This is a genomic window from Streptomyces mashuensis (assembly GCF_014654785.1).
Classification (GTDB): domain Bacteria; phylum Actinomycetota; class Actinomycetes; order Streptomycetales; family Streptomycetaceae; genus Streptomyces; species Streptomyces mashuensis.
The window spans coordinates 1-55605 of sequence record NZ_BNBD01000013.1 but is presented as its reverse complement, the minus strand read 5'-3'; the positions used below and the strand labels follow the sequence as shown (position 1 = coordinate 55605).

Sequence of the window (55605 nt, the reverse complement as noted above, 5' to 3'; positions counted from 1 at the left end):
CGCAAGGTCGCCACGGTCGCCCCGCTGGTCGGCGAGGCGTACGAGCTGCCCTTCGACTACCTGGTCATCGCGATGGGCGCGGTCTCCCGCACCTTCCCCATCCCCGGCCTCGCCGAGCAGGGCATCGGCATGAAGGGCGTCGAGGAGGCCATCGGCCTCCGCAACCACGTCCTGGAGCAGCTGGACAAGGCCGACTCGACCAAGGACGAGGAGATCCGCCGCAAGGCGCTCACCTTCGTCTTCATCGGCGGTGGCTTCGCGGGTGCGGAGACCATCGGCGAGGTCGAGGACATGGCCCGCGACGCCGCCAAGTACTACCCGACGGTCAAGCGCGAGGACATGCGCTTCGTGCTCGTCGACGCCGCGCCCCGCATCCTCCCCGAGGTCGGCGAGAAGCTCGGCGAGTACGGCAAGGAGCACCTGGCCAGTCGCGGCATCGAGATCCACCTCGGCACCTCGATGGAGTCCTGCGTCGACGGCCACGTCGTGCTGAAGAACGGCACCGAGGTCGACGCCAACACCATCGTGTGGACCGCGGGCGTCAAGCCCAACCCGGCGCTCGCCCGCTTCGGCCTGCCGCTGGGCCCGCGCGGCCACATCGACACGCTGCCCACGCTGCAGATCAAGGACATGCCCTACGCGTTCGCCGCCGGCGACAACGCGCAGGTCCCCGACCTGGTCGGCCGTGCCGCGGGCAACGAGAACGCCTGGTGCCCGCCGAACGCCCAGCACGCCCTGCGCCAGGCCAAGGTCCTCGGCGACAACGTCGTGGCCACCCTGCGCGGCTTCGAGGCCGGGCAGAAGGAGTACAAGCACGCCAACAAGGGTGCGGTGGCGGGCCTCGGCCTCCACAAGGGCGTGGCGATGATCGTCATGGGCAAGATGAAGATCAAGCTCAAGGGCCGTCTCGCCTGGTACATGCACCGTGGCTACCACGGCATGGCCATGCCGACCTGGAACCGCAAGATCCGCATCTTCGCCGACTGGACCCTCGGCATGTTCCTCAAGCGCGAGGTCGTCTCGCTCCGCGCCATGGAGAACCCGCGCGAGGAGTTCTACGAGGCCGCCAAGCCGGCCCCGCAGGCCGCGGCCCCGGCCGCGACGAAGGCCAAGGCGTCCTGACGGCCGAGCCGCACGCACATACGCCGGAGGGCGTCCACCGATCCGTGGGGTGGGCGCCCTCCGGCGTATCCGCACACCCGCGCACCGGCGGGCGGAACGCCTCCGGGTGAAAGGCGTCTGGCCGGGAAGGCATGCGGGAAGGACTACTGCACGGCCCGTTGGTGTTCATGCCGGACGGAACGTCCGACGATCATCATGGAGGTGTGCGACATGGCCGAGGCCGCTCGCCGGCTCTCCGCGCTCGCGGAACAGGTGATGGGAGCACCGTTACCGCTCCGCCTGCGGGCCTGGGACCGCAGCGAGGCCGGTCCCCCCGGGACCCCCGTCCTGGTGGTGCGCCGCCGGGCCCTGCGCCGGCTGCTGTGGAAGCCCGGGGAGCTGGGCCTGGCCCGCGCCTGGGTCGCCGGTGACCTGGACGTCGAGGGCGATCTGTACGAGGCCCTGGACCTGCTCGCCGGCTACTTCTGGGAGCGCGGCGAGAACACCGGCCCCACCCGCCGCGCCGCGGCCGCCCTGGCCGCCCTGCGCGACCCCGCCCTGCGCGCCGCGGGCCGCGAACTGCTCCGCCTCGCGGGCCCCTGGACGCCCCCGGCGCCGCCCCCCGAGGAGGCCCGCACCGGCCGCCGCGGCCCCCTGCACACCCTCCGCCGCGACAAACAGGCCATCAGCCACCACTACGACGTCGGCAACGCCTTCTACGAGCACGTCCTGGGCCCCTCCATGGTCTACTCCTGCGCCTGCTGGAGCGACCCCGGCGACACCCTCGAGGACGCCCAGCGCGCCAAGCTCGACCTGGTCTGCCGCAAACTCGGCCTGCGCGCCGGGCAGCGCCTGCTGGACGTCGGCTGCGGCTGGGGCTCCATGGTGATCCACGCCGCCCGCGACTACGGCGTCGACGCGGTCGGCATCACCCTCTCCGAGGAACAGGCCGCCTACGCCCGCAAACGCGTCGCCGAGGAGGGCCTCACGGACCGGGTCGAGATCCGCGTCCAGGACTACCGCGAGGTCCATGACGGCCCGTACGACGCCGTCTCCTCCATCGGCATGGCCGAGCACGTCGGCTCCGCGCGCTACGCCGCGTACGCCGCCGGCCTGTACGCCCTGCTGCGGCCCGGCGGACGGCTCCTCAACCACCAGATCGCCCGCCGCCCGCTGGCGGACGAGAGCCGCTACCACGTCGACGAGTTCATCGACCGCTACGTCTTCCCCGACGGCGAACTGGCGCCCGTGGGGCGCACCGTCGCCCAGCTGGAGGAGGCGGGCTTCGAGGTGCGCGACGTGGAGGCGCTGCGCGAGCACTACGGGCTGACGCTGCGCCGCTGGGTGGCCAACCTGGAGGCGCACTGGGCCGACTGCGTCCGGCTGACGTCGCCTGGCCGGGCCCGGGTGTGGCGGCTGTACATGGCGGCGTCGGCGCTGTCGTTCGAGCGCAACCGCATAGGAGTCAACCAGGTGCTGGCGGTACGGACCCCGGAGTCGGGGGAGCCGGGGCTGCCGCTGCGCACGCGCGACTGGCGCGGCTGACCGGACGACGGCAGGGGCCCGGTCCTGGGAAGGACCGGGCCCCTGCCTGTGGGTCGTGCCGGGAGGCTACTCGGCCTTGATGGCCGCCAGCATGTTGAGCTTCGCGGCGCGGCGGGCCGGCCACAGGGCGGCCAGGACGCCGACGACGGCGGCCAGCAGCAGGAAGATGCCCATGCGGCCCCAGGGGAGGACCAGTTCGTAGGTGGCCAGGCTCTTGCCGATCAGCTGACCGGCGGCCCAGCCGAAGAAGACGCCGAGGCCGATGCCGAGCACGCCGCCGAAGAGGGAGATGACGACGGACTCCAGGCGCACCATGCGCTTGACGCTGCTGCGGTCCAGGCCGATGGCCCGCAGCATGCCGATCTCCTGGGAGCGCTCGAAGACCGACATCGCGAGGGTGTTGACGACGCCGAGGACCGCGACGATCACGGCCATGGCCAGCAGCCCGTAGAGCATGTTGAGCAGCAGGTTGATGACCTTGGCGATGGACGCGGCGATGTCGTCCTTGTCGTCGATCTTGATGGCGGGGTTGTCGCCGAGGGTCTTGCGGAGCTCCTTCTTGGTGGCGTCGGTGGCGCCGCCCTTGGTCTTGATCCAGACCTGCCGGTCGTGGACCTCGGCCAGGTGCGGGGTGAGCGCGGCGTTGTCGATCATGATGCCGCCGAGCATCTCGCCGCTGCCCTTGTAGATGCCGCCGACCGTGAGGCGGTCCTTCTTGCCGTCCTCGAAGGTGGCGGGGAAGGTCGAGCCGACCTTCCAGCCGTGGCTCTTGGCCATGCCGTCGTCGACGACGACGGTGGTGCCGGAGAGGGCGGAGAAGGAGCCGGCGGTGAAGTCGGCCTTGATCAGCCGGCCGGCGTCCTTGCCGTTGACACCGGTGAGGTTCTCGTACGAGCCGTCGATGCGGCTGGCGCCCTGGCGCAGCGGGCTGACGGCGGTGACCTTGCCGGAGGCCCGGAGCTTCTCGGCGACGTCGGGGGAGAGGCCGGTCATGCTCGCCATGGAGACGACGTAGTCGGCCTTGATGGTGTTGGTGGCGAGCTTGTTGACGGCCGTCTGCACGCTGCCGGCGATCACGGTGAGGCCGGTGATCAGCGTGAGGCCGATCATCAGGGCCGAGGCGGTCGCGGCGGTGCGGCGCGGGTTGCGGACGGCGTTCTGGCGGGCCAGCTTGCCGGAGATCCCGAAGCCGCGGAGCAGCGGCGCGGCGGCGGCGATGACCGGGCGGGACAGCAGCGGGGTCAGCACGAACACGCCGATGACGAGGACGGCCGCGCCCAGGCCCATCATCGCCTTGTCGGAGGTGACGGCGGTCAGGGCGGCGCCCGCGGCGGCGAGCACGCCGCCGATGGTGTTGCGGACGACGAGGGAGCGGGTGGTGGCGACCGCGTGGACGCTGCTCATGGCGGCGACCGGCGGGATCTTGGCGGCGCGGCGGGCCGGCAGCCAGGCGGCGAGGACGGTGACGCCCACACCGACGGCGAGCGAGGCGATCACGGCGGTGCCGGGGATGGCCAGCGGCCCGTCGGGGATGGCGTCGCCGCCCATGAAGCTGCGCATGGCGACGGCGATGCCGATGCCGGCGACGAAGCCGGTGACGGCGGCGACCAGGCCGACGACGAGGGCCTCGAGGAGCACGGAGCGGGTGACCTGGCGGCGGCTGGCGCCGACGGCGCGCAGCAGGGCCAGTTCCTTGATGCGCTGGGAGACCAGCATGGTGAAGGTGTTGGCGATGAGGAAGATGCCGACGAAGAGGGCGATGCCGGCGAAGGCGAGCAGCACCGTCCGCATGCCGTCCATCTGCTGGGAGATCAGCTCGGCCTGCTCGTCGGCGAGCTGCTTGCCGGTGGTGGCCTCGGAGTCGCGCGGCAGGACCTTCTCGACGCGGTCCTTCAGGGCGGCCTGGGAGGTGCCGGCGGCGGCCTTGACGTCGATCTGGTCGAACTCGCCGGGCTTGGCCCAGAACTTCTGCGCGGTGGCGGTGTCGAACAGGGCGAGGCTGCCGCCGGCGGAGACGTTGCCGTCGTCGGTGGTGAAGACGCCGGTGAGCTTCTGCTTCAGGACGGGGCCGTCGACGGAGACGCGGACGGTGTCGCCGACCTTGAAGTGGCCGCGCTCGGCGGTCCGGGCGTCGAGCGCGATCTCGCCGGTGGAGCGGGGCGCGCGGCCGTCCTTCATCGGGTAGCGGGCGTCCTTGCCGTCCTTGCCCGGGAAGTAGTTGCCGCCGGCGGAGGAGAAGCCGCCGCCGATGAGCTCGCCGTTCTTGTCGGCGACGGCGGCGAAGCCGCCGACGGTGCCGGTGGCGGAGGAGACGCCGGGCAGGGCGGCGATCTTGTCGAGCGTCTGCCGGCTGAGCCTGGGGGCGGCGCCGGGGGCGCCGTCCTTGCGGTCGGCCTTGTGGGGCTGGACGGCGACGTCGACGGTGTCGAAGGCCTTCTGGGAGCTCTTGCGATAGGCGTCGGAGATGGTCGAGGTGAAGACGAGGGTGCCGGAGACGAAGGCGACGCCGAGCATGACGGCGAGCACGGTCATCATCAGCCGGGCCTTGTGCGCGAGCACGTTGCGCAGGGCGGTACGGAACATGGTGTGAGGTCAGTCCTGGTGGTCGGGGCCTGCGGCGGTCAGCTCGTACGGCCCTTGGCGTCGAACCGCTTCATGCGGTCGAGCACGGCGTCGGCGGTGGGGGCCTGCATGTCGTCGACGATGCGGCCGTCGGCGAGGAAGACCACGCGGTCGGCGTAGGAGGCGGCCACCGGGTCGTGGGTGACCATGACGACGGTCTGGCCGAGCTCGCGGACGGAGCGGCGGAGGAAGCCGAGGACCTCGGCGCCGGAGCGGGAGTCGAGGTTGCCGGTGGGCTCGTCACCGAAGATGATCTCGGGCCGGGAGGCCAGGGCGCGGGCGACGGCGACGCGCTGCTGCTGGCCGCCCGACAGCTGGCTGGGGCGGTGCTTGAGCCGGCCGGAGAGGCCGACGGTCTCGACGACCTGGTCCAGCCACTGCTGGTCCGGCTTGCGGCCGGCGATGTCCATGGGGAGGGTGATGTTCTCCAGGGCGTTCAGGGTGGGCAGCAGGTTGAACGCCTGGAAGATGAAGCCGATCTTGTCGCGGCGCAGCCGGGTGAGCTTCTTGTCGTTGAGCCCGGTGAGCTCGGTGTCGCCGATGCGGGCGGAGCCGCTGGAGATGGTGTCGAGGCCGGCCATGCAGTGCATGAGGGTGGACTTGCCGGAGCCCGAGGGGCCCATGATCGCGGTGAACTCGGCCTGGCGGAAGTCGACGGAGACCCGGTCCAGGGCGACCACCTGGGTCTCGCCCTGCCCGTAGACCTTGGTCAGATCCGTGGCGCGGGCTGCCACAGCGGTGCTGCGGACGGCGGTCTGGGCGCCGAGGGGCATGGTGGTCACGGTGCGGGGCTCCTGTCGGACGGTTCCTGGGACGTCTTCCATGGTCGGCTGTCTCAGGGCCCGGGGGATCAGCCCCTGCGCCGGTTCGCGGGGCATGCTGCGGAGGGACCGGGGGTGGGTGGTGTCATCCCTGAGGAGGAGCCCTCGCTCCTCCGTCCGGTGGCCGGGCGGGGGCCGGGGACGGCGGTGGAGGGGCGCCGGAGCGGCGGTGGGGCGGCGACGAGATTGCGACAATTCCCGCGGCGTCCGGTGGTGGGGTGGTGCACGGGGCGGATCGGCCGGATCGGCCCCTGGCATGTGCCAATGGCGTCGGCCGAGGACTGATGGGCCCTCAGTTGCCAATAAAATAAGACAACCTCGGGTCGGCGTTCCGCTGTTTGGGGGGCGCTCCCCGGATAGGCTCGTCGTGCTCCAGCCCGCCCGGATGGTGGAATGCAGACACGGCGAGCTTAAACCTCGCTGGCCTTCAGGCCGTGCCGGTTCAAGTCCGGCTCCGGGCACTTCCCCCCTTGTACTTCCCCCGCTTCACCCTGCACTTCGCGGCTGCCGCGTCAATTCCGCGTCAATGGCGGAACCACACGCGGCCGGACCGCGTTCTCCGGTACGTAGGCGCGTGAAGAAAAGATCGTCCCGTAGCAGGAGAGCCATTCCTTTGCCTACCCATTACGCTTGAGGCCAAGGTCGCGCAGTGCGGCCATGGAGGAGTGAGATGAGGAGCAGCAACCCGGTCTTCTCGCGACGGTTCGGCCGCGACAACGGCGGCTACGCGGGCTTCGACGCGGGGCAGCGGGCCGGGTCCGTGCCCCAGGGCGCCCCGTACGCGGGCGCCCACCCGTACGCCCAGAACCCGTACGCGCAGCAGCCCGCCAACCCGTACGCGCAGAACCCGTACGCCCAGGGCGGCCCCGACCTCCAGACGGGGTACCCGCAGGCGCCCTCGGTCCCCGGCCGGATGACGATGGACGACGTCGTCGCCCGCACCGGCATGACCCTGGGTCTCGTCGTGGTCGCGGCCGCGGCCGCATGGCTCGTGAACCTGCCCCTGTTCGTGGGCTTCGGCGCCATGATCGTCGCGGCGGTGCTGGCCATCGTCCAGACCTTCAAGCAGCGCCCGGTCCCCGCCCTGATCCTGGGTTACGCCGCGTTCGAGGGCCTCTTCCTGGGCGTCCTCAGCAAGGCGTACAACAGCATCGCCGCCGGTGCGCCGATGCAGGCCGTGCTCGGCACGATGGCCGTCTTCGTCGGCGTCCTCGTCGCCTACCGCACCGGCCTCATCAAGGTGAACCGCCGCTTCGTCGGCTTCGTCACCGCCGCCGCCATCGGCTTCGTGCTGCTGATGCTGGTCAACCTGATGGTCGGCGTCTTCGCCGGCGGCACGGGCCTGGGCCTGCGCAGCGGCGCCGTCGGCATCGGCGTGGGCATCTTCGCGGTGCTGCTCGGTGCCGCGTTCCTGGCGCTCGACTTCAAGCAGGTCGAGGACGGCGTCCGGTACGGCGCGCCCCGCGAGGAGTCCTGGTTCGCCGCGTTCGGCCTGACCATGTCGCTGGTCTGGATCTACGTCGAGCTGCTCCGCCTGGTGCAGCTGCTCAATCAGGACTGACCGCAGCGCTGACGCACAGGGGCCCGGGAAGGCATCGCCTTCCCGGGCCCTGTCACGTGCGCGCGCCGTTACCGAAGCTTCCGCGCGGCCCGCCGCAGGTCGTACTCGTGGACGATTGCCTTGGCGTGGCCGTACGCGAGGTTGTGCTCGCCCCGCAACCAGCTGACCTTCTCGTCGAATCGGAGGAGGGAAGGGCCTTCCTCGACCGTGCGCAGCCAGTCGGCGACTTCACGGCCGGTGCAGTGGGGGATGCGGGAGAGCAGGTTCCGGTGGGTCTCGTCGGAGAAGACGTGGGACATCGGCGCCTCCGGACGCGTCGAATGATGGTCCTTCATGTCACCGTGCCCGAGTGTTCAGGCGTTGGCAACAGTCGGTGGACGGCGCATAGGCTCGGGGCGTGGATGATGTGACGCCTCTGCTGACGGCCGTGGACAGCTTCGCCGACCGGCTGCGGACCCTCCCGCAGTCCCGCCTGAGCCGCGGGGCGGCGGCGGAGGGCCTGGCCCTGGCACGGGAGCTGGCCGCCTGGACCCAGCGCATCGAGGAACCGGGCGCCGCGCAGGTGCGGGAGATGCCGGACGCGGGGATGTTCGCGGTGGCCGACCAAGTGGCCGTGGCCGGTCACGACTTGGCCGAGGCCCTGCTGGCGGTGGGCGCGTCCGGTGCCCCGGAGGGCATCGGCACGGCCGAGGCGGTGGCCCTGGTGGAGGCCGCGGCCCGCCGCTGCGGGCTGTGAGGGTCCCGGCCGGCGGCGGTCAGTGCGAGGCGATGACGCGGTCGGCCAGCACGTAGACGGTGCCGGTCGCGCACCGGAAGGTCAGGGCGTACGCGCCCGACACACCCGAGCCGCCCAGCAGCACCGGCGCGTCGCCGGCCCGCAGCGCCTCGGCGAGCCGCTCGGCGGTCTCGCGGTGGCCCGGCGTCATGCAGACGGTGGTGCCGTCGGCGAAGACGTACACGTCGAGGGTGCCCAGCGGGCCGGGGCGGACGTCGGCCAGCGGGACGGCGGCCTCGGTGAGCTCGGCCAGCCGCTCGACGGTGTGCTCGTGGTCGGTGACCGGCGACTCGATGGCGGCCGGGTGGAAGTCCGGGTGCGAGGGGTGCCGGCGGCGGGCGGCGGCCAGCTCGGGCGAGTCCGCGACCTCCGCCTCCTCCGGCAGCAGGTCGTCGCCGAGCCCGGAGAGCGCACCCAGCAGCCCGGGCGCGTCCGCGGCGGCGGCCAGGTCCCGCGCCTCCTGCGCGGCCCAGAAGGCCCGCGCCTCGGCCAGCTCGCGCTCCCGCTCCTCGGCGAGGGCGTCGGCGACGGCGGCCCGTATGTCGGCCAGCTCGGTCCCCTGCGCGGTACGGGCGGCGGGCACCGCGGCACGCCCGGCCGGGGCGGGGCGGGCGGCGTCGGCGAGCTCGGCGCGCAGTGCGGTGATCTCACGGCGCAGACCGCGCGTGCTGTACAGGGCGGCGATGCCCGCGACCGCGGCGGCGCCCGCGACCAGCAGCAGGGCAAGGGACATGGCGCTCACTGACGTACTCCCGGTTGCTGTGGATCCCCCGAATTCCTACCTCAGCATCGCGCATGCCCGGAGGGGCCCCCAGAGCGAAACGTCATGAAACGGACAGGACCAAGGGCCTGTCCGTTGCTCCTTCAACCACTCTGACCTGGGGAAACGAATCTCCCCCGGGATGTTGGTCACATCATGAGGGAGATTCGGTCACGTGTTGGCAATGTGCCGGACGGTTGCACGGGGCAGTTGCCGACGAACCGCACCGCCTCGCGCAAAAAGAGCTAGCTCAACCGCTCGATGACCATCGCCATACCCTGCCCGCCACCCACGCACATGGTCTCCAGACCGAACTGCTTGTCGTGGAACTGGAGCGAGTTGATGAGCGTGGTGGTGATCCGGGCGCCGGTCATGCCGAAGGGGTGGCCCACCGCGATCGCGCCGCCGTTGACGTTCAGCTTGTCGAGGTCGATGCCCAGGTCCCGGTAGGAGGGGATGACCTGCGCGGCGAACGCCTCGTTGATCTCGACCAGGTCGATGTCGCCGATGGTCAGCCCGGCCCGCTGCAGCGCCTGCTTGCTGGCCTCGACCGGGCCGTAGCCCATGATCTCGGGGGACAGCGCGGAGACGCCGGTGGAGACGATGCGGGCCAGCGGGGTCAGGCCCAGCTCGCGCGCCTTGGTGTCGGACATGATGACCAGCGCGGCGGCACCGTCGTTGAGCGGGCAGCAGTTGCCGGCCGTGACCAGGCCGTCGGGGCGGAAGACGGGCTTCAGGCCCTGCACGCCCTCCAGGGTCACGCCCGCGCGCGGCCCGTCGTCCTGGGAGACGACCGTGCCGTCGGGCAGCGTCACCGGCGTGATCTCGCGCTCCCAGAAGCCCTTCGCGATGGCCTGCTCCGCGAGGTTCTGCGACCGCACGCCGAACTCGTCCATCTCCTGGCGCGTGACGCCCTTCAGGCGTGCCAGGTTCTCGGCGGTCTGGCCCATGGCGATGTACGCGTCGGGGAGCAGGCCGTCCTCGCGCGGGTCGTGCCAGCCCTCGCCGCCCTGCTCGGCGCGCGCGGCCGTACGGGCCTCGGCGTCGGCGAACAGCGGGTTGTGGGTGTCGGGCAGGCCGTCGGACGTCCCCTTCACCGAGCGCGACACCATCTCCACACCCGCCGAGATGAACACGTCGCCCTCGCCGGCCTTGATGGCGTGCAGCGCCATCCGCGAGGTCTGGAGCGAGGAGGCGCAGTAGCGGGTGATCGTGGTGGCCGGCAGGTGGTCCATGCCCATCTGCACCGCGACGATGCGGCCCAGGTTGTGGCCCTGCTCGCCGCCGGGCAGGCCGCAGCCCAGCATCAGGTCGTCGATCTCGCGCGGGTCCAGGCCGGGCACCTTCGCGAGCGCGGCCTGGATGATCGTGGCGGTGAGGTCGTCGGGCCGCAGGTCCTTCAGGGAGCCCTTGTGGGCGCGCCCGATGGGGGAGCGGGCGGTGGATACGATCACGGCTTCGGGCATCACGGCTCCTGGACACGAGACGGCTCACGACGGCTGGACAGACGGGAAGTTACCCGCAAGTACGCTCCGGGTCACGGCCTTCACCCTGTGAGACGGGACTCTCTTTCGCGCTCCCCTTCAGGATGCCCCTCCCGGGGCCGGCACCGGCAGCCTCCGCCGCTTGCGCCGCTTGAGCAGCGCCCAGCGCCCGCGGCCCGTCGCCGAGACCTCCGTACCACCCTCGGCCGCGGCCTCCGCCGCCGCCCGGGCCACCGGCAGGATGCCCTCGCGGCGCGCCGCGTCCGGCCGCTCCTCGCCCTCCGGCCACAGCCCCAGCGCGGCGCACAGCGTCGGCAGCACGGCCATCGACGCGGTGGCGTACCCCTCCGCCGACGGGTGGTAGTTGTCCGGGCCGAACAGCTCGCGCGGGTTCGCCTCGAACTCGGGACCCAGCAGGTCGCCCAGCGACACCGTCCGCCCGCCCGCCTCCAGCACGCCTATCGTCTGCGCGGCGGCGAGCTGCCGGCTCAGCCGGCGCGCCAGCCAGCGCAGCGGCTGGTACACGGGCTCGATCGTGCCCAGGTCGGGGCAGGTGCCCACGACGACCTCGCAGCCGGCCGAGCGCAGCCGCCGCACGGCCTCCGACAGCAGCCGCACCGACCGTGCCGCCGGCACCCGGTGCGTCACGTCATTGGCCCCGATCATGATCACGCACACGTCGGGGACCCGCTCCGGGTCGGAGAGGATCTGCGTGACCTGCCGCTCCAGGTCGTACGACTGGGCGCCGGACAGCGCCACGTTCCGCAGGTCGACGGGGCGCTCGGCCACCGCCGCCAGCCCCGTGGCCAGCAGGGCGCCGGGCGTCTGCCGGGGCCGGTGCACGCCCTGCCCGGCCGCCGTGGAGTCGCCCAGCACGCCCAGCAGCAGCGGCTCGCGGCCCAGGGCGTGCACGAACGCGGAACCGTACCGTCCGTCGGCGTGCGGCGGGGTCTCCCCGGCCCCGCCCACCACGCGGCGGGCCAGCGCCACCTCCGTCACCAGCACCCCGAGCGCGGCGCCGCCGAGCAGGCCGAGACCACCACCGCCGTACGCCGCGGCGGCCGCGATCCGCCGGGCGACCCTCGCCCTCGCCATGGACATCGGCCGGCCTCCTCCGCGCCCCGGGCGGTGCACCGGTCACCTGCCATGACCGGAACAACTGCCCGGGAAACCCGATTCACAAACTGTTCATGAAGGCTTCGCACTGCCGGTGCGCCCTTGGGAGCGCCCGCTACCAGCAGGGTGCCCCGCCCGTGGCCGCCCGCAACGCGCCACCCGTCCGGCCGCACGCGCAATAGGCTGGCCACATGGGCTCGCGACGACGGCAGCCCCCGACCGCGGAGATCACCGTGCAGTTTCACGAATCGATGATTGAGCTTGTTGGCAACACCCCGCTCGTCAAGCTCAACAGCGTGACCGAAGGCATTCGGGCCACCGTTCTTGCCAAGGTCGAGTACTTCAACCCGGGCGGTTCCGTGAAGGACCGGATCGCCCTGCGGATGATCGAGGCCGCCGAGAAGTCCGGCGAGCTCAAGCCCGGCGGCACCATCGTCGAGCCCACCTCGGGCAACACGGGTGTCGGCCTGGCGATCGTGGCCCAGCAGAAGGGCTACAAGTGCATTTTCGTCTGCCCGGACAAGGTCTCCCAGGACAAGATCAACGTGCTGCGGGCCTACGGCGCCGAGGTCGTCGTCTGCCCCACCGCCGTCGCGCCCGAGCACCCGGACTCGTACTACAACGTGTCGGACCGGCTGGTGCGCGAGACGCCCAACGCCTGGAAGCCGGACCAGTACTCGAACCCCAACAACCCGCTGTCGCACTACCACTCCACGGGCCCCGAGCTCTGGGAGCAGACCGACGGGAAGATCACCCACTTCGTGGCGGGCGTCGGCACCGGCGGCACCATCAGCGGCACCGGCCGCTACCTCAAGGAGGTCAGCGGCGGCCGCGTCAAGGTCATCGGCTCCGACCCCGAGGGCTCGGTCTACAGCGGCGGCTCCGGCCGCCCCTACCTGATCGAGGGCGTCGGCGAGGACTTCTGGCCCTCCTGCTACGACGGCACGGTGACCGACGAGATCATCGCCGTCTCCGACAAGGACGCCTTCCAGATGACCCGCCGCCTCGCCAAGGAGGAGGGCCTGCTGGTGGGCGGCTCCTGCGGCATGGCGGTGGTCAGCGCCCTGGAGGTCGCCAAGCGCCTCACCGAGGACGACGTCGTGGTCGTGCTCCTGCCCGACAGCGGCCGCGGCTACCTCAGCAAGATCTTCAACGACGAGTGGATGGCCGACTACGGCTTCCTGGAGGCCGGCGACACCGCGCGCGTCGCCGACGTGCTGCGCCGCAAGGAGGGCGGCCTGCCGTCGCTGGTGCACATGCACCCCGAGGAGACGGTGGGCGAGGCCATCGAGGTGCTGCGCGAGTACGGCGTGTCGCAGATGCCGATCGTCAAGCCGGGCGCCGGTCACCCGGACGTGATGGCCGCCGAGGTCGTCGGCTCGGTCGTGGAACGCGACCTGCTGGACGCCCTCTTCGCCCAGCGCGCCTCGCTGCAGGACCCGCTGGAGAAGCACATGAGCGCGCCCCTGCCGCAGGTCGGCTCCGGCGAGCCCGTCGCCGACCTGATGGCGGTGCTCGGCACGGCGGACGCGGCGATCGTCCTCGTCGAGGGCAAGCCCACCGGTGTGGTGAGCCGCCAGGACCTGCTGGCGTTCCTCGCCGCGGGCAACGGCACGCCGCAGCAGTAGGGCACCGGCGCGGTACGCACGCGTCATGTCCGCGCAGCACGGGCGTAACGAGGGCCCGCCATAGTAGGGGGCGACGGCGGGAGGTACCCGGAGCGGCTCCCGGACTCCACGCCCGTCCGGCGCGGCCGAGGCCGCGTCCGCGTGGGGCCGCCGCCGTCCCGACCCCGGCAAGCCGGGGTGCGGCGGCCCTCGCGCGCTTCCCCGCCCCCACCCACCGGCACTGACCGGACGACGGGAGGGGGCCGGGGGTGGAGGGGACCGTCCCGGAATGCTGCCGGATATTTGCGGCGGGATTGCGGGGCTCGCTGCACGTAAGAGGCCAGGTCCGCCGTAAATATCCGATTCCGGGACGGTCCCCGGAACCCCCGGCCCCCGGCACCCCGCCCCTCGGCGCCCCCACCCCCCGGCACCCAGTACGGTCGGCGGTGCCCCCCTGGAAGGAGCACCGTGACCGCACCCCTGCTGACGGCCCTGTCCGCCCCGAGCCCCGGCGTCCCCGACCGCCCGGACGCCCTCACCCTGGCGGACCGGCCCTGCTCCCGGGAACAACTCCTCGCAGCCGCAAGCGCCGTGGCGAACCGCATCGCGGGCGCCCGCTCCGTGGCCGTACGGGCCGAGCCCACCCTTGAGACCGTGGTCGCCGTGGTAGGCGGCCTGCGCGCGGGCGTCCCGGTCGTGCCCCTGCCACCGGACGCGGGCCCAGCGGAACGGACCCACATACTCCGCGACTCGGGCGCGGAACTCGTCCTGGGCAGCGGCGAGAGCGACGTCCCGGTGAACATCCACGACCGAGCCACCTGGAACGCCCCGGAACCGGACCCGTCCAGCACGGCGTTCGTGCTGTACACCTCCGGCACCACCGGCGCTCCCAAGGGCGCCCTGATCCCCCGCGCAGCCGTGGCCGCCTGCCTGGACGGCCTCGCCGACGCGTGGCAGTGGACCGCCGAGGACACGCTCGTGCACGGCCTCCCGCTGTTCCACGTGCACGGCCTCGTGCTCGGTGTGCTCGGCGCGCTGCGCACCGGCTGCCGCCTCGTGCACACGGGCCGCCCCACGCCCCGGGCGTACGCCGCGGCCGGCGGCAGCCTGTACTTCGGCGTGCCGACCGTGTGGTCGCGCGTGGTGGCGGAGCCGGACGCGGCCCGCGCCCTGGCCGGCGCCCGCCTGCTGGTGTCGGGCAGCGCCGCGCTGCCCGCCCCGGTCTTCCGCGGCCTGGAGCAGCTCACGGGGCAGCGCCCGATCGAGCGGTACGGCATGACGGAAACCCTCATCACCGTCTCGACGCGGGCCGACGGCAACCGGGCGCAGGGCGCGGTGGGCCTGCCGCTGCCGGGGGTGCGTACGCGCGTCGTCCTCACGGAGACGGAGGAGGGCGGCGGCATCGGGGAGCTGGAGGTGTCCGGCCCGACCCTCTTCTCCGGCTACCTGAACCGGCCGGAGGCCACGGCCGAGTCGCGTACCGCGGACGGCTGGTTCCGCACCGGGGACATCGCCACGATCGAGGAGGACGGCACCCACCGCATCGTGGGCCGCGCCTCCACGGACCTCATCAAGAGCGGCGGCTACCGCATCGGCGCCGGCGAGGTGGAGAACGCCCTCCTCGACCACCCGGCGGTCCGCGAGGCGGCGGTGGTGGGCCTGCCGCACGACGACCTCGGGCAGGAACTGGTGGCGTACGTGGTGGCCGACGGCATCGGTGAGCGGGAGCTCATCGACTTCGTGGCAGGCCACCTCTCGGTCCACAAGCGCCCGCGCCGGGTGGCGTTCCTGGACGCGCTGCCGCGCAACGCGATGGGAAAGCCGCAGAAGAAACTCCTGCCGCCGCTGTAGGGGGGCACCACGGGGCGGCCCCGGCCGGCGTACCGCACCCGGCCGACGTACCGCACCCGCCCCAGGTCACCGCACCCGGCGTACCCGCCCCTCGTCCCACACCGGCTCCGCCGACTCGCGCACCGTCCCGTCGGAGCCGAAGACGAGGTAGCGGTCGAAGGAGCGGGCGAACCAGCGGTCGTGGGTGACGGCCAGGACCGTGCCCTCGTAGGCCTCCAGGCCCTCCTGGAGGGCCTCCGCGGACTCCAGGTCGAGGTTGTCCGTGGGCTCGTCCAGCAGCAGGGCGGTCGTGCCGGCCAGTTCCAGCAGCAGGATCTGGAACCGGGCCTGCTGGCCGCCCGACAGCTTCTCGAAGCGCTGGTCGCCCTGGCGTTCGAGCTCGTAGCGGCGCAGGGCGCTCATCGCCGCGCCCCGGTCGCGGGCGTGCTCGTCCCACAGGATGCCGACCAGCGTGCGGCCCAGCAGTTCGGGGTGGGAGTGGGTCTGCGCGAAGTGGCCGGGGACCACGCGCGCCCCCAGCTTCCAGCTGCCGGTGTGTGCCACGTCCTCGCCCGCCAGCAGCCGCAGGAAGTGCGACTTGCCCGAGCCGTTCGACCCCAGCACGGCGACCCGTTCGCCGTAGAAGACCTCCAGGTCGAACGGTTTCATGAGGCCGGTCAGCTCCAGGCCCTGGCACGTGACGGCCCGCACGCCGGTGCGGCCGCCGCGCAGCCGCATGCGGATCTCCTGCTTGCGCGGCGGCTCCGGCGGCGGACCCGCCTCCTCGAACTTCCGCAGCCGCGTCTTCGCCGCCTGGTAGCGGGAGGCGAGCTCGTCGCTGCGCGCCGCGTACTGCTGGAGGTCCAGCACCAGCCGCTTCAGCTGGGCGCGCTTCTCGTCCCAGCGCCGCCGCAGCTCCTCGAACCGCGCGAACCGCTCCTCGCGCGCCGCGTGGTACGTGCCGAAGCCGCCGCCGTGCACCCACACGTCGGAACCACCCGCGCCGGGCTCCACGCTGACGATCCGGCCGGCCGCGCGGGCCAGCAGCTCGCGGTCGTGCGAGACGAACAGCACCGTCTTGCGGGTCTCGGCCAGCCGTTCCTCCAGCCAGCGCTTGCCCGGCACGTCCAGGTAGTTGTCCGGCTCGTCCAGCAGCAGCACCTCGTCCGGGCCGCGCAGCAGCGCCTCCAGCACCAGCCGTTTCTGCTCGCCGCCGCTCAGCGTGCGCACCTCGCGCCACTGCGCCCGCTCGTACGGCACGCCCAGCGCGGCCGTGGTGCACATGTCCCACAGCGTCTCGGCCTCGTAGCCGCGCGCCTCGGCCCAGTCGCTGAGCGCCTGCGCGTACTGGAGCTGCGCCTTCTCGTCGTCGACGGTCATGATGGCGTGCTCGGCGGTGTCCACGGCCCGCGCCGCCTCGCGGATGCGCGGCGGCGCCACGGACACCAGCAGGTCACGGACGGTGCGCTCGTCCCGTACGGAGCCCACGAACTGCGGCATGACGCCGAGGCCGCCACTGACCGTCACCGAGCCGCCGTGCGGCTGCAACTCGCCCGAGAGCAGCCGCAGCAGCGTGGTCTTCCCGGCACCGTTGGCGCCCACCAGCGCCGTGACGGCCCCGTCGCCCACGCGGAACGAGGCGTCGGTGAACAACGCCCGCCCGTCGGGCAGGTAGTACTCCAGGTGTGCCGCCTCGAGGTGTCCCATGCGCCGGATTCTTCCGGGCGGACGGGTCCCGCGTCACGCGAATTGCGCCGGGCCGTCGCCGGTGGCGGGGGTGACCGCGCCCGGAGGGGGCGCGGCGAGGCCGCGTGGCCGGTGGGCCGTGCGGTAGTGCTCGGCCAGCGCGGCCGGCAGGCCGCAGCCCCGGCCGCCGCCGGTGGCGTCCGGCGGGGGCTCGGCGAGGGCGGCCAGCACCGCGGCGTGCGCGCCCTGGAGGGCGACGTGCAGCAGGCCGCCGGCGCGCCGGAGCGCGCCGGCGGAGCCGAGGGCCGCGGCCCATACGGGGTCGTCGGTGCCGGCGGAGGGGGAGTGACCGGCCGTCAGCCGTTCCGCCAGGACCAGCTCCTGCGCAAGCCGGGCCGCGGGCCCCAGCTCGGGTTCGAGGACGCGCAGGGCGACGAAGACGCCCATGCCGGCCCGGTCCTCCTCGGCGCGCAACAGGGCGTGCAGCGCGAACCGCAGCGCGAGGGCGTCGTCGATCAGCGCGTCGGGCGCGTCGCACAGCGCGGAGGGGCGCGCGTCGATGCGCAGGTGCGGCAGCAGCGGCCGCGTGAGGGCGTCGAAACGGGCGCGGACGACGTTGCTCAGGAACAGGGAGCGGCGGTGACGGTACTGGCGCAGGGCGTCCGACCAGCCGTCGAGGCAGCACGGCGTGAACAGGGCCGGCACGGCGGACCCGGCGGCGGCCCCGCCCGCCGCCCAGGGGCCCGCGGCGGCGGTGAGGTCGTACCACTCCACTGCCCGCGCCGCCCCCGCCGCGCCGCCCGCGACGGCCGGGCCCAGGCGGACGGCCGCCCGCTCCAGCGTGGCGAGTGCCGCCGTGGCGCGGTCGTCGCGTTCGAGGAGGACGAGCCCGAGGGCGGAGGGCGCGCCTCCGGTGCCGCGCAGCGGCCCCAGGTAGAAGGCCGTCCGCCGCTCACCCGGCCGGGAGAACGCCTCGGCCGCGTCGTCCCAGAGGGCCGTGCGCAGTCCGGTCGCGATGCCGTCCAGCAGGTCGTCGGCGACCCCGGCGGCCCGCAGGGCGGGCCGGGTGCGGGACAGCCATCCGTACACCTCGGCGTCCGGCGCGCCCTCGTCGACGGCGGCGCACAGGCGTAACCACTCCGGGTGCCGCGCGAGGTCACGGGAGGCGTGCCCGCCCCGGCCGGCGTGGGTCCACTCGGTGGTGCGTGCGCGCTGGTCGACAAGCAAGGTACGTGCCTCTCCTAGGGAGGGATGGTTCCTACGGAGGGTGGTTCCTGGGGCCTGGTGGGCCTGTGGGGCTCGGCCTGGTGGGGCGTGGGTGCGCGACGCGGGCCCGGGAAAGGCGGGCGCCCCGGGGGGTGACGTGCCGTGACGTGCCGGCCGGGCGGTGCCCCACGGGCCGGGGGCCGGCCTGCGCGGTCCCGGGGCGTGCGGGGCCGGGCCCAAGAGACTATGTTGCCCGTCGCTTCCGGGGGCAAGGATGTTCAACTGCATGACCGAACGGTCCTGCATAATTCCATGCAGCGAGCCGAATGGATGAATGACGAGTCGACGCCCACGAGCGCCGGCGAAGAGCGAGGAGGGTCATGAGCGCGACCGGGGGCGAACCGGAGGCCACCGCACGGCTGCAGAAGCTCTTCGAGGGGCACCGGCTCACGCCCACCCAGCGCCGCATCGCGCACTGCCTGGTGCGCCGCGCCGCCGACGCTCCGTTCCTCTCCAGCGTGGAGCTGGCCGAGCTGGCCGGCGTCAGCCAGCCCTCGGTCACCCGCTTCGCGGTGGCCCTCGGCTTCGACGGCTACCCGGCGCTCCGCCGGCACCTGCGCGACGTCGTGCCCGCCGCCGAGGGACCGGCCGAGGCCACCGTCAACGAGTACCAGCAGGCCGTGCACGCCGAGATCGACAACCTGCGCCACCTCGCCTCGATGCTGGCCGACCCGGCCCCCGTCGAGCACGCCGGACGGCTGCTGGCCGCCTCCCGGCCGCTGCCGGTCCTGGGCCTGCGGGCGGCCGCCGCCCAGGCCACCGGCTTCGCCTACTTCGCCCGCAAGGTCCACCCCGACGTCCGCCTCCTCGACGAGGGCGGCACCCTCCTGGAGGACCGGGTCGACGGCGCCGTACGGGCCGGCGCGACCGCGCTGCTCTGCTTCGCGCTGCCGCGGCACCCGCGCGAGGTCGTCGAGGCGCTGCGGTACGCGCGGGGCGCGGGCCTGACGGTCGTCACCGTCGCCGACTCCACGTTCGCGCCCGTCGCCCGGCACAGCGACGTCCTGCTGCCGGCGGCCGTCGGCACCGGCCTGGCGTTCGACACGGCCTGCGCCCCGATGCTGCTGGGGCGGGTGCTGCTGGAGGCGATGTGCGACGCGCTGCCGGACGCGCAGGCGCGGCTGGAGGAGTTCGACGCGCGGGCGGCGGCCCGGGGGCTGTTCGCGGAGTGAGCCCCCGCGGGTGGGCCGGCGGGCGTGGAATGGGCACGTCCGGTGGGCAGTGTTCCGGTGAACGGGACGACGTGCCGGTGGCTGCGCCTGATGGCCGGTCTCGGGGCCGTTCTTAAGGCCGTCCTCAGATTCGTTGGCTAGCCTGCCGTCCCGGATTCGGACAGGGATGCCAGGAGGAGGTCTCACGTGGGACGCGGGTCGTACGCGCTGGCGCGCGTGGCCGTGGTCGTGCGGGCCCCGGCCGTGCGCTTGCTGTGGCTGGGACTGCTGGGAGCGGGCGTCGGCGCCCTGGTGCCCGGGCTGACCGGGCGACGGATCGGGTTGCTGGGCGGGGCCGCGCTGTTCGTCGTCGCCGCGGCGGTGGCGTTCGCGGCGCGGCGCGGCCGGTACACCGCCCTGGCCGGCGCGGCGGAGCGCGCCGGGCGGTCGGTGTTCCTCCAGGACCGGGCCGTGACGATGCGGAACTGGGCGCGGGCGCGCGGCCGCCGCTGGTGGCTGGCGGCGGTGTTCCTCGCCGCGGTCGGCTCCTCGTACGCCGCGCCGGGCGCGGCGGGGCTGGCCATGGCCGGTGCCGGGGCCGGGCTGTGGGCCAAGGCCGTGTGGATCGGTGGCCTGGAGCGGCGCGCGGAGGCGCTGCTGTGGGTCCGTACGGAGTGGGCGCAGGGCAGCCCCGTCGCCGGGTCCGTGCCGGGGTGGATGACCACCGGGATCGCGGCGGGCGACGCGCTGCCGGGCGGGGCCCGGCGCCGGGAGCGGCGCACGGGCGGACGGGCGACGGCCGCGGCGGCGCGCCAGGCCGTGTCCCGGAAATGAGCACGCGGGAATGAGCACGGCCGAGGGGCGGTGGCCGGGGAGGACCCGGCCGCCGCCCCTCGGCATGCGCGCGGGCCCACCCATTGACTAGCGGTATTCATCACCTCAGACTGTGCAGTGTTCTATTCAGAGCCGCCAGGGAGGCAGGGACCCGTGTCAGGACCGCGACCCGTTCGAGCACCGCGAGGAACCGAGCTGAGCGCCCGGGGGTGGCAGCAGGAGGCCGCCCTGCGGATGCTGCAGAACAACCTGGACCCCGAGGTCGCCGAGCACCCCGACAAGCTCGTCGTCTACGGCGGCACCGGCAGGGCCGCGCGCGACTGGGCCTCCTTCGACGCCATGGTCCGCACCCTGCGCACGCTCAAGCAGGACGAGACGATGCTCGTCCAGTCCGGCCGCCCCGTCGGCGTCATGCAGACCCACGAGTGGGCGCCCCGCGTGCTCCTCGCCAACTCCAACCTCGTCGGCGACTGGGCCAACTGGGAGGAGTTCCGCCGCCTGGAGCACCTCGGCCTGACCATGTACGGCCAGATGACGGCCGGCTCGTGGATCTACATCGGCACCCAGGGCATCCTCCAGGGCACGTACGAGACGTTCGCCGCCGTCGCCGCGAAGAAGTTCGGCGGGACGCTGGCCGGGACGATCACCCTCACCGCCGGCCTCGGCGGCATGGGCGGCGCCCAGCCGCTCGCCGTCACCATGAACGACGGCGTCGCCCTCTGCATCGACTGCGACCCGCGCGCCATCGAGCGCCGCATCGAGCACCGCTACCTCGACGTCAGGGCCGACTCCCTCGACCACGCCCTCCAGCTCGCCGTCGAGGCCCGCGACGCCCGCCGCCCGCTGTCCATCGGCGTCCTCGGCAACGCCGCCGAGCTCGTGCCGCAGCTGCTCGCCATGAACGCGCCGATCGACATTGTCACGGACCAGACGAGCGCCCACGACCCGCTGGCCTACCTGCCCATCGGCGTCCCCTTCGACGAGATGGCCATGTACGCGGCCGAGAAGCCCGCCGACTTCACGACCCGCGCCCGCGAGTCGATGGCCAAGCACGTCGAGGCCATGGTCGGCTTCCAGGACGCCGGCGCCGAGGTCTTCGACTACGGCAACTCCATCCGCGGCGAGGCGCAGCTCGCCGGCTACACCCGCGCCTTCGACTTCCCCGGCTTCGTCCCCGCCTACATCCGCCCCCTCTTCTGCGAGGGCAAGGGCCCCTTCCGCTGGGCGGCCCTCTCCGGCGACCCCAAGGACATCGCCGCCACCGACCGCGCCATCCTCGACCTCTTCCCGGAGAACGAGTCCCTGGCCCGCTGGATCAGGATGGCCGGCGAACGCGTCCACTTCCAGGGCCTGCCCGCCCGCATCTGCTGGCTCGGCTACGGCGAGCGCGACCGCGCCGGCGAGCGCTTCAACGACATGGTGGCCAGCGGCGAGCTCTCCGCGCCGGTCGTCATCGGCCGCGACCACCTCGACTGCGGCTCCGTCGCCTCCCCCTACCGCGAGACCGAGGCCATGCTCGACGGCTCCGACGCCATCGCGGACTGGCCCCTGCTCAACGCCATGGTCAACGTCGCCTCCGGCGCCTCCTGGGTCTCCATCCACCACGGCGGCGGCGTCGGCATGGGCCGCTCGATCCACGCGGGCCAGGTCACGGTCGCCGACGGCACGGCACTGGCGGGCGAGAAGATCCGCCGTGTCCTGACGAACGACCCGGGCATGGGCGTGATCCGGCACGTGGACGCGGGCTACGACATCGCGGAGACGGTGGCGGAGGACCGCGGGGTGCGCATTCCGATGCGGGAAGAGGCATGAGCCGGTTCCATGAGATGTGGGCCGACCTCCGGCCCATCGGCCGCAACACGGCCACCGGCGGCTACCGCCGCTTCGCCTGGACCGGGGCCGACACCGACTGCCGGGCCTGGTTCCGCGCCCAGGCGGAGAGCCGCGGCCTCACCTACGAGACCGACCGCAACGGCAACCAGTGGGCCTGGCTCGGCGACCCGGCCGCCGGGGACGCCGTGGTCACCGGGTCGCACCTCGACTCCGTCCCCGACGGCGGCGCCTTCGACGGACCCCTCGGCGTCGTGTCGTCCTTCGCCGCCCTCGACGAACTCCGCAGCCGCGGGGCCGCACCCACCCGCCCCCTCGCCGTCGTCAACTTCGGCGACGAGGAGGGCGCCCGGTTCGGGCTCGCCTGCGTCGGCTCGCGGCTGACCGCCGGGGCGCTCACCCCGGAGGCCGCCCGCGAGCTGCGGGACGCCGACGGCGTCACGCTGCCGCAGGCCATGGAGCGCGCCGGGTACGACCCGGACGCCATCGGCGCCGACCCCGAGCGCCTGGCCCGCATCGGCGCGTTCGTCGAACTCCACGTCGAACAGGGCCGGGCCCTGGCCGGCACGGAGCACGCCGTGGGCGTCGCCTCCGCCATCTGGCCGCACGGCCGCTGGCGGTTCGACTTCCACGGCGAGGCCAACCACGCCGGCACCACCCGCATCGAGGACCGCCGCGACCCGATGCTCACGTACGCCAACACCGTGCTGGCCGCCCGCAAGAAGGCCCGCCTCGCCGGCGCCCTCGCCACCTTCGGCAAGGTCGCCGTCGAACCCAACGGCGTCAACGCCATCCCGTCCCTCGTCCGCGGCTGGCTCGACTCGCGCGCCGCCGACGAGGAGACCCTGGCCGCCGTCCTCGCCGAGATCGAGCAGGCCGCCACCGAGCGCGGCAAGCGCGACGGCGTCGACGTGCGCGTCACCCGTGAGTCGTTCACGCCCGTCGTGGAGTTCGCCCACGACCTGCGGGACGAGCTCGCCCGGCTGCTCGGCGGCGCGCCCGTGCTGCCCACGGGCGCCGGGCACGACGCCGGTATCCTCTCCGGCGCCGTTCCCACCGCCATGCTGTTCGTCCGCAACCCCACCGGCGTGTCCCACTCGCCCGCCGAGACGGCCACCGAGGACGACTGCGTGGCCGGAGTGACCGCACTCGCCGACGTACTGGAGGGGCTCGCGTGCAGCTGACGTACTGGGCCGAACACGCCTGGCTCGACCCCGCGGTCGAGCCGGGCGTGGCGCTCGACGTGACCGACGGGCGGATCACGGCCGTACGCACCGGCGTGGCCGCCCCGCCACCGGGCGCGGTGGTGCTGCGCGGCCTCACCCTGCCGGGCCTGGCCAACGCGCACAGCCACGCCTTCCACCGCGCCCTGCGCGGCCACGTGCAGGTGGGCAGCGGCACCGGATCACCCCCGCTCATGCGGGGAACCGGCGCGGCGGAAGGCGCGTCTTTCGTGCCGGACTCATTCTGGACCTGGCGCAAAGTCATGTACGACGTTGCGGCTCGTCTCACCCCCGAGAACTACTTCGCCCTCGCCCGCGCCGCGTACGCCGAGATGGCCCTCGCCGGCATCACCTGCGTCGGCGAGTTCCACTACGTGCACCACGCCCCGGGCGGCACCCGCTACACCGACCCGAACGCCATGGGCGACGCCCTCATGGCGGCCGCGGCCGAAGCCGGCATCCGCATCACCCTCCTCGACACCGCCTACCTCTCCTCGGGTTTCGGCGCGCCCCCCGAGCCGCACCAGCTCCGCTTCTCCGACGGCACCGCCGACGCCTGGGCCGAGCGCGTCTCCGCGCTGAAGCCGGGCGGCGACCACGCCCGGCTCGGCGCCGCCGTGCACTCCGTGCGCGCCGTGCCCGCCGGTCAGCTGGCCGGCGTCGCCGCCTGGGCCGAGGAACGGCAGGCACCCCTGCACGTCCACCTCTCCGAGCAGACCGCCGAGAACGACGCCTGCCACGCCGCCCACGGCTGCACGCCCACCCGGCTGCTCGCCGACCACGGCGTGCTCGGCCCCCGCACGTCGGCCGTGCACGCCACGCACCTCACCGACGAGGACGTCCGCCTCCTCGGCGGCACGCGGACCACCGTGTGCATGTGCCCCACCACCGAGCGGGACCTCGCCGACGGCATCGGCCCGGCGGTCGCCGTGCAGCGGGCCGGCTCCCCGCTGTCGCTGGGCAGCGACAGCCACGCCGTCGTCGACCTGTTCGAGGAGGCGCGGGCCATGGAGCTCGACGAGCGGCTGCGCACCCGCACCCGCGGCCACTGGACGGCCGCGGCCCTGCTGCGCGCCGCCACCACCGACGGCCACGCCTCCCTCGGCTGGCCGGAGGCCGGCCGCCTGGAGGCGGGTGCCCTGGCCGACTTCACGACCGTGGCGCTGGACTCCGTCCGGACCGCCGGGCCGTCGCCGCTGCTGGGCGCCGAGACGGCGGTATTCGCCGCGACCGCGGCCGACGTGCGCCATACGGTGGTCGGCGGCCGGCACGTCGTACGGGACGGTGCCCACCAGCTCGTACCGGACGTGCCACGGGCCCTGGCCGACTCGATCGCCGCCCTGAGCGCCCCGCCCGCACCGAGCGCCTGACGCCGAGCACCGGAGACAACATGAGCACGGCAATCACCAACATCAGCAGTCTCGTCACCAACGACCCCTCCCTCGGTGAAGGCCCCCTCGGCCTGATCCAGGACGCGGCCGTCGTCGTCGACGGCGACCGCATCGCCTGGGTCGGTACGACCAGCAAAGCACCCGCCACTGACAACGCCGTCGACGCCGGCGGCCGGGCCGTCCTGCCCGGCTACGTCGACTCGCACTCCCACCTGGTCTTCGCGGGCGACCGCACCGCCGAGTTCAACGCCCGCATGTCGGGCCGGAGCTACACCGCCGGCGGCATCCGCACGACCGTGGCCGCCACCCGCGCCGCCACCGACGAGGAGCTGGAGGCCAACCTCCGGCGCCACCTGCACGAGGCCCTGCGGCAGGGCACCACCACCGTCGAGACCAAGTCCGGCTACGGCCTGACCACGGACGACGAGGCCCGCGCCCTGCGCATCGCCGCCGCGCACACCGACGAGGTCACATACCTCGGCGCGCACGTCGTCGCCCCCGAGTTCGCGGACGACCCGGCCGGCTACGTCGCCCTCGTCACCGGCGAGATGCTCGACGCCTGCGCACCGCACGCCCGCTGGGTGGACGTCTTCTGCGAGCGCGGCGCCTTCGACGGCGACCAGGCCCGTACGATCCTCACCGCCGGGCAGCGGCACGGCCTCGTCCCGCGCGTCCACGCCAACCAGCTGGGCCACGGCCCCGGTGTGCAGCTGGCCGTCGAACTGGGGGCCGCGTCGGCCGACCACTGCACCCACCTCACGGACGCGGACGTCGACGCGCTGGCGAACAGCAGCACCGTGGCCACGCTCCTCCCGGGCGCGGAGTTCTCCACCCGCGCCCCCTGGCCCGACGCACGCCGACTGCTGGACGCGGGCGCCACCGTAGCGCTGTCCACCGACTGCAACCCCGGTTCGTCCTACACCAGTTCGATGTCGTTCTGCATCGCGCTGGCCGTCCGCGACATGGGGATGACACCGGACGAGGCCGTCTGGTCCGCCACCGCCGGCGGCGCGGCCGCCCTGCGCCGCACGGACGTGGGCCGCCTCACGCCCGGCGCCCGCGCCGACCTCCAGCTCCTGGACGCCCCGAGCCACGTCCACCTGGCCTACCGCCCGGGCGTACCGCTGGTGCGCGAGGTGTGGCGGGGCGGCGTGCGGGAGGTCTAGGGCTGGTCCACGGGCTCGTCCCCGGCCCCGTCCACGGGCTCCAGGGCCACCAGCGGAATGACCCGCCCCGCGGCGAGGGCCCGTTCGCGGAACTCCGCGAACTGCGGCTCTCGCGCGATCTGCCGGGCCCACACCGCGTCGTGCTCGGCGACGTCGAGCACCCGCGCCCGCACCCGCCGCCGCTCCTCGCCCACCTCGACGGTGGCCTCGGGCGACGCCATGAGGTTGTGGTACCAGGCCGGCGCGGTGGGCGCCCCGCCGTTCGAGGCGAAGACGACGAGCCGGCCGTGGTCGTCGTCGGGGAGATGGACGAGCGGTGTGGTGCGCGGCAGCCCGGTGCGGGCCCCGCGCGTGGTGAGCAGCAACAGCGACGTACCGGCGAAGTCGCCGCCCACCACGCCCTTGTTGGCGCGGAACTCTTCGATGACGGCGAGGTTGAAGGCGTTCATGCCCTTCCCCAACGCCGGGTGCCGCCCCGGATCATCCCGTGCGGCACCCGGCGTCGAGGGGGCGCTTCGTGCGTCACTCCTCCGTCAGGAGGCCCCGGCGGAGTTTGACCAGCGTCCGGGAGAGCAGGCGTGAGACGTGCATCTGCGAGATGCCCAGCTCCTCGCCGATCTCGGACTGGGTCATGTTCGCCACGAACCGCAGCGAGAGGATGTGCCGGTCCCGCTGCGGGAGTTCCGCGATCAGCGGCTTGAGGGACTCGACGTACTCGACGCCCTCCAGGCCGTGGTCCTCGTAGCCGATGCGGTCCGAGAGGGTGCCCTCGGGCTCGTCGGCCTCCGCCTGGGCGTCCAGCGAGCTGGCCGTGTAGGCGTTGCTCGCGGCCATGCCCTCGACGACCTCCTCCTCCGTCAGGCCCAGGCGCTCGGCCAGCTCGGCGACGGTGGGGGAGCGGTCCAGGCGCTGGGCGAGCTCGTCGCTCGCCCTGGCCAGGTCGAGGCGGAGCTCCTGGAGCCGGCGCGGGACGCGCACGGACCAGCTGGTGTCGCGGAAGAAACGCTTGATCTCGCCGATGATCGTCGGCATGGCGAAGGTCGGGAACTCGACGCCGCGGCTGAGCTCGAAGCGGTCGATGGCCTTGATCAGACCGATCGTCCCGACCTGGATGATGTCCTCCATCGGCTCGCTGCGGGTGCGGAACCGCGCGGCCGCGAACTTCACCAGGGCGAGGTTCAGTTCGACGAGGGTGTTGCGCACGTACGCGTACTCGTGGGTGCCCTCCTCGAGCGACGCGAGGCGCGCGAAGAGCGTCTTGGACAGGGCCCGGGCGTCGACCGCGCCCACCTCGTCGTACGGAGGGATCTCCGGGAGGTCCGGGAGGCCCGGGGCGTCGGTCGGGCGGGTGGTGTTTCCGGGGGTTCCGGTGGTTTCGGGTGCTTCCTGACCGGCAAGGTGTGCCGGGGGTGCCGACGGCGCGGTGTTCCGGACGGGGGTGCCGGTCCGCGTTTCGTCCAGCCGGGGTGACATGGGGGTGTCCTCCATCGTTCTCGGCATATGGCTGCCGATGCCGTGACCGTTCCGTTGCTTTTTGCGGCGCCTCCAGAGCCGTCCGTGGGGGATGTGTCCTTCTAGCCCTACCGGTCTTCACCGCCCGCTGGCAAGTCCTGACTGTCCGGTTATGGGAGGGTATGGCGGAAGTTCGGGTTCCGGCCGGGCGTATGGAAGGCGTAGGGTTCTGCCTGCGCCACGCGGGCACACCACACGGCACGAAGGGGAGCGCATGGATCGCGAGATAGTCGGCAACGCGAGCCGGGGCCGGCTGTGGGTGGAGGTCCGGCGGCACGGCGCCGGCGCGGTCGTCGCACCCGTGGGTGAGCTCGATCACCACACGGCCGAGCTGTTGCGCGAGCCGCTGGAGAAGTGTGTCGAGGACGGTGCCGCGCGTGTCGTCGTCGACTGCTCCCGGCTCGACTTCTGCGACTCGACCGGGCTGAACGTCCTGCTCGCCGCCCGGCTGAAGGCCGATGCCGCCGGTGGTGCGATCCACCTGGCCGCCATGCGGCCGGCCGTCGCCCGGGTGTTCGAGATCACAGGCGCCGGGGCCGTCTTCGTCCTGCACGAGACGCTCCAGGCCGCCGAAGCGGCAGTCGTCGACTGAACGCCCGTCTTGACCGCCATGACCGCCTTGTCCGGCCCTGACGGAATCTCCCCGAGTTGTCCTTGTCACAGGCGTTGCCGGGAAACGAGGGGTGTTCCCGGGATGGGGACGGGCAGGAGACAGCTGGATCCCCTGGATCCGATGGAATCGTTGGAACCGTTGCACCACGGTGAGGTGAAGCGCTGATGAGCAGCACCCGGGCGTGCCCGCCGCCGGACGGCCCAGGCCCGGCGGCCGAGGGTGCTGCCTCCGCCGGCCCGCCGCCGGCCGGTACCGGCACGGTGCGCAGGCTGCCGCTGGCCGGCGTCAGCGGCGCCGTGCCCCTCGCCCGGGACTTCACCCGGCAGGCGCTGTACGACTGGGGCTGGCTGCCCGCCGCGGACGCCGACCGGCGCGCCGCCGCGGAGGACGTCCTCCTCGTGGTCTCCGAGCTGGTCACCAACGCCTGCCTGCACGCCGACGGCCCCGAGGAGCTGCGCGTCAGCTGCACGGCCAAGGTGCTGCGGCTGGAGGTTGCCGACCTCGGCGCCGGTACGCCGGCCCCGCGCACCCCGCACCGCGCCGGGCGGCCCGGCGGCCACGGCATGTTCATCGTGCAGCGCCTCTGCCTCGACTGGGGTGTCCTGCGGGCGCAGGACGAGGCCGGCAAGACCGTCTGGGCGGAGCTCGCCGCGCCGTCGTAGGTGCACGGCGCGTTCTCCGTCTTCCCTCTCGACGGGCGCGGGCGTACTGTCGGCGCCCGATCTGATGTGCCGTCAGTTATTGCGGTTCCCGACCGGACGAGAGGGGAGCCCGACGTGTCCCGCTTACCGAGCCGTCCCGCCCGCCGCGCCGGCGCGCTCGCGGCCTCGGCGGCGCTGGCCGCCGGTACGGTCCTGCCTGCGGCGCAGGCCGCGCACGCCGAGGTCGTGGACGTCACCTACCAGTGCAAGACCCCGATCGGCGACAAGAGCGCCGTCTCGCCCATCGACATCAAGGCGGCGCCGAGCGGCTCGGCGTACACCCTGACGATGTCGTTCCAGAAGGGCGTCTCCTCCAGCCCCGTGGAGCTCGGCAAGGGGGTGATGAAGCCAAGTGCGGTGATCAAGGTCGGCGGGGCGGACACCGGCACGGTCGCGGTGACCGGCCCGGCCAACGACCAGCCGATCCCGCCGAACACCCCCATCAAGATCAGCGACTTGTCGGGAACGTACACGCCGAAGAAGGGCGGGCAGGTGACGTTCACGGCGTCGACGCTGACGATCTCGGCGCTGGGAACGACGACGACGTGCGAACCGGCGAACAACCCGAAGCCGTCGCTGACGCTGGAGGTGAAGGACCCGGGCGGGACGACGGGCGGTACGACAGGAGGCACGACGGCCGGTACGACAGGCGGCACGACGGCCGGGTCCACGGGTGGGACGACGACGGGCGGCTCGACGACCGGGGGCTCCACCACCGGCGGCTCGACCACCGGTGGTTCGACCACCGGCGGCGGCAGCCTGCCGCAGACCGGGCCCTCCGATTCGGCCCTGGCCCTCGGCACGCTCGGCGGCACGGTCTTCCTGGCCGGTGTCGCCGGCACCCTCTGGCTCACCCGGCGCCGCCGCACCACCACCGGCTGACGCGGCCGATGACGCCTGTGGCCCCTGCCGCGGTGCTGGCGCTGGCCGCCGCCTCGCTCGCCCCCTGGACGGCGGGGCCCGCGCCCGGCGCGGACGAGCGCGGCGCCGTGTACGTGGAGGGCGCGCCCGGCAGCGTGCTCGCGGACCGGCTCGCCCTGGTCAACCGCTCGGACCGGCCCGTCACGCTGGCGCTGCGCGGCACCGGGCCGTGGATCTCGCTGGCGGCCGGCCGGGTCGGCGTACCGCCGCGTACGCGGGCGGAGGTGCCGCTGACCGTGACCGTCCCGCCGGGCACGCCGCCCGGCGACCACCCGGCGGCCGTCCTGGTGGAGGGCGCCGGCCGGCAGGCGCGGGTCCCGGTGGCGGTACGGGTGACCGGCCCGGCGGTGTCCGCGCCGGCGGTGGAACGGGTACGGGTCACCGGTACGGGCCGGGCCGCCGTCGTGCACTACCGCGTGGTCAACCGTGGCACCACGTCCCTCGCACCGCGCCCGGTGCTCCGGGCCGAGGGCCTCTTCGGCGAGGTGCTGCGCACCCGCCCCGGCAGCGGCGCGCCGGCCGCCCTGCCGCCGGGCGGAGCGGTGGACCTGTCCGAACCGTGGCCCGGGGCGCCCCGCCTGGACCGCGTACGGGTGACCGTCACCGTCACATCCGCGGACGGCACCCGCGCCTCCGCGACGGGCACGTACGCGCCCCTGCCCTGGCTGGGGCCCACGCTGGCCGGTGCGGGCGTGCTGGCGGGGGCGGCGGCACTGACCCTGCGCCGCCGCCGGGCGCACCGATGAACACCCCCGGCGCGCGCCGCACCCGTACAGCGCTCGCCACCGCTGCACTCCTCGCCGTGCTCCCGTGCGCCACTCCCACCCGAGCGGCCGAACCCGAACCCGCTCCCGCCCCCGCCCTCACCCTCGATCACCCCGAGGCCGCCCCCGGCAGCGCCCTCCGGCTCACCGGCACCGGATGGCGGCCCGGAGCGCTGGTCATGTTGATCATCTGCGGGCAGAACATGGCCGGGGGCACCAACGCCTGCGCCAACGGCGACGGGCGGACCGCCACCGTCGGCGCCGACGGGCGGTTCCGCGGCCGTCTGCCGGTCGTGGGGCCACCCGTGCCGTGTCCGTGTCTGGTGCACGCCGCCACCGTGACCGGGCCGGCCGGCGTGGCCGACGCGGGGCTCGTCGTCACGGGGCACCCCGTGGCCGCCCTGCCGGCCCGCCGCGGCGGGGAGCGGCTCGGCGTGCTCGACGCGCGGCTGGAGGGCGCGGACGGGCTGCTGACGTGGTTCGGGGCGCCGCCGCGGCGCCGGCTCGTGGTCACCGTCGCCAACCTCGGCACCGGCGAGGCCCGCGACCCCGTGTTCCGGCTCGGCACCGCCCGCGGCGTGCTGGCGCCGGCGTGGGAGGAGCGGCCCTGGCGCGGCACCGTTGCGCCCGGCGGCCGGGAGCGCATCGTGCTCGACGTGGAGCTCACGGCCGGCGCGCACGGCGACTACACCGTGTCGCTCGGCCACGACGGGCGGGTGCTGGCCGAGCAGCCGTGGCGCGTCGGGTGGCCCTGGGGCGTCACCCTCTTCTGGGCGCTGCTCTGCGTCGTCGTACCACTGGCCGTCCACCGGGCCGGGATGGCCGTCGTCGACCAGGTCCGGCCCCGGCGGCCCCCACGCCTCCCGGAGGCCCCGGCCGCTTTGCCCCCCGGCCTCCCCTGGTTCCGCCCCGGCACCGTCCCGCCGCCGTACGACGCCCCGGAAGCCGCCCCGGAAGCCGCCCCCGAAAACGCCGGTGCCCCCGGCGCCGAAGCACCGGGGGCACCGCCGAAAGGCGCGGGGGACGTCAGCGGACGTCGCCCATGAGGCCCTCGACCCGCTTGCGGGACATCCACACCGCCGCGCTCGCGAGCACCGCGATGACGGCCTCGCCGAGGATCACGCCGACGCCGTTGAGGTCGACGCCCGCCGCGGAGAGCAGACCCGTGACGCAGTCACCGGCCGTGACGGCGAGGAACCAGACGCCGAGCATCTGGCTGGCGTACTTCTGCGGCGCCATCTTCGTCGTCAGCGACAGGCCCACCGGGGAGAGGCACAGCTCGCCCATCGTCTGGACCATGTAGATGCCGAGCAGCCACGCCGGGCTGACCTTGGCGCCGTCCGAGGCCAGGCCCATGGCCGAGGCGAAGACGACGAAGGAGACACCGATGGCGAGCATGGCCAGCGAGAACTTGACCGTGGTGGTCGGCTCCTTCTTGCGGCGGGCCAGGGCCAGCCACAGCGAGGCGAAGACCGGGGCCAGGGCCATGACCCACAGCGGGTTGACCGACTGGAACCACGAGGACGGGAAGTTCAGGCCGAAGACGTTGTCGGTGGTCTTCTTCTCGGCGAAGGTCGACATGGTCGAACCCGCCTGGTCGAAGATCATCCAGAACACGGCGGCGGCGACGAAGAACCAGATGTAGCCGCTGACCTTGGACTGCTCGGAGTCGGAGAGCTCCTTGTCCCGCTTGATGCGGAACAGCACGGCGGTCGGGATGATCAGGCCCAGGATGGTGATCGGGATGACCGCCCAGTTCAGGGTGAAGCTGCCGGTGCCGCCCACGATGCCGTAGAAGACCACCGCGACGCCCAGCCAGATCGCCGCCTTGCGCAGCAGCACGTTGCGCTCGTCCTTGGACAGCGGCGACGGGACGGTGCTGCTGACCGGCGACAGGTGCCGGCTGCCGAACAGGAAGAACGCCAGGCCGATGCCCATGCCGATCGCGGCGAGCGCGAAGCCGAAGTGCCAGTTGACCTTCTGGCCGACCGTGCCGATGACCAGCGGGGCGGCGAAGGCGCCGGTGTTCACGCCCATGTAGAAGATCGTGAAGCCGCCGTCGCGGCGCGGGTCCTTCGGGCCGTCGTAGAGGTGGCCCACCATCGTGGAGATGTTGGACTTCAGCAGGCCGGAGCCCATCGCGACGAGCGCGAGGCCGGCGAAGAACGCCGCCTGGCCCGGGAGGGCGAGGCAGAGGTGACCCGTCATGATCACGCCGCCCGCGATGGCGACCGTCTTGCGCGGCCCCCAGACGCGGTCGCCGAACCAGCCGCCGGGCATGGCGAGCAGGTACACCATCGCCACGTAGACGGAGTAGATGGCCACCGCGTTGGCCTCGGACATGCCGAGACCGCCGCCCTGGCTGCCGGGCTTGGCGTCGGGGCCGCCGGCGATCAGGTAGATGACGAGGAGGGCGCGCATGCCGTAGTAGCTGAAGCGCTCCCACATCTCCGTCATGAAGAGCGGGGCCAGGCCGCGGGGGTGGCCGAAGAACGTCTTCCCACCGGCAGGGGGAGTGGTCTTGTTCTCCGCCTTGGTGGTGTCCTTCGTCAGGCTGGACGCCATGGTCGATCCTTGTGTCAAGCGGGTGCGCGGTGGAGCGGGTGGCGCGCCCGGGAGGGGGGTGGGCCGGCACCGGCTGCGTACGTCCGCCCCCACGCCCGAGGGGTTCGCCTCCCCGGGGACGGGGCGGCGGCAGGACAGTCGCAGACCGGGATCCACGCCTCCGCGCATCTTCGCGCGGCGGCCCGGCCGACAGGTCATTCACTCTGTGCGGGACCGGGGGACCGGCCCCTTGCACGGAAGGGACCCTCGGCGCGTCTCTGGCGGCGAAGGCCCCTCGGTGGTGCTACAGACGTCACGTCACCATACGTCAGCCCCCGCCCCGGTATGGAGGGGTGTGAGACGTGGATCACATGTGATTCGGCAAGAAATCCGGAACCGGTCACCCAAGTTTGAAGGTGATAACACTTTCGGTGAAGTGTTGCCGTAGGTAGCGCGCACTCCTCCTCGGGCGCGCGCCCGCGCGGACTACCATCTCCCCATGACCCGAGTACTGCTCGCCGAGGATGACGCATCCATCTCGGAGCCGCTCGCGCGCGCCCTGCGCCGCGAAGGATACGAGGTGGAGGTCCGCGAAGACGGCCCCACGGCCCTCGAAGCCGGCCGGCAAGGGGGAGTGGACCTGCTCGTCCTCGACCTCGGGCTGCCCGGCATGGACGGGCTCGAGGTCTGCCGCCGGCTGCGCACGGAGGGTCACGGCTTCCCCGTCCTGGTGCTCACCGCCCGCGCCGACGAGGTGGACACCGTCGTCGGCCTCGACGCCGGCGCCGACGACTACGTCACCAAGCCGTTCCGCCTCGCCGAGCTGCTCGCCCGGGTCCGGGCCCTGCTGCGGCGCGGCGCCGCCGACAACAACCAGCAGCCGCCCGCCACGCACGGCGTCCGCATCGACGTCGAGTCGCACCGCGCCTGGATGGGCGACGAGGAGCTCCAGCTCACCGCGAAGGAGTTCGACCTGCTGCGGGTGCTGGTGCGCGACGCCGGCCGCGTCGTCACGCGCGACCAGCTGATGCGCGAGGTCTGGGACACCACCTGGTGGTCGTCGACCAAGACCCTCGACATGCACATCTCCTGGCTGCGCAAGAAGCTCGGCGACGACGCCGCCAACCCGCGCTACATCGCCACCGTCCGCGGTGTCGGCTTCCGCTTCGAGAAGAGCTGAGCCACGAGCTGAGCCATGAGCTGAGCCACGAGAGAACCTGACGAGAAGAACGAGGGCACCGTGCGCCGCCGCCTGATCAACTCCACGCTCGCCGTCGTCCTCGTCGTCATCGCCGTCTTCGGCATCTCGCTCGTGATCGTCGAGACCCGCACGATCGAGAGCAGCGCCCAGGAAAGCGTCCAGTCCGAGGCGGTGCGGCTGGTCAGCATCGTCGACAGCCGCCTCGTGGGCGGCGAACGGGTCGAGTCGGCGGTGCTGAGCGAACAGATCACCCCGTCCCGGTACGCCCGCGTCGACATCCCCGGCCGCGCGCCCATCGAGATCGGCGCCCGCCCCGACGGCGGCGTGATCACCGCCACGCAGAAGGGCGAGCAGGGCGAGACCGTGCGCGTCGAGGAGTCGCGGGTCACGGTGAGCCGCGAGGTCGGGCGCACCCTCCTCGTCATCCTCGCCGTGGCGCTGCTGGCCGTCGTGGCGGCCGTCTTCCTCGCCGTACGGCAGGCCAACCGGCTCACCGCGCCGCTCACCGACCTCGCCGAGACCGCCGAGCGGCTCGGCTCCGGCGACCCGCGGCCCCGGCACCGCCGCTACGGCGTGCCCGAGCTGGACCGGGTCGCCGACGTGCTGGACGCCAGCGCCGAACGCATCGCCCGGATGCTGACCGCCGAGCGGCGGCTCGCCGCCGACGCCTCCCACCAGCTGCGCACGCCGCTGACGGCGCTGTCCATGCGGCTGGAGGAGATCACGCTCACCGACGACCCGGAGACGGTCAAGGAGGAGGCGACGATCGCGCTCACGCAGGTCGAACGCCTCACCGACGTGGTCCAGCGGCTGCTGACCAACTCCCGCGACCCGCAGAGCGGCTCGGCGGTCACCTTCGACCTCGACGAGGTGATCAAGCAGCAGCTGGAGGAGTGGCGGCCCGCCACGCGCACCGCCGGGCGGGCACTGGTGCGCTCCGGCCGGCGGGGGCTGCGGGCCGTGGGCACGCCGGGTGCCGTCGCCCAGGTGCTGGCGACGCTCATCGAGAACTCCCTGATGCACGGTGACGGCACGGTCGCGCTGCGCACGCGCGTCACCGGCAACCAGGCGGTCGTCGAGGTCTCGGACGAGGGCCCGGGCGTCCCCCCGGACCTGGGGGCGCGGGTCTTCGAGCGGACGGTGAGCGGCCGCAACTCCACCGGCCTGGGCCTGGCCGTGGCCCGGGACCTGGCGGAGGCGGACGGCGGGCGGCTGGAACTGCTCCAGCAGCAGCCGCCGATCTTCGCGCTGTTCCTCAGCAGGGACGTGGACCAGATCGACGGGCAGGGAGAGGGCCGGCCGCTGAACCGGGCCGACGAGCAGGACGGCTAGCGAACGGACCGGTCAGCGGCTCGCGCGCTGCGGCGGCGCGTCCGCGAGGAACGATTCGGCGGTCTCCACGGCCTCCCGGGCGGGCAGCGCGCGGAACACCCACGTGCGGTAGGACCAGAAGCGGAAGACGGTGCCGAGGCCGAGGCCCACGACGTTCTTGGCGATGTTGTCGGCGAGCGGCGAGGTCAGGCCCAGGCCGTAGTGGGACAGGCCCAGGGTGCCGTTCTCGATGACCAGGCCGACGCCGCTGAACAGCAGGAAGAGCGTGAGTTCGCGGCTGCGGCGGGTGGTGTCGCAGTCGCGGTAGGTCCAGTAGCGGTTGCCGAGGTAGTTGGTGCCGATGGCCACGGCCGTCGCGATGACGCCGGAACGCACCACGGCCAGCCCGAAGCCGTGCACGCAGAGGTTGAAGACGATGAAGTTGACCACGAATCCGATGGCGCCCACGGCACCGAATTTCGCGATTTCGCGGGCCAGCCGCTCCAGCCGGGAACGCACTGTGCGCCGTTGAGTCATGTGCTTCATGCTAACCAGCGGCCGTGCGGCGGCACGGCGGGAGTGGCCTCCCCTGTAGCTTCGTCCAATGATCGCCGGTCGGCCGGTTCGTGCGTACGGATACCCTGGGGGCGTGACATTCCCGGTAGTCGGCATGGTGGGCGGCGGTCAGCTCGCCCGAATGACCCACGAGGCGGGCATCCCCCTCGGTATCAAGTTCAAGCTGCTCAGCGACACTCCGCAGGATTCTGCGGCGCAGGTCGTGAACGACGTGGTGGTCGGTGACTACCGCGACCTGGAGACGCTCCGCGCGTTCGCCCGGGGTTGCGACGTGATCACCTTCGACCACGAGCACGTACCCACCGAGCACCTCCGTGCCCTGGAGGCGGACGGCATCCCCGTCCGGCCGGGGCCCGACGCGCTGGTGCACGCCCAGGACAAGGGCGTGATGCGGCGCAGGCTGACGGAGATCGGCGTGCCGTGCCCGCGGCATCGCATCGTCGAGGACCCCGCCGACGTCGAGCGCTTCGCGCACGAGGTGGGCGGCTTCCCGGTGGTGCTGAAGACGGTCCGCGGCGGGTACGACGGCAAGGGCGTGTGGGTGGTGCGCGACGCCGCCGCCGCGCAGGAACCGTTCCGCGCGGGCGTGCCCGTCCTCGCCGAGGAGAAGGTCGACTTCGTGCGCGAGCTCGCCGCGAACGTCGTCCGCTCCCCGCACGGCCAGGCCGTCTCGTACCCCGTGGTCGAATCGGTGCAGGTCGACGGCGTGTGCGACACGGTGATCGCGCCGGCGCCGGACCTGCCGGAGGAGCTGTCGGCCCATGCGCAGCAGCTGGCGCTGACGATCGCCAAGGAGCTGGGCGTGGTCGGCCACCTCGCGGTCGAGCTCTTCGAGACGCGCGACGGCCGGGTGCTGGTCAACGAGCTGGCCATGCGGCCGCACAACTCCGGCCACTGGACGCAGGACGGCGCGGTCACCTCGCAGTTCGCCAACCACGTCCGGGCCGTGCTCGACCTGCCGCTGGGCGACCCGCGGCCGCGGGCGCCGTGGACGGTGATGGCCAACGTCCTCGGCGGCGACTACCCCGACATGTACGCGGCGTACCTCCATTGCATGGCGCGGGACCCCGGGTTGAAGATCCATATGTACGGCAAGGACGTGAAGCCCGGCCGCAAGGTCGGTCATGTCAACACCTACGGCGACGACCTGGACGACGTGCTCGAGCGCGCCCGTCACGCCGCCGGCTACCTGCGAGGAACGATCACCGAATGACTCACTCCCCGGGGGACGCCCCCCTGATCGGCATCGTCATGGGCTCCGACTCCGACTGGCCGGTCATGGAGGCCGCCGCCCAGGCCCTGGACGAGTTCGGGATCGCGTACGAGGTCGACGTCGTCTCGGCGCACCGCATGCCGCGCGAGATGATCGCGTACGGGGAGGAGGCGGCGGGCCGCGGCCTCAAGGCGATCATCGCCGGTGCGGGTGGCGCCGCCCACCTGCCCGGCATGCTGGCGTCGGTCACGCCGCTGCCGGTGATCGGGGTGCCGGTGCCGCTCAAGCACCTGGACGGCATGGACTCGCTGCTGTCGATCGTGCAGATGCCGGCCGGCGTCCCCGTCGCCACGGTCTCCGTGGCGGGCGCGCGCAACGCGGGCCTGCTCGCCGTACGGATGCTCGCGGCGCACGACGAGGCGCTGCTGGAGCGGATGCGCCGCTTCCAGGACGACCTCAACGACCAGGCCACGGAGAAGGGCCGCCGCCTGCGTGCGAAGGCGGCGGGCGCCGAGGCCGGCTTCGGCTTCGGGAAGTGACGGCGTGACGACGAGCGAGGAACTCCTGGCCCGGGCCCGCGCGCTCCTGGCGGAGCACCCGGTGGTGGACGGCCACAACGACCTGCCGTGGGCGCTGCGCGAGCAGGTCCGCTACAACCTGGACCGCCGCGACATCGCCACGGACCAGAGCGCCGACCTGCACACCGACCTGCCGCGGCTGCGGGCGGGCGGCGTGGGCGCACAGTTCTGGTCGGTGTACGTCCGCACGGACATGGCCGGCGACGACGCGGTGAGCGCGACCCTGGAACAGATCGACGTGGTGCGCCGCCTGGCCGGCCGGTACGGCTCCGACCTGGTCATGGCGTACACGGCCGACGACATGGAGGCGGCCAGGTCGGAAGGCCGGATCGCCTCGCTCATGGGCGCGGAGGGCGGGCACAGCATCAACTGCTCCCTGGCCACGCTCCGCGCGCTGTACGCCCTGGGCGTGCGCTACATGACGCTCACGCACAACGACAACATCCCGTGGGCGGACTCGGCGACGGACGAGCCGCGCGCGGGCGGCCTCACCCGCTTCGGCGAGGAGGTCGTACGCGAGATGAACCGCCTCGGCATGCTCGTGGACCTCTCGCACGTGTCGGCGGACACGATGCGGGACGCGCTGCGGGTGAGCGAGGCGCCGGTGATCTTCTCGCACTCGTCGGCACGGTCGGTGTGCGACCACCCCCGCAACATCCCGGACGACGTCCTCTCCCAGCTGCCGGCGAACGGCGGCGTGGCCATGGCGACCTTCGTCCCGAAGTTCATCCTCCCGGAGGCCATCGCCTGGACGAAGGCGGCCGACGAGAACATGCGCGCCCACGGCCTGCACCACCTCGACACGACGGCAAAGGGCATGGCGATCCAGCGCGCCTTCGAGGCCGCCAACCCCCGCCCCCTCGCCACGTCCGCCACGGTCGCCGACCACCTCGACCACATGCGCGAGGTCGCCGGCATCGACCACATCGGCATCGGCGGCGACTACGACGGCACCGCCTTCACCCCCGCCGACCTCGCCGACGTCTCGGGCTACCCCCACCTGATCGCAGAACTCCTGCGCCGCGGCTGGTCGGACACCGACCTGGCCAAGCTGACCTGGCAGAACGCGGTCCGAGTGCTGCGGGACGCGGAATCGGCGGCCCGGGAGATCTCGTCCCGCCGCGGCCCGTCGATCGCGACGATCGAGGAACTGGACGGCGCCGGCCGGGGGTGAGTCACCCCTCGCGACCGGCGTCGGCCGGAAGCGAGGAGGTGTCGATGACGAGGCGGAGATCCCCCGGGATCTCCGCCTTCTCGCCGTAGGGGACGATCTGCCGGTACCCGTACGCGCCGTGGAACGGCTTGTGGTGCACGACCAGCTGGGCATCGTAGGGATCGGCGATGACGTAGACGGGAATGCCCGCCTGGGCGTAGGCCTGAACCTTGAAGCCGTAGTCACGCTTCGCGGTCGTGGGCGAGACGACCTCGAAGGCGGCGTGAATGAGGTCGACGGTGTAGACGGCGAGGTTCTTGTCGCACTCGGCCTTCGGCAGAACGACGATGTCCGGACAGAGCTCCGAGTCCACCTCGGGGAACGGTGTAAGGGTGTCTCCCGTGTAGTCCAGGCCTGGTGGCAGCTGGGACGCGATCTGCATGCACAGTGGGACCACTGTCTTGAGATGAAGAGCACGCAGCGGCGACAAAATGATCTCCCCCCGGACGACCTCTGTCTTGAAACCCTCCGGAGCCGGAAAGTCCTCGAGAATGGTGCTGCGCAGCGCACGTTCGAGCTCGATGGTCACGCCGGCCTCCTCGGCTCTGCGGTGGTAGCCCGTGTCACCAGCGTAAACGCCGTGGGTGACTGCCGAATCGTTCCTGTTGGACTTCTTCCTGGACACGCATCGCACCATACGCCGCCACGTGCCGATGGGTGACGGTCCCACTCGGGGCGAGGGCCGAGCCGCACGGTGGGCGCTCAGCCCGCGTCCCGTTCCCTGGCGGCGTCCTGGGACGCGACGTACTTCAGCATCAGCCGGGCGAACTCCAGCCTCTCGTGTTCCGGCCAGTCCGCCGTGATGTGTTCGAACGCCGCCCGCTGGTTGCGGCGCAGCCGGGCCATCAGCTCGCGGCCCTCCGGCGTGAGGTGGAGGACCGTGCGGCGGCCGTCCTGCTGGGAGGCCGCGCGCCGCAGATAGCCGGCGGAGATGCAGTCCGAGACCATGCGGCTGGCCACCGACGGGTCCGTGCCCAGGTGCGTGGCCACGGCGCCCACGGTCACCTCGCGCGCGTCGCCCTGTTCGGCCTCCAGCACGTGGTGGAGCACCAGCGTGCGCGTCAGGTCCTTCTGGGACATCGGGTTCTCGATGTCCAGGAGCGAGGACCGCCGCAACTTGCCGAACGCCGGGCCGACGGCGTCGAGCAGCGCTTCCGCCGACCCCGGATGGTGCTTCGTCATGCACCTCACCTTACCCACTCGCTGTGGCTCCTCAAGGATATGTCTGTTGACACGCAAATGCTTGACTGCTTGCATCTAATTGCAACGCGTCAGAGATCAGTCAACGAGCCGTCCACGATCACAGGAGTCCCCATTGACCATCCTTGTCACCGGTGCGCGCGGCACCGTCGCCCAAGCCGTCGTCGCCGGCCTGCACTCCGCGGGTGTACCCGTCCGCGCCGCCAGCGCCCGGCCCGCAGAGCTCACCGTCCCGGCCGGCGTCGACACCGCCGAACTCGGCCTCGACCGGCCCGAGACCTTCGCCCCCGCCCTGCGCGGTGTCCGTCGCGTCTTCCTCTACCCCGAGCCCGCCGGCATCGAGGAGTTCGTCCGGGCCGCCGAGGCCGCCGGCGTCGAGCACGTCGTCCTGCTGTCCTCGTCCACGGTCACGCGGCCCGGCGCCGAGGACGACCCGCTCGCGCGGCAGAGCCTCACCGTCGAGCGCGCCCTCGCCGCCTCGGGCCTCGCCTGGACGTTCCTGCGCCCGGACGCCTTCACCGTCAACGCCCTCGCCTGGGCGCACGCGCTCACCCGGTCGCTGCCCGTCCAGCTGCCCTTCCCCGACGCGCAGGTCGCGTCCATCCACCCCCGCGACATCGCCGACGTCGCCGTCGCGGCCCTGACCGGCGACTCCCTCACCGGCCGCGCCGTCACCCTCACCGGTCCCGAGTCACTCGCCTTCCGCGAGCAGCTGGCCGTCATCGCCGAGGTCACCGGGCGACCGGTCACCGTCCAGGAGATCAGCCGCGCGGAGGCCGAACAGCAGATGGCCGCCCACATGCCGGCGGGGTACGTCGCCTCGCTGCTCGACCTGTGGGAAGCCGCCTGCGACGGCCCCGCCGATCTCGCGGACACCACCGCGACGCTGCTCGGCCGCCCCGCCCGCACCTTCCGGCAGTGGGTGGAGGAGAACAGCGACGCCTTCGCCCCGGCCCCGGAGCAGCCCGAGCCCAAGCCGATGCCCATCGGCTACTGGCTCCGGCGCGCCGACAAGGCGCTCACCGACGCGATGGACGCCCTGCTCGCGGGCCACGGCCTCACCCGGCTCGGCTGGCAGGTCCTCAACGTCGTCGCCGACGAAGCGCCGGTCACCGACGCCCGCGTCCTGGAGGTGATGGCTGTCCACGCCGACGCCCCCACCCTCACCGCCGTCGTCGAGAAGGCGCTCGCCGCCGGCTGGCTCACCCGCCCGGCACCGGGACAACTCGCACTGACCGGCGACGGACGCACCCGGCTCGCCGAGGTCCTCGCCCGCGTCGGCGCCTTCCGCGAACGCGCGGCGGCCGGCGTCTCCCCGGAGGAGTACCGCACCACCATGCGCGTCCTGGAGCGGCTGACCGCCAACGCGGAGTCCGCCGGCGCGGAGTCCGCCACGCCGTAGGGCGGCCTCCGCCGGGGAGTGGCTACGCGCCGTAGGGCGGTTACGCCGTCGGCCGCCCCATCGCGCGGTACGTCCAGCCCGCCGCCCGCCAGACCTCCGGGTCGAGGGCGTTGCGGCCGTCGAGGATGTGGCGCTCGGCCACGACCTCGCCGAGGGCCGCCACGTCCAGGTCGCGGAACTCCCGCCACTCCGTGAGATGCAGCACCACGTCCGCCCCCCGGCACGCCTCCAGCGCGCTCGGCGCGTAGGCCAGGGTGGGGAAGACCCGGCGCGCGTTCTCCATGCCCTTGGGGTCGTAGATCGTGACCTGGCCGCCCTGGAGGTGGATCTGGCCGGCGACGTTGAGCGCGGGGGAGTCGCGGACGTCGTCGGAGTCGGGCTTGAACGTCGCGCCGAGGACCGCCACGCGGCGGCCGAGGAAGCCGCCGCCGACCGCCTCGCGGGCGAGCTCGACCATGTGGCCGCGGCGGCGCATGTTGATGGAGTCGACCTCGCGGAGGAAGGTCAGCGCCTGGTCGGCGCCCAGTTCGCCGGCGCGGGCCATGAAGGCGCGGATGTCCTTCGGCAGGCAGCCGCCGCCGAAGCCGATGCCGGCGCGGAGGAACTTCTTGCCGATGCGCTCGTCGTGGCCGATCGCCTCGGCCAGCTTGGCCACGTCGCCGCCGGCGGCCTCGCAGACCTCGGCCATCGCGTTGATGAAGGAGATCTTCGTGGCGAGGAAGGAGTTCGCGGCGGTCTTCACCAGCTCGGCGGTGGCGTAGTCGGCGACCACGAACGGCGAGCCCTCGCCGATGGGCGTGGCGTACACCTCGCGCAGCAGCTTCTCGGCGCGTTCGCCCGCGACGCCGACGACGATGCGGTCGGGGTGCAGCGTGTCCTGCACGGCGAAGCCCTCGCGCAGGAACTCCGGGTTCCAGGCCAGTTCCACGTCCGCCCCGGCCGGGGCCAGGTCGGTGAGCACGCGGGCGAGGCGGGCCGCGCTGCCCACCGGCACGGTGGACTTGCCGACGACCAGCGCCGGGCGGTCCAGGCGCGGGGCCAGCGAGGCGAAGGCGCTTTCGACGTACGACATGTCGCAGGCGTACTCGCCGTGCTTCTGCGGCGTGTTGACGCAGACGAAGTGGACGTCGCCGAACGCGCCGACCTCCTCCCAGGAGGTGGTGAAGCGCAGCCGGCCGGTGGAGCCCTCCAGGCCGGCGACGTGCTTGCGCAGCAGGTCCTCCAGGCCCGGTTCGTACATGGGGACCTCGCCGCGCGACAGCGTCTCGATCTTCGCGGGGTCCACGTCCAGGCCCAGCACCTCGAACCCGAGCTCGGCCATGGCCGCGGCGTGCGTGGCGCCGAGGTAGCCGGTGCCGATCACGGTGATCTTGAGGGCCATGCGGTGCTCCAGGTGTGACGGTGGGGCTGTCCCGCCGCCTACCCCCGTAGGCCGCGGTGGTGCCTGAGCATAGTCGGGGCCCGGCCCGGGCAGGCTCCCGGAGATCACCGGTCACGGTGCGTCGCCGCCGCGTCGTCGTCCGTTGTCGGCAAGCTCACGTAGTCCGCGCCGTGGGGGCGACCCTAGAATCGGGGTTACTAAACGGTAGTTAACTCTCTGGGGAGTACGCCTTGGCGGGAAACAAGGACTTCGACCTGTACCGGCCGTCCGAGGAGCACGATGAGCTCCGCAAGGTCGTGCGCTCGCTCGCCGAGGCGAAGATCGCGCCGTTCGCCGCCGCGGTGGACGAGGAGGGGCGCTTCCCCCAGGAGGCGCGGGACGCGCTGACCGCCGCCGACCTGCACGCCGTGCACGTGCCGGAGGAGTTCGGCGGCGCGGGCGCCGACGCCCTGGCCACCGTGATCGTGATCGAGGAGGTCGCCCGTGTGTGCGCCTCGTCCTCGCTGATCCCCGCCGTCAACAAGCTCGGCTCGCTGCCCGTGGTCCTCTCCGGCTCCGAGGAGCTGAAGAAGAAGTACCTGGGCCCGCTCGCCAAGGGCGACGCGATGTTCTCGTACTGCCTGTCCGAGCCGGACGCCGGCTCCGACGCGGCCGGCATGAAGACCCGCGCCGTGCGCGACGGCGACTACTGGGTCCTCAACGGCGTCAAGCGCTGGATCACCAACGCCGGCGTCAGCGACTTCTACACGGTCATGGCCGTCACCGACCCGGAGAAGCGCAGCAAGGGCATCTCCGCGTTCGTCGTGGAGAAGTCGGACGAGGGCGTCTCCTTCGGCGCGCCGGAGAAGAAGCTCGGCATCAAGGGCTCGCCCACCCGCGAGGTCTACCTCGACAACGTGCGCATCCCCGCCGACCGCATGATCGGCGCCGAGGGCACCGGCTTCGCCACGGCGATGAAGACCCTCGACCACACCCGCATCACCATCGCCGCCCAGGCCCTCGGCATCGCCCAGGGCGCCCTGGACTACGCCAAGGGCTACGTCCAGGAGCGCAAGCAGTTCGGCAAGCCGATCGGCGACTTCCAGGGCATCCAGTTCATGCTGGCCGACATGGCCATGAAGATCTCCGCGGCCCGCGCCCTGACCTACCAGGCCGCCGCCGCCTCGGAGCGCGTCGACGCCGACCTCACCTACCAGGGCGCCGCCGCCAAGTGCTTCGCGTCCGACGTGGCCATGGAGGTCACCACCGACGCCGTCCAGCTCCTCGGCGGCTACGGCTACACCCGTGACTACCCGGTCGAGCGCATGATGCGCGACGCCAAGATCACGCAGATTTATGAAGGCACGAATCAGGTCCAGCGGATCGTCATGGCGAGGAACCTGCCGCAGTAGGGTTTTCGCAGTTCAGCGGCCATTTTCGATGGCTCGCGGGCAGTGATCGGCTTCCGGTCCGTTCGGGTCCGTTTCGGGCTGATCATGGGCGTCATGCTGGGGAAATCCTGGGCTGATGCTGGGCGGGAAACCGCCCCTCACCTGCACAAACACAACGACCCCCGGCTCTGCGCCGGGGGTCGTTCGCATGGGCTCTGTCAGGCGACTTCCGCCTGTCCTTCGGTGGGGTCGTCCGCGCCGGGCGTCAGCATCGTTGCGATGGCCGCCCGTCCGCGCTGCTCGGCTCCCTCGAAGATGTAGTGGTAGTGCTCGCGCAGCACGTCCGTACTGCTGTGGCCCATCCAGTCGGCTACGTCGTTCTCGGGGACACCTGCGTACAGGAGCCGTGATCCGTAGTAGTGCCGCATGGAGTGCGGCTTGCAGTACGCCACCTCTCCCTTGGTCAGCGCCACGAGCCAGATCTGCCGGTAGAAGTACGAGGCGTACAGGTACCCGGTGCGGGTCACGTTCGGGAACAGCAGACGCTCTGGCCCCCATACGCCGTGGTTCTTGATGTGCCTGCGCAGCTCGAACGCCACGTTGGGCGGCAGCGGCACCACCCGGCCGGGCTCCTCCTCGTCACGGGCCTTGATGTGCCGCCGCTGTAGCGCACTGTTCTTGCCGGACTCGGTCTCCCCGTCCTCCGCAATCTGGAAGTCGACGCGCAGCACCTCGGCCTTGAAGTCGATCTGATCCCGAGAGACGGCCATGGCTTCCCCGAGCCGGAGCCCGCACCCGGCCATCAGCCACAGCATTGCTCGGTACCGAGCCGGAGCGCCGTCGAGCATGGCCAGCACTTCCCGCGTGGTGAGGCGCCGGGCCTTGCTCTTGTGCTCGCGGATCTCCTTGGCGCGACTTCCGGCGTGCTTGATCTTCTTGCACGGATTGCGCCCGATGATCTCGTTGACGACGGCCCAGTCCATCATTCCGGAGAAGAACGAGAACCGCTGACGGCGAGTCCGCGCGGACAGCTTGCGATCCTGCTCCATCCACAAGAGCCACTGCTCAATGTCCGCAACCTTCAGGGACACGATGGAGCGGGCCTTGAAGAATGGTTCGAGCGTCGTCTTCTGGATCGAGCGGTACTGCTTCTTGGTGCTGTTCTCCAGCTTCCGTTGATTCGTCCACTGCTCCCAGACGGCAGTCACGGGCTGCTTGCCCAACCGGTCGTCCAGGTAGGTCCCCGCGTCTAGTTCTTGCTCCTTCCGCTTCCGGTGATCGTCGGCGCGCTTCTTGGTCTCGAACGACTTCTGCCGCTGCTTGCCGTCCGGGTCGTACCAGAAGGTTGTCCACTTCTTCGGGTCGTCCTTGGAGCGCGCTACCCATGCCTTTGCCACTGGCGATAGTCCCTGCCGTGATCGGGGGCCACGTCGGCCCCACCTGCGGTCAGTCTTGGCGTGTCCACCCATGGTTGTCAACTGATGGTGGACCACTGTCTGTGGTACGTTTTTGCCATGGCAGATGAGAACGGGTTCGAGATCACGCAGCACCAAGGCGCGTGGGACATCCGTATGTGGTGGCCGAGCGGGCCGGTGACAGGTGGCCCGCAGCGCATCACCATCGAGCAGGCGGAGAACGCCCCCGCCCGCGACGTGGCGCGCGGAATTTCCACGACCGTCCTCCGCAGGCTCGATCTCGCGGAAGCAGTCCGCGCGATGCAGGAGCGTGCTCCGAGCCTCGAAGAGGGGGCGCGGAAGATCGGCCAGGCGATTGAGGAAACGGGCAAGGGAGCTGGGCAGTTGCTCGCGAGCCAGGGGGTCTCGGCTCCTTACCTGGTTGTGCTCTCAACTGTGTACGTCCAGATGGCGAACATGGGCGCGACCCGCCCCGTCGATTGGCTGGCGCAGCTGATCGAGCGTCGGCCGGAAACCGTGCGGGATCACCTCAAGAAGGCCCGCAGAGACGGGTACTTGAGCTCCCTTGCTGGGAAGGCCGGCGGGGAGTTGACCGACAAGGCCAGGGCCATGCTCGACTCCATGCCGGAGGCGGGAGAGGCTGAGTAGCCCCATTCCTCCGCGCCCAAATGACCACGCCCCCGAGGCCATCGGGGGTTTTCTTTTTCTCGGAGGAATTTTTGACCAAGCTGATGACCGTTGGCGATGTTGCTGACTACCTGAGCGTCCCGAAGTCGTGGGTGTACGACAACTGGAAGAGGCAGACGATCCCATTCCGGAAGGTCGGCCAGTCTCTCCGATGCCGCCCGGCGGATCTAGAGAAGTGGTTCGACCGGCAGAACTGAACAGCATGACAGACAGCGCCCCCGAGGCAACCGGGGGCCTTTTTATTTCCTGAGGGGCCTGTGTGAGCGTTTCCCGCGATGACTACGAGAACGAGTTCATCCCACCGACCGACGAGAAGCGTCGGGGCAAGTTGGAGCGGAAGGCGGACACGCTTCTAGAGGCGGCCGGAGACGAAAAGTGCGACGACTGGCCGGGGTCGTGGACCCAGCGGCCGGAAATGGAGTTCGAGCGGATAGCGGCGGCGCACACCGGAATGGTTCCTTTGGCAGTGACATCGCTGTGCGCTTCGCTACCCGACTTCGCCCCGGAGACACCGCGTCATGCGGTGGAAAGCATGATGCGGGAGCGCCCGGGGCTGGAGGCGGCGGAACCCGTCGTGCAACTCCTCGATGCGGTAGACGATTCGGCGGTGTTCGGTTCCGGTTTCGCGATGGAGTGTCGGAACTTCCCGCCCGAGACGTGCCGATGGGGTACCTGCCAGGAGCCGTTGTACGCCTCGGAGGCGGCCCGAGGCAGGGGCAACCCTCGCAAGTACTGCAACCCCCACAAGAGGGCAGCCAAGAGCCACACGCAACGGCTCAGGCGCAAGGGAATATACGTCGGCGTTCACCGAAACATGTCCTACCGGCCGGACGGCGAGAAGCCAGCCGTAGCGGCCTGGCTGAAGACTCCGCAGATCGGCGGCAAGAGCACCGACCAGTACCAGCAGTCCCGGGATGTATGGGAGACGCTAAACGTCCCTCAGGCTCTGTGAAGCATTTATTCAGAGTCTGTGGAGAGGCGTTCTCTCTGGGGCCATGCACACTCGGCGGTGTGCCTCTGGCACGGCCTAGCGGCCGGGCAGTTCCTAAGTCGTCATGAGGCTCTGCGGATACCTCCCTGTGAGGGGCACAACGGAGAGAAAACACTGACCTCCCTTACTTCCTGCTGATCACGTTCACAGTGGGGGGCAAGGGGGGCAGTGTTTCTCTTACGTTGTCCTCTTGTGAGGTAGAGGGCCGCTCTCAAGGCGGCCCAGTCTGACTCTACTTCCTAGCTTGATTAGATCTTGAGGAGGTGTCGCCCATGAGCGACGCAGTACAGATTTCCGAGACTCCGGAGAACCCGGCCACTCTCGATGCGGCCGAGGCTTTCGAGGCCCCGCCGGCCGAACCTGAACCCGCCAGTGCTCCCGACCCTGCCGAGGCGATTCGGGCCGAGATCCAGCGGGAGTATGCGGGGCGGCTGGCCCAGGCCGAACTGAGGGCCGAGGCCGCCAAGGCCGGTGTGGATTTTCCCGACGGGTTCATTGACCTTCTCGACCTTTCCAAGCTCCTCGGGGAGGACGGCGAGCCCGACGCAGAGGCTATCGCGCTGGCACTCAAGCCCTTTCAGGCCGAGCCGGAGCCGAAGTTCCCGCAAATCATGGGGATGGGCCACTACAGCGGCATCGGCGCGCGTAGTTCCGTCTCCCTCGACGCTCGTAACCGCTAACCAGGAGTATCCGCATGACTTTTGCCTACCAGAACCCTGCCTCTCACACCTTCGTCCCGGAGATCTGGAATGCCGAGCTGCTGACCCAGTTTGACCCGCTGCTGGTCTGGGCTTCCCCGATCGTCTCCAACAACAAGTATGAGGGCGACATTCGGAAGAAGGGCGATGTTGTCCACATCAACAGTCTTCTTCGGCCCTCTGTTGGGGATTACCAGCTCCCGGACGGTATGACCTCCCAGCGGCCGGAGACCGTTGATCAGAAGCTCCCGATCACTGAGGCGAAGTACCTTCAGGTGCTTGTGGAGGACGCCGAGCGCATCCAGCTCGCCAGCGGCCTCAACTCCCCGATCAATCAGCAGATGATCCGCTCCCTTGCCCGTGAGGCCGACACCTTCATGGGGGACATCATCGCCAAGGGCGCCACCGCCCTGCCGAGTGTCAAGGTGACGGCGCAGAACGCCCCTCAGGCGCTCTACGGCGCGGTCCTGGACATGATGCTGGCCCTGGACGACAACGACATCCCGGCAGGTCGTTACGCGGTCGTCTCGCCCCGCGTGAAGCGGTACCTGATCGAGCATCCGGCCGTTGCCAATGCTGCGGCGTACGGCGAAGGCGGTGTGACCGCGAATGGCGTCGTCGCCAAGCTGGCCGGGTTCACCATCCTGAGTACTACGGCCATGCCCAAGGGCGTGGACATCGTGGCCGGGCACAAGGAGTTCGCCACGTACGCGAGCCAGTTCACGGGCTTCCGTGAGGGCCAGTCGGAGAAGTACCGCGCCGACTACATCGACACCCTTCACCTGTACGGCGGCAAGATCGTGCGGTACCCGGAGCTGGACACCAAGAAGGCCGACAACACCTTCGACGAGAGTAAGCCGACTAAGGGCATTTTCCGCGCGGCTGTGGAATGGGCCACCGCGGCCTAACTCCGGATTGTTTCGGGCCCCCGCCAATGGAGTGGGGGCCCGTTTTCATTCGCTCTCCGTTTTCCTGAGCCCGCGCTGGCCATCGACGGAAAGGGCATGACTCGCGACTCTAGGTGTCATTTCCGTGTTTCCGTGACACCAGAGGCGGCACTTTTTACTTTGCCGGAGCGAGGAAGGCTCTAACTCGGGGTTCGTGGCGTGAAGTTTTACCCGTCACACAGCGGCCTGACGTGATCCATGCGTCAGAATCTAGATTACGGGACCAATTCCCGAGAATTTGATACCCGTACACGGTCAGAGGAAGGCACCCCCGGTGGGTCCTATTTCCTATCCAATTCACATTACCCCCGTGTCACATTCATGAGAGTAATGATCTAGAAATCTTTCCGTGATCATTTCGTGATACGGGGAGGGCAGAGTTGATCTCGCACCGCAGTGACGAATGCGGACGGCCGTTAGAGCAGCGCTCCGGCCACTCACTGAGACTTCACCTGCCCAGCCCGAATCAAAGGATTGCCGCGCCATGCGTAAGACCGTTCTCATGCCCGTTGAAAAGGTTCTGTGCGACGCCCACATAGCACGTGACGGTTCTGAGGTAGAAGCAACAGACACCCTGACACTGGGGCGCCATTCCTGGGACCTCTGCTTGGAACACAACGTCATCTTTGGCCGCTACCTCTGCGATGCGCTCGGCGCTCCGTCTGAGGGGGAGACGGCTGAGCCTGAGCCGGTGAGTGTCCCGGTTACTGAGCCTGCCCCGGCGCCCGTGGCTGAGCCGTCGCCTGTCGTGGCGGAGTGCGATGAACCAGATGTGAGCGAGGAAGCGAGCGAGCCTGAGCCTGTGCGATCCGTGATGATCGCGGGTGAGGTACCGGGGTACGACTGGGACACGGCCCGTGAGGCTGTGCGGAACCTGGGCTACGAAGTGGTGGGCCGCGCTGATGAGTCCACCGTGTTGCTGATCCTGGGTGAGGGGGGCGACCGCAACGCAACCAAGCTGCGGGATGCTGCCGAGCGTGGCATCCCGTGCATGGACGTGCGCGAACCGGGCCGCTTCAAGTCGGCGGTTCGGGCCGGTGAGTTGTCCGGTGGCGACCCGCTTCCCGAGCCTGCCAAGGTGGACCGGTCGGGCATGAGCGACCGGGAGCGTAACAAGGTCATCCGGGCATGGGCCCGTGAGAACGGGTGGCCGAAGCTGCCTGCCCAGGGGCGAGTCCCGATGAACGTCCGGCACGCGTACGAGCTGGCGCACAGGGAGCCTGTGCAGGGAAAAGCGGCAGCGGCCTGAGTGCCGCGCCCACGGTGACGGCCGCACTCGGCGGCCGTCACCCCCGGCCCCACGACCTGAGTGTGTGGAAGAGCGCCAAGGGCTACGGGGCCGAGTCCAAACCGTCCAAGGGCGACTGCACCCCCGGTTCCTGGGTCACCTGGACCACGCCCAAGGGCAAGCGCCGTACAGGCGTCGTGAGCAGTGACCCGCTGTCGGTCGCCACCGTGAGGCGACATGTCCCGATGAACAGGGTGCCGCGCTGTACCGCCGTGATTGTTCCGGCGGACGGGGGAGACGTGCTCCCCCTGCTGCGGAAGACAGCCAAGGAACCGCACTTTCAGACCAAGGACGGGGGCCGGTGGCGGCCCGTCGTCTCCCTCCGCAACCGAGCCAACTCCCAGGAAGCAAAGGCAGCATGAGCACCCCTGTCTTCTACGGTCCGATCGGCCGCGCCGTCCGCAAGATCGCCCCGTTCGCGGAAACCGATCCGCTCGGTATCTACGTCGCCGTTCTGTCGATGTGGTCGGCCGCCATCGGCGGCACGGTCAAGGTATCCTCCCGTGGCTCCGCACGGCCCCTCTTGCTGTGGTCTGCGCTGGTGGCCGGAACGGGCAGGGGGAAGGGAACCGCGCTGCGGGCCGCGCTTCACGTCTTGGACAAGCCCCTGGGCCGGTTCCTCACCACTCACACCACTTCCGGCATCACGTCCGGTGCCAGCCTGGTCAACCACCTGTGGGAGCAGCAGGAAGCAACGGCGGAGACCGAACACGGCCGGGACGTGCGGGCCCTGGCGGTTGAAGAGGAATGGACCGAGGTTTTGAAGCGGGTCAAGCGTGACCCGTCATTCACCACCAAGCTCCGCGCTGCCTGGGACGGGACGACGCTGCGGAATATCACCAAGGAAGAGGCTCAGGAAGTCCGAGACCCGGCCATGGTGCTCCACTCCCACATCACGCCGTCGGACTGGGCCAAGTACGTGGGCGAGTCGGACGCGGCCGGAGGCTCGTACAACCGCATCCTGCCCTTCCTCCTCGGGTCGGTCCCGATGCTGGACGATGACCGCGTGAGCCTGCCGAAGGTGGACAGCTCCGAACTGTCCGACGCCTACGGATGGGCCACCGCCTGCCCCCGCGTGATCACCCTCTCCGAGGACGCTCGGCCCCTGTGGCGGATAGTAAGGCGCTATGCCCGCATCCTGGGCGAGACGCTGCCGGAAGCACAGGCCGTGCTCATCGAACGGACCGCAGAGCAGACGCTCAGGGTCGCGGCCTGCCTGGCCGCCGCCGAGTGCTCCGAGATCATCACGGAAGACATGCTGTCGGCCGCGTTCTCCCTCGTGCGGCGCTCCGTTCAGGACGCGGTCCGGATCAGCAAGGGGGCCGACATTCCGAAGGTGAAGCGGCAGCCGCTCAGCCTCGCGGACAAGGTCCGGGCCCGGATCGAGATGCACGGTGGACGGGCCATCTCCTCACAGATCCTCCCCTACGTCGGGGCCACGGCCGAAGAGGTCAAGGCACTGCCCGGAATCGTCGTCACCGTGGAACGGTCGGGGAGGACCGGTCGGCCGGCCACCGTTTTCACGATCCGCGGTGACCGTTCCGACCTCGCACCGGAACCGGTCTCCCATTCTCGGGAGCCCATGCCGGCCGCCCCGGAACGGGAGGTGAACCGCGCTACGGTCGTCCAGCTCGACGCCTACCGCCCGGCACCCAAGGAGGCCACGGCCCCCGCCCCGGCGCCGGAACTGGTGAAGCGGTCCGCCGTTCCGGTTCCTGCTCTGGCTGACAACCCGTTCCGCGCTCTGCTCTGAGCGCTCGAATCAACAGAACGCCCCCGCCATTCGGCGGGGGCGTTCCTTCGTTCGGGACTCATACGAGGCTGATTCCGGCCTGGGCCTTGATGGTGTCCACGGCCTCTTCAGTGAGCCAGCGAAGCGGGACGACGGTCCACTTGTCGCCCTTGCGCATGACCACGGCGTTACCGTCCCTGGTGCGTCCGACGTGGATGAAGCCGTGATCACGCCGGAGGTCTTTCGCCAGGTTCTCGCCGTGGATCACGGGCGCTACTTCCCTTCGCGGTCCTCGTCGTCCGCCATGCTGCTGTGCACATCACCGTTCTGAGAGACACGGGTGTCAGGATCGGTCGCCTGATCATGGTTGGCGTGCGGGTCCCAGTCGTCTTCGTTCTTCTTACCCATTCTTGCGATGCTCCCGTCCGTCGAACGTGATTGCGGTAGGGCATACCTTTGGTTGCTCAGCGGTTCAGGTCCCGGGACTCTTCCAGCCGCCGCAACGCAGCGTTGAGCGTCGGCCGGTAGCCCGGACACGACCGGTCAGCGGGCAGTGCCCACACTTCCCAGCACGACATGCAGCGCATCACCCCGGAGTGCTCCGGATCGGGTTCCGCGCTACCGCCGCACCGTGGGCACTGCTGCATGACGACTCCTTACGCGGCCACGTCGAACTCTCCCAGCTTGGCACCGCTGAGGAAGTCGCTCCACTCGATGGCCGTGAACTCCACCGTGTGACCGGTGGCGGAGTTGCGGACCGCCACCTTGCCGGGGACGTTGGTCGCCACCTCGACACAGCGCGGGTCGTTGTTGTTGTACTTGCACGCGTTGGACGTGCGGAACTCGAACTCGGGGACTGCGCTCACGTGCTTATCCCTTCGTCGTACATGCGGGGATGCGGTCCCCGCGCCGTCGTGCAACCCGCCCTGGCCGCTCAACCTGTTCAGGGATCCCGCGGTCGGGGCAAGGGCCTCTGCTCGGCGCGTACCACCATCGCGAAGGAGGTGCGTATGCGCCGAAAGCCGGAGTGGCCGGACCGGCCCGTGTGGCTCATGCACTCCACGTCGACGGTTGCTGAGTCGTCAGCAGGAGTCGCCTTCCACTTGCAGTGGAGGCACTCGGCCTCGAAGGTCACGTCCGTATCGGGGTGCTCAGTGATCCGGTGCACCACGTACCGCATGACCGCCTTAATGCTCACAGTCCGCTCCTACGACTCCATCTGTTGGCCTCGGCGACCCTGGCGCGCAGTTCCTCACCGGGACGGCCGGCCGTAGGGTCGTAGTCAGGGCACTTGGGGCTACCGCACTCGCACTTCGGCCAGCGCAACCCGGATCCCGGCACCAGGTCGGCACCCTCCGGCCCCGGATCAACTTTTTGCACCAGGAGCACACCGGTAGCGCCCAGAGCCCCGGAGAGACGGGACAGGAACCGCCGGGTCTCCCCGCTGTCCATGTGGTCAGTTGCCCTGTCGTCGCACGCCTTGCCGTCGCTCACCATGGCTCGCCCTCTCCGGTGACTTCGCCGTGAGAGGGACAGTAGGAAAGTGGGCAGCCTGGCAGGGCCGATGTTGCACGACGTTGTACGTCTTCACGCCCCGATAGCGTCGAGGGCCCTTCTGATCAGGGCTTTGGCTTGTGAGCCGTACGCAGCGGCTCGTCCCAACTGAACGAACGCGCTGAGGTACGCGCCGACCTCGGCTCGGTTCGTCACCCGGACCATGGCCGTCAGGGTCTCTACCTGAACTTCCCGATCATCGAATGCGTAGAAGGACTCAAGGGGCCATACCGGGCGGCGCGACATGTGGGGGATGATCCCGAAAGCCAGGTTGGGGCGTCCGATGACGGACAGGAAGTGTTCCAGTTGCTCCGCATGCTGCGGGCGGTCGGTCATCGGCATGTACAGGGCCGACTCTTCGATGAGAACAGATACTTGATTGCTCCGGAGAGTGGCGTCCGAGCGTTCCAGTCGCGCCTGCACGGCGTCCTCAACGTCGTCGGGAAGGCTCCTGAAGCGACGGATCGTACGGAGGATGCCCCGGGCGTACGCTTCCGTCTGAAGCATGCCGGGGAGGACTCCGCAGCTGTACACGCGGAAGGAACGTGTCTCCTGGTAGATGCCGTTGCGCTGAGCCTTGCTGAGGCCGCCCTTCAGGTACTGGGTCCACTGGACGTACAGGGTCTTGGCCGTGCGTGTGGTATCGATCAGCGCTTCGGCTTCTTCGGGCCTTCCGCATGCCGTGCACCATGCGCGGATGTCGGCGGGCTTCGGGATCGTCTTCCGGTTGATGATCCGGTGGGTCTTGGAGCGGTCCCAGCCGCAGAGAGCGGCCAGCCGGGCCCCCGATAGATCGGCGTCTTCCATCATGCGGGTGAGCCGGTCGGCAACTGCCTTATGGGCCTCTTCAGCCGTCGACAGAGGTGAGGTCATGGACTGGCCGCTGTTCTGTTAGACGTTGTACTTGTCGTGCGGGACAGCTCGCTCCCAAACTGCCTCGAACATGTCAGCACATCGCGCTGCCACGGCCGCGTCTTCCGTGAAGTCGGTGTGCATCCAACGGCCGTCACCGTCAAAGACGTTGAACTGGACTAGCTTGCCGTCGAAAAGCCAGAAGTCGTTCCCCGGCAGCAGCAGGTCCGATGCCTGCCTACGGGGCAGCCATCGGACTTCCTCCCCGCAAGCGACGTTGCCGTAGGTGACGTAGTGCTCCCACTTGATGTAGTCCGAGACAGGCTCACCGACCACCCGCGCCCGGCGCACCGCCACACCTCGGGCGGTCACGTCCTGGATGAGGCCGTGCCAGTCATCGCGCCACCACGACGAACGGTCGTCCCAGTTCTTCCGCTCCCCTGCCAGCCAGGCGTCGAAGGCAGGGTGTTCCCCGGGGACGGCGTATGCGTCGCGGGTCTCAAGGTGCACTGCTGAGCGCTCACACTGCCGAAGCAGATTGGCGAACTCAGCCAGACTCTGCGACACGGATAGCCTCCTTGAGAAGCGGGATCATCCTCGGTTCCAGGACGATCAGCGTCTCATCCTCGGCTCGCGGCGAGTCAGCCACCGTCCGAGCCTGAACGTCGTCCCCCGCTCGCCGCCCCTGCACGAGTAGCCGCCGGTCGTCATCCACCCAAACCGCCGGGCACCCGTTCACGTCGGACTCGGGGTCTTTGCCGATGAAGGTGTAACCCATGGTGCGCCCTCCTACTACGAGTGTTGCGCTGCGTTGCAGTCTGTTACACGACCCTCGTCCTTGGGAGTGGCCGGGTCAAGAGGCCAGTGGTCGAGCCTGGGTGCGCAACGCGGGACGTCGACGTCACCGCAGTCTCCTGACCAGGGAACTAACCCTCGTGATCATGGGGAAATCCTGGGGGAGGCCCCTTGTAAGGGGGTGTTCTTGCAGGTCAGAGCCGTATGACCGGTAAAGCACGCAGATCTACGAGGGCACGAACCAGGTCCAGCGCATCGTCATGGCGCGCAACCTGCCGTAGCAGGCGGCTCGCCGACACGGCCCCCGGTGCTCCTGCGACGCTGTTGGCGAATTCGGGGGCTGGTCCTACTTCGCCCCGCCGAGCGTGAGCTCGGCG

General features: G+C 71.3%; 55 protein-coding genes and 1 tRNA gene (1 of these 56 only partly in view). 33 read left to right on the top strand and 23 right to left on the bottom strand.

Going from position 1 to position 55605, the window contains the following annotated elements; all coding sequences use genetic code 11:
• Nucleotides 1-1122, top strand: the 3' portion of a protein-coding gene (locus tag IE305_RS25665; RefSeq protein WP_190132124.1) for an NAD(P)/FAD-dependent oxidoreductase. The gene continues 264 nt to the left of window position 1, outside the view; 1122 of the gene's 1386 nt are visible here — the last part of the coding sequence; the start codon falls outside the window, past its left edge; its stop codon occupies nt 1120-1122.
• Nucleotides 1123-1332: 210 nt separating this feature from the next.
• Nucleotides 1333-2646 carry an SAM-dependent methyltransferase gene (locus IE305_RS25660; RefSeq protein ID WP_190132123.1) on the top strand — a complete coding sequence of 438 codons (1314 nt, stop codon included), beginning with the start codon at nt 1333-1335 and terminating at the stop codon, nt 2644-2646.
• Nucleotides 2647-2712: 66 nt separating this feature from the next.
• Here IE305_RS25660 and IE305_RS25655 read toward each other — a convergent pair whose 3' ends face one another.
• Together IE305_RS25655 and IE305_RS25650 are read right to left on the bottom strand one after the other, a co-directional pair.
• On the bottom strand, nt 2713-5229 hold the full coding sequence (locus tag IE305_RS25655; protein WP_190132122.1) for an ABC transporter permease: 2517 nt from the start codon (nt 5227-5229) through the stop codon (nt 2713-2715).
• A gap of 38 nt (nt 5230-5267) precedes the next feature.
• Complete coding sequence (locus tag IE305_RS25650) at nt 5268-6041, bottom strand: ABC transporter ATP-binding protein (protein WP_190132217.1); 774 nt, start codon at nt 6039-6041, stop codon at nt 5268-5270.
• A 427-nt stretch (nt 6042-6468) separates the two neighbouring features.
• Here IE305_RS25650 and IE305_RS25645 point away from each other — a divergent pair.
• Together IE305_RS25645 and IE305_RS25640 are read left to right on the top strand one after the other, a co-directional pair.
• A tRNA-Leu gene (locus IE305_RS25645) sits at nt 6469-6550 on the top strand.
• A gap of 209 nt (nt 6551-6759) precedes the next feature.
• Nucleotides 6760-7650 (top strand): Bax inhibitor-1/YccA family protein, encoded by an 891-nt coding sequence (locus tag IE305_RS25640; RefSeq protein ID WP_190132121.1) that lies wholly within the window; start codon nt 6760-6762, stop codon nt 7648-7650.
• Between the two features lie 68 nt (nt 7651-7718).
• Here the strand turns inward: IE305_RS25640 and IE305_RS25635 are convergent, their stop codons facing one another.
• Nucleotides 7719-7949, bottom strand: coding sequence for a DUF4287 domain-containing protein (locus IE305_RS25635; RefSeq protein WP_190132216.1), 231 nt, complete (start codon nt 7947-7949; stop codon nt 7719-7721).
• Nucleotides 7950-8056: 107 nt separating this feature from the next.
• Here IE305_RS25635 and IE305_RS25630 point away from each other — a divergent pair, with 107 nt between their 5' ends.
• Nucleotides 8057-8386 (top strand): hypothetical protein, encoded by a 330-nt coding sequence (locus IE305_RS25630; RefSeq protein ID WP_190132215.1) that lies wholly within the window; start codon nt 8057-8059, stop codon nt 8384-8386.
• 19 nt (nt 8387-8405) lie between these two features.
• On the opposite strand, the gene IE305_RS25625 is transcribed toward IE305_RS25630, so the two are convergent.
• The 3 genes from IE305_RS25625 to IE305_RS25615 all read right to left on the bottom strand — a co-directional run bounded on the left by IE305_RS25625 (nt 8406) and on the right by IE305_RS25615 (nt 11770).
• Nucleotides 8406-9158: a hypothetical protein gene (locus IE305_RS25625; protein ID WP_190132214.1), complete on the bottom strand. Its 753-nt coding sequence runs from the start codon at nt 9156-9158 to the stop codon at nt 8406-8408.
• 272 nt (nt 9159-9430) lie between these two features.
• On the bottom strand, nt 9431-10651 hold the full coding sequence (locus tag IE305_RS25620) for an acetyl-CoA C-acetyltransferase (protein WP_190132120.1): 1221 nt from the start codon (nt 10649-10651) through the stop codon (nt 9431-9433).
• 117 nt (nt 10652-10768) lie between these two features.
• Nucleotides 10769-11770, bottom strand: coding sequence for an SGNH/GDSL hydrolase family protein (locus IE305_RS25615; RefSeq protein WP_190132119.1), 1002 nt, complete (start codon nt 11768-11770; stop codon nt 10769-10771).
• Between the two features lie 248 nt (nt 11771-12018).
• Here IE305_RS25615 and IE305_RS25610 point away from each other — a divergent pair, with 248 nt between their 5' ends.
• On the top strand, nt 12019-13413 hold the full coding sequence (locus IE305_RS25610) for a cystathionine beta-synthase (RefSeq protein ID WP_190132118.1): 1395 nt from the start codon (nt 12019-12021) through the stop codon (nt 13411-13413).
• A gap of 447 nt (nt 13414-13860) precedes the next feature.
• Nucleotides 13861-15243 carry an acyl-CoA synthetase gene (locus tag IE305_RS25605; protein ID WP_190132117.1) on the top strand — a complete coding sequence of 461 codons (1383 nt, stop codon included), beginning with the start codon at nt 13861-13863 and terminating at the stop codon, nt 15241-15243.
• A 66-nt stretch (nt 15244-15309) separates the two neighbouring features.
• Here IE305_RS25605 and IE305_RS25600 read toward each other — a convergent pair whose 3' ends face one another.
• Both IE305_RS25600 and IE305_RS25595 read right to left on the bottom strand, forming a co-directional pair.
• Nucleotides 15310-16929 carry an ABC-F family ATP-binding cassette domain-containing protein gene (locus tag IE305_RS25600; RefSeq protein WP_190132116.1) on the bottom strand — a complete coding sequence of 540 codons (1620 nt, stop codon included), beginning with the start codon at nt 16927-16929 and terminating at the stop codon, nt 15310-15312.
• 33 nt (nt 16930-16962) lie between these two features.
• A complete protein-coding gene (locus IE305_RS25595; protein WP_190132115.1) occupies nt 16963-18135 on the bottom strand; it encodes a hypothetical protein in 1173 nt (390 codons plus the stop codon).
• Between the two features lie 359 nt (nt 18136-18494).
• On the opposite strand from IE305_RS25595, the gene IE305_RS25590 reads away from it, so the two are divergent.
• The 6 genes from IE305_RS25590 (at nt 18495) to hutI (ending at nt 25769) form a co-directional block, all read left to right on the top strand.
• Nucleotides 18495-19346 carry a MurR/RpiR family transcriptional regulator gene (locus tag IE305_RS25590; RefSeq protein ID WP_190132114.1) on the top strand — a complete coding sequence of 284 codons (852 nt, stop codon included), beginning with the start codon at nt 18495-18497 and terminating at the stop codon, nt 19344-19346.
• A gap of 186 nt (nt 19347-19532) precedes the next feature.
• Complete coding sequence (locus tag IE305_RS25585; RefSeq protein ID WP_190132113.1) at nt 19533-20159, top strand: hypothetical protein; 627 nt, start codon at nt 19533-19535, stop codon at nt 20157-20159.
• A gap of 153 nt (nt 20160-20312) precedes the next feature.
• Nucleotides 20313-21971, top strand: a complete 1659-nt coding sequence (gene hutU, locus IE305_RS25580) for a urocanate hydratase (RefSeq protein ID WP_190132112.1) — start codon at nt 20313-20315, stop codon at nt 21969-21971.
• Between the two features lie 14 nt (nt 21972-21985).
• Nucleotides 21986-23173, top strand: coding sequence for an allantoate amidohydrolase (locus tag IE305_RS25575; RefSeq protein ID WP_190132213.1), 1188 nt, complete (start codon nt 21986-21988; stop codon nt 23171-23173).
• A complete protein-coding gene (locus IE305_RS25570) occupies nt 23164-24582 on the top strand; it encodes a formimidoylglutamate deiminase (protein ID WP_190132111.1) in 1419 nt (472 codons plus the stop codon). Before IE305_RS25575 ends, IE305_RS25570 begins: the two co-directional genes overlap by 10 nt.
• 20 nt (nt 24583-24602) lie before the next feature.
• Nucleotides 24603-25769: an imidazolonepropionase gene (hutI, locus tag IE305_RS25565; protein WP_190132110.1), complete on the top strand. Its 1167-nt coding sequence runs from the start codon at nt 24603-24605 to the stop codon at nt 25767-25769.
• Here hutI and IE305_RS25560 read toward each other — a convergent pair.
• A complete protein-coding gene (locus IE305_RS25560; RefSeq protein WP_190132109.1) occupies nt 25766-26218 on the bottom strand; it encodes a nitroreductase/quinone reductase family protein in 453 nt (150 codons plus the stop codon). The genes hutI and IE305_RS25560 overlap by 4 nt on opposite strands.
• 73 nt (nt 26219-26291) lie before the next feature.
• A complete protein-coding gene (locus IE305_RS25555; protein WP_190132108.1) occupies nt 26292-27257 on the bottom strand; it encodes an RNA polymerase sigma factor SigF in 966 nt (321 codons plus the stop codon).
• Nucleotides 27258-27495: 238 nt separating this feature from the next.
• Here IE305_RS25555 and IE305_RS25550 point away from each other — a divergent pair, with 238 nt between their 5' ends.
• From IE305_RS25550 to IE305_RS25530, 5 genes are all read left to right on the top strand, one after another.
• A complete protein-coding gene (locus IE305_RS25550) occupies nt 27496-27873 on the top strand; it encodes an STAS domain-containing protein (protein ID WP_190132107.1) in 378 nt (125 codons plus the stop codon).
• Between the two features lie 185 nt (nt 27874-28058).
• On the top strand, nt 28059-28556 hold the full coding sequence (locus IE305_RS25545; RefSeq protein ID WP_190132106.1) for an ATP-binding protein: 498 nt from the start codon (nt 28059-28061) through the stop codon (nt 28554-28556).
• A gap of 114 nt (nt 28557-28670) precedes the next feature.
• Nucleotides 28671-29477, top strand: coding sequence for a peptidase (locus tag IE305_RS25540; protein ID WP_190132105.1), 807 nt, complete (start codon nt 28671-28673; stop codon nt 29475-29477).
• Nucleotides 29478-29485: 8 nt separating this feature from the next.
• Nucleotides 29486-30262, top strand: a complete 777-nt coding sequence (locus IE305_RS25535; RefSeq protein ID WP_190132104.1) for a hypothetical protein — start codon at nt 29486-29488, stop codon at nt 30260-30262.
• Nucleotides 30259-31326, top strand: coding sequence for a hypothetical protein (locus IE305_RS25530; protein ID WP_190132103.1), 1068 nt, complete (start codon nt 30259-30261; stop codon nt 31324-31326). The genes IE305_RS25535 and IE305_RS25530 overlap by 4 nt, the downstream gene beginning before the upstream one ends.
• Here the strand turns inward: IE305_RS25530 and IE305_RS25525 are convergent.
• Nucleotides 31307-32845, bottom strand: a complete 1539-nt coding sequence (locus tag IE305_RS25525) for a peptide MFS transporter (protein ID WP_190132102.1) — start codon at nt 32843-32845, stop codon at nt 31307-31309. The two genes, IE305_RS25530 and IE305_RS25525, sit on opposite strands and share 20 nt — an antisense overlap.
• Before the next feature lie 478 nt (nt 32846-33323).
• Between IE305_RS25525 and IE305_RS25520 the strand changes: the two genes are divergently transcribed.
• Both IE305_RS25520 and IE305_RS25515 read left to right on the top strand, forming a co-directional pair.
• Nucleotides 33324-34004, top strand: a complete 681-nt coding sequence (locus IE305_RS25520; protein WP_190132101.1) for a response regulator transcription factor — start codon at nt 33324-33326, stop codon at nt 34002-34004.
• 60 nt (nt 34005-34064) lie between these two features.
• Nucleotides 34065-35357 (top strand): sensor histidine kinase, encoded by a 1293-nt coding sequence (locus tag IE305_RS25515; protein WP_190132100.1) that lies wholly within the window; start codon nt 34065-34067, stop codon nt 35355-35357.
• Between the two features lie 12 nt (nt 35358-35369).
• Here IE305_RS25515 and IE305_RS25510 read toward each other — a convergent pair whose 3' ends face one another.
• Nucleotides 35370-35873 carry a GtrA family protein gene (locus tag IE305_RS25510; RefSeq protein WP_190132099.1) on the bottom strand — a complete coding sequence of 168 codons (504 nt, stop codon included), beginning with the start codon at nt 35871-35873 and terminating at the stop codon, nt 35370-35372.
• Between the two features lie 67 nt (nt 35874-35940).
• On the opposite strand from IE305_RS25510, the gene IE305_RS25505 reads away from it, so the two are divergent.
• From IE305_RS25505 to IE305_RS25495, 3 genes are read left to right on the top strand one after another with little or no spacing between them, the layout of a single operon-like run.
• Complete coding sequence (locus tag IE305_RS25505; RefSeq protein ID WP_190132098.1) at nt 35941-37125, top strand: 5-(carboxyamino)imidazole ribonucleotide synthase; 1185 nt, start codon at nt 35941-35943, stop codon at nt 37123-37125.
• On the top strand, nt 37122-37664 hold the full coding sequence (gene purE, locus IE305_RS25500) for a 5-(carboxyamino)imidazole ribonucleotide mutase (protein ID WP_190132097.1): 543 nt from the start codon (nt 37122-37124) through the stop codon (nt 37662-37664). The genes IE305_RS25505 and purE overlap by 4 nt, the downstream gene beginning before the upstream one ends.
• Nucleotides 37665-37668: 4 nt before the next feature.
• Nucleotides 37669-38877, top strand: a complete 1209-nt coding sequence (locus IE305_RS25495; RefSeq protein ID WP_190132096.1) for a dipeptidase — start codon at nt 37669-37671, stop codon at nt 38875-38877.
• Between the two features lies 1 nt (nt 38878).
• Here the strand turns inward: IE305_RS25495 and IE305_RS25490 are convergent, their stop codons facing one another.
• Both IE305_RS25490 and IE305_RS25485 read right to left on the bottom strand, forming a co-directional pair.
• Nucleotides 38879-39541, bottom strand: a complete 663-nt coding sequence (locus tag IE305_RS25490; RefSeq protein WP_190132095.1) for a Uma2 family endonuclease — start codon at nt 39539-39541, stop codon at nt 38879-38881.
• A gap of 77 nt (nt 39542-39618) precedes the next feature.
• On the bottom strand, nt 39619-40098 hold the full coding sequence (locus tag IE305_RS25485) for a MarR family winged helix-turn-helix transcriptional regulator (protein WP_190132094.1): 480 nt from the start codon (nt 40096-40098) through the stop codon (nt 39619-39621).
• Between the two features lie 133 nt (nt 40099-40231).
• On the opposite strand from IE305_RS25485, the gene IE305_RS25480 reads away from it, so the two are divergent.
• Nucleotides 40232-41518 carry an NAD(P)H-binding protein gene (locus IE305_RS25480; protein ID WP_190132093.1) on the top strand — a complete coding sequence of 429 codons (1287 nt, stop codon included), beginning with the start codon at nt 40232-40234 and terminating at the stop codon, nt 41516-41518.
• Nucleotides 41519-41558: 40 nt separating this feature from the next.
• Here the strand turns inward: IE305_RS25480 and IE305_RS25475 are convergent, their stop codons facing one another.
• Nucleotides 41559-42899, bottom strand: a complete 1341-nt coding sequence (locus IE305_RS25475; RefSeq protein WP_190132092.1) for a UDP-glucose dehydrogenase family protein — start codon at nt 42897-42899, stop codon at nt 41559-41561.
• A gap of 230 nt (nt 42900-43129) precedes the next feature.
• On the opposite strand from IE305_RS25475, the gene IE305_RS25470 reads away from it, so the two are divergent.
• Nucleotides 43130-44290, top strand: a complete 1161-nt coding sequence (locus tag IE305_RS25470) for an acyl-CoA dehydrogenase family protein (RefSeq protein ID WP_190132091.1) — start codon at nt 43130-43132, stop codon at nt 44288-44290.
• Between the two features lie 197 nt (nt 44291-44487).
• On the opposite strand, the gene IE305_RS25465 is transcribed toward IE305_RS25470, so the two are convergent.
• A complete protein-coding gene (locus IE305_RS25465; protein WP_190132090.1) occupies nt 44488-45666 on the bottom strand; it encodes a tyrosine-type recombinase/integrase in 1179 nt (392 codons plus the stop codon).
• Between the two features lie 117 nt (nt 45667-45783).
• Here IE305_RS25465 and IE305_RS25460 point away from each other — a divergent pair, with 117 nt between their 5' ends.
• The 8 genes from IE305_RS25460 (at nt 45784) to IE305_RS25425 (ending at nt 52048) form a co-directional block, all read left to right on the top strand.
• On the top strand, nt 45784-46332 hold the full coding sequence (locus IE305_RS25460; protein ID WP_180990181.1) for a hypothetical protein: 549 nt from the start codon (nt 45784-45786) through the stop codon (nt 46330-46332).
• Between the two features lie 20 nt (nt 46333-46352).
• A complete protein-coding gene (locus IE305_RS25455; protein ID WP_308440274.1) occupies nt 46353-46568 on the top strand; it encodes a helix-turn-helix domain-containing protein in 216 nt (71 codons plus the stop codon).
• A gap of 62 nt (nt 46569-46630) precedes the next feature.
• Nucleotides 46631-47323 carry a hypothetical protein gene (locus IE305_RS25450; RefSeq protein ID WP_190132089.1) on the top strand — a complete coding sequence of 231 codons (693 nt, stop codon included), beginning with the start codon at nt 46631-46633 and terminating at the stop codon, nt 47321-47323.
• A 311-nt stretch (nt 47324-47634) separates the two neighbouring features.
• The gene (locus IE305_RS25445; RefSeq protein WP_190132088.1) at nt 47635-48042 is read left to right on the top strand and encodes a hypothetical protein; all 408 of its coding nucleotides are present in this window, start codon (nt 47635-47637) and stop codon (nt 48040-48042) included.
• A 14-nt stretch (nt 48043-48056) separates the two neighbouring features.
• Complete coding sequence (locus IE305_RS25440) at nt 48057-48968, top strand: phage major capsid protein (protein ID WP_190132087.1); 912 nt, start codon at nt 48057-48059, stop codon at nt 48966-48968.
• 523 nt (nt 48969-49491) lie between these two features.
• The gene (locus tag IE305_RS25435) at nt 49492-50256 is read left to right on the top strand and encodes an Lsr2 family DNA-binding protein (protein WP_190132086.1); all 765 of its coding nucleotides are present in this window, start codon (nt 49492-49494) and stop codon (nt 50254-50256) included.
• Between the two features lie 14 nt (nt 50257-50270).
• On the top strand, nt 50271-50657 hold the full coding sequence (locus IE305_RS25430; protein WP_190132223.1) for a hypothetical protein: 387 nt from the start codon (nt 50271-50273) through the stop codon (nt 50655-50657).
• Entirely contained in the window at nt 50654-52048 is a 1395-nt protein-coding gene (locus IE305_RS25425) for a DUF3987 domain-containing protein (protein ID WP_190132085.1), read from the top strand. Before IE305_RS25430 ends, IE305_RS25425 begins: the two co-directional genes overlap by 4 nt.
• A 58-nt stretch (nt 52049-52106) precedes the next feature.
• On the opposite strand, the gene IE305_RS25420 is transcribed toward IE305_RS25425, so the two are convergent.
• The 7 genes from IE305_RS25420 to IE305_RS25400 all read right to left on the bottom strand — a co-directional run bounded on the left by IE305_RS25420 (nt 52107) and on the right by IE305_RS25400 (nt 55211).
• Nucleotides 52107-52295, bottom strand: coding sequence for a hypothetical protein (locus IE305_RS25420; RefSeq protein ID WP_190132084.1), 189 nt, complete (start codon nt 52293-52295; stop codon nt 52107-52109).
• 5 nt (nt 52296-52300) lie between these two features.
• On the bottom strand, nt 52301-52435 hold the full coding sequence (locus tag IE305_RS33565) for a hypothetical protein (protein ID WP_268255949.1): 135 nt from the start codon (nt 52433-52435) through the stop codon (nt 52301-52303).
• 248 nt (nt 52436-52683) lie between these two features.
• Nucleotides 52684-52893 carry a DUF397 domain-containing protein gene (locus IE305_RS25415; RefSeq protein WP_190132083.1) on the bottom strand — a complete coding sequence of 70 codons (210 nt, stop codon included), beginning with the start codon at nt 52891-52893 and terminating at the stop codon, nt 52684-52686.
• Between the two features lie 77 nt (nt 52894-52970).
• Nucleotides 52971-53207: a DUF7848 domain-containing protein gene (locus IE305_RS33900; RefSeq protein ID WP_444546175.1), complete on the bottom strand. Its 237-nt coding sequence runs from the start codon at nt 53205-53207 to the stop codon at nt 52971-52973.
• A gap of 407 nt (nt 53208-53614) precedes the next feature.
• Nucleotides 53615-54454, bottom strand: coding sequence for a DUF5753 domain-containing protein (locus tag IE305_RS25410; protein WP_190132082.1), 840 nt, complete (start codon nt 54452-54454; stop codon nt 53615-53617).
• Between the two features lie 18 nt (nt 54455-54472).
• On the bottom strand, nt 54473-55000 hold the full coding sequence (locus IE305_RS25405) for a DUF6879 family protein (RefSeq protein WP_185945622.1): 528 nt from the start codon (nt 54998-55000) through the stop codon (nt 54473-54475).
• Complete coding sequence (locus tag IE305_RS25400; protein WP_190132081.1) at nt 54981-55211, bottom strand: hypothetical protein; 231 nt, start codon at nt 55209-55211, stop codon at nt 54981-54983. The genes IE305_RS25405 and IE305_RS25400 overlap by 20 nt, the downstream gene beginning before the upstream one ends.
• Between the last annotated feature and the right edge of the window lie 394 nt (nt 55212-55605).

Bases quoted from the DNA above. Each gene is read 5' to 3' on its own strand.
- IE305_RS25660 (WP_190132123.1), top strand. From the start codon at position 1,333: ATGGCCGAGGCCGCTCGCCGGCTCTCCGCGCTCGCGGAACAGGTGATG.
- IE305_RS25655 (WP_190132122.1), bottom strand. From the start codon at position 5,229: ATGTTCCGTACCGCCCTGCGCAACGTGCTCGCGCACAAGGCCCGGCTG.
- IE305_RS25650 (WP_190132217.1), bottom strand. From the start codon at position 6,041: ATGCCCCTCGGCGCCCAGACCGCCGTCCGCAGCACCGCTGTGGCAGCC.
- IE305_RS25640 (WP_190132121.1), top strand. From the start codon at position 6,760: ATGAGGAGCAGCAACCCGGTCTTCTCGCGACGGTTCGGCCGCGACAAC.
- IE305_RS25635 (WP_190132216.1), bottom strand. From the start codon at position 7,949: ATGTCCCACGTCTTCTCCGACGAGACCCACCGGAACCTGCTCTCCCGC.
- IE305_RS25625 (WP_190132214.1), bottom strand. From the start codon at position 9,158: ATGTCCCTTGCCCTGCTGCTGGTCGCGGGCGCCGCCGCGGTCGCGGGC.
- IE305_RS25620 (WP_190132120.1), bottom strand. From the start codon at position 10,651: ATGCCCGAAGCCGTGATCGTATCCACCGCCCGCTCCCCCATCGGGCGC.
- IE305_RS25615 (WP_190132119.1), bottom strand. From the start codon at position 11,770: ATGTCCATGGCGAGGGCGAGGGTCGCCCGGCGGATCGCGGCCGCCGCG.
- IE305_RS25600 (WP_190132116.1), bottom strand. From the start codon at position 16,929: ATGGGACACCTCGAGGCGGCACACCTGGAGTACTACCTGCCCGACGGG.
- IE305_RS25590 (WP_190132114.1), top strand. From the start codon at position 18,495: ATGAGCGCGACCGGGGGCGAACCGGAGGCCACCGCACGGCTGCAGAAG.
- IE305_RS25575 (WP_190132213.1), top strand. From the start codon at position 21,986: ATGTGGGCCGACCTCCGGCCCATCGGCCGCAACACGGCCACCGGCGGC.
- hutI (WP_190132110.1), top strand. From the start codon at position 24,603: ATGAGCACGGCAATCACCAACATCAGCAGTCTCGTCACCAACGACCCC.
- IE305_RS25560 (WP_190132109.1), bottom strand. From the start codon at position 26,218: ATGAACGCCTTCAACCTCGCCGTCATCGAAGAGTTCCGCGCCAACAAG.
- IE305_RS25555 (WP_190132108.1), bottom strand. From the start codon at position 27,257: ATGGAGGACACCCCCATGTCACCCCGGCTGGACGAAACGCGGACCGGC.
- IE305_RS25550 (WP_190132107.1), top strand. From the start codon at position 27,496: ATGGATCGCGAGATAGTCGGCAACGCGAGCCGGGGCCGGCTGTGGGTG.
- IE305_RS25545 (WP_190132106.1), top strand. From the start codon at position 28,059: ATGAGCAGCACCCGGGCGTGCCCGCCGCCGGACGGCCCAGGCCCGGCG.
- IE305_RS25535 (WP_190132104.1), top strand. From the start codon at position 29,486: ATGACGCCTGTGGCCCCTGCCGCGGTGCTGGCGCTGGCCGCCGCCTCG.
- IE305_RS25530 (WP_190132103.1), top strand. From the start codon at position 30,259: ATGAACACCCCCGGCGCGCGCCGCACCCGTACAGCGCTCGCCACCGCT.
- IE305_RS25525 (WP_190132102.1), bottom strand. From the start codon at position 32,845: ATGGCGTCCAGCCTGACGAAGGACACCACCAAGGCGGAGAACAAGACC.
- IE305_RS25520 (WP_190132101.1), top strand. From the start codon at position 33,324: ATGACCCGAGTACTGCTCGCCGAGGATGACGCATCCATCTCGGAGCCG.
- IE305_RS25510 (WP_190132099.1), bottom strand. From the start codon at position 35,873: ATGACTCAACGGCGCACAGTGCGTTCCCGGCTGGAGCGGCTGGCCCGC.
- IE305_RS25505 (WP_190132098.1), top strand. From the start codon at position 35,941: ATGATCGCCGGTCGGCCGGTTCGTGCGTACGGATACCCTGGGGGCGTG.
- purE (WP_190132097.1), top strand. From the start codon at position 37,122: ATGACTCACTCCCCGGGGGACGCCCCCCTGATCGGCATCGTCATGGGC.
- IE305_RS25485 (WP_190132094.1), bottom strand. From the start codon at position 40,098: ATGACGAAGCACCATCCGGGGTCGGCGGAAGCGCTGCTCGACGCCGTC.
- IE305_RS25475 (WP_190132092.1), bottom strand. From the start codon at position 42,899: ATGGCCCTCAAGATCACCGTGATCGGCACCGGCTACCTCGGCGCCACG.
- IE305_RS25460 (WP_180990181.1), top strand. From the start codon at position 45,784: ATGGCAGATGAGAACGGGTTCGAGATCACGCAGCACCAAGGCGCGTGG.
- IE305_RS25455 (WP_308440274.1), top strand. From the start codon at position 46,353: ATGACCACGCCCCCGAGGCCATCGGGGGTTTTCTTTTTCTCGGAGGAA.
- IE305_RS25445 (WP_190132088.1), top strand. From the start codon at position 47,635: ATGAGCGACGCAGTACAGATTTCCGAGACTCCGGAGAACCCGGCCACT.
- IE305_RS25440 (WP_190132087.1), top strand. From the start codon at position 48,057: ATGACTTTTGCCTACCAGAACCCTGCCTCTCACACCTTCGTCCCGGAG.
- IE305_RS25435 (WP_190132086.1), top strand. From the start codon at position 49,492: ATGCGTAAGACCGTTCTCATGCCCGTTGAAAAGGTTCTGTGCGACGCC.
- IE305_RS25425 (WP_190132085.1), top strand. From the start codon at position 50,654: ATGAGCACCCCTGTCTTCTACGGTCCGATCGGCCGCGCCGTCCGCAAG.
- IE305_RS33565 (WP_268255949.1), bottom strand. From the start codon at position 52,435: ATGGGTAAGAAGAACGAAGACGACTGGGACCCGCACGCCAACCATGAT.
- IE305_RS33900 (WP_444546175.1), bottom strand. From the start codon at position 53,207: ATGCGGTACGTGGTGCACCGGATCACTGAGCACCCCGATACGGACGTG.
- IE305_RS25410 (WP_190132082.1), bottom strand. From the start codon at position 54,454: ATGACCTCACCTCTGTCGACGGCTGAAGAGGCCCATAAGGCAGTTGCC.
- IE305_RS25400 (WP_190132081.1), bottom strand. From the start codon at position 55,211: ATGGGTTACACCTTCATCGGCAAAGACCCCGAGTCCGACGTGAACGGG.